The 57,671-nt window shown below is 37.1% G+C and carries 58 protein-coding genes (2 of these 58 cut by a window edge); 28 read left to right on the top strand and 30 right to left on the bottom strand.

Annotation, left to right across the window (positions count from 1 at the left end; translation table 11 throughout):
• On the bottom strand, positions 1-23 hold the 5' end (the start) of the coding sequence (locus tag J2786_RS05115; protein WP_047430715.1) for a dipeptidase. It extends 952 nt beyond the left edge of the window; 23 of the gene's 975 nt are visible here — the first part of the coding sequence; the start codon lies at positions 21-23; its stop codon lies off the left edge, out of view.
• Positions 24-265: 242 nt separating this feature from the next.
• On the opposite strand from J2786_RS05115, the gene thrS reads away from it, so the two are divergent.
• Both thrS and infC read left to right on the top strand, forming a co-directional pair.
• Complete coding sequence (gene thrS, locus J2786_RS05110) at positions 266-2,185, top strand: threonine--tRNA ligase (protein WP_047430716.1); 1,920 nt, start codon at positions 266-268, stop codon at positions 2,183-2,185.
• Between the two features lie 132 nt (positions 2,186-2,317).
• On the top strand, positions 2,318-2,818 hold the full coding sequence (infC, locus tag J2786_RS05105; RefSeq protein WP_027372223.1) for a translation initiation factor IF-3: 501 nt from the start codon (positions 2,318-2,320) through the stop codon (positions 2,816-2,818).
• A 94-nt stretch (positions 2,819-2,912) separates the two neighbouring features.
• Here infC and J2786_RS05100 read toward each other — a convergent pair whose 3' ends face one another.
• Entirely contained in the window at positions 2,913-3,476 is a 564-nt protein-coding gene (locus J2786_RS05100) for a hypothetical protein (protein ID WP_047430718.1), read from the bottom strand.
• Positions 3,477-3,635: 159 nt separating this feature from the next.
• Here J2786_RS05100 and J2786_RS05095 point away from each other — a divergent pair, with 159 nt between their 5' ends.
• Both J2786_RS05095 and J2786_RS05090 read left to right on the top strand, forming a co-directional pair.
• Positions 3,636-4,703, top strand: coding sequence for a hypothetical protein (locus J2786_RS05095; RefSeq protein WP_047430720.1), 1,068 nt, complete (start codon positions 3,636-3,638; stop codon positions 4,701-4,703).
• A gap of 84 nt (positions 4,704-4,787) precedes the next feature.
• A complete protein-coding gene (locus J2786_RS05090; RefSeq protein WP_047430721.1) occupies positions 4,788-5,354 on the top strand; it encodes a hypothetical protein in 567 nt (188 codons plus the stop codon).
• 79 nt (positions 5,355-5,433) lie between these two features.
• Here the strand turns inward: J2786_RS05090 and J2786_RS05085 are convergent, their stop codons facing one another.
• The 4 genes from J2786_RS05085 to J2786_RS05070 all read right to left on the bottom strand — a co-directional run bounded on the left by J2786_RS05085 (position 5,434) and on the right by J2786_RS05070 (position 11,514).
• Positions 5,434-6,063, bottom strand: coding sequence for a response regulator transcription factor (locus J2786_RS05085; RefSeq protein ID WP_047430723.1), 630 nt, complete (start codon positions 6,061-6,063; stop codon positions 5,434-5,436).
• Positions 6,064-6,065: 2 nt separating this feature from the next.
• Positions 6,066-8,273, bottom strand: a complete 2,208-nt coding sequence (locus J2786_RS05080) for a histidine kinase (RefSeq protein ID WP_052187048.1) — start codon at positions 8,271-8,273, stop codon at positions 6,066-6,068.
• A 61-nt stretch (positions 8,274-8,334) separates the two neighbouring features.
• The gene (locus tag J2786_RS05075; protein WP_047430726.1) at positions 8,335-10,803 is read right to left on the bottom strand and encodes a tetratricopeptide repeat protein; all 2,469 of its coding nucleotides are present in this window, start codon (positions 10,801-10,803) and stop codon (positions 8,335-8,337) included.
• Between the two features lie 468 nt (positions 10,804-11,271).
• Positions 11,272-11,514 carry a hypothetical protein gene (locus J2786_RS05070; protein WP_047430727.1) on the bottom strand — a complete coding sequence of 81 codons (243 nt, stop codon included), beginning with the start codon at positions 11,512-11,514 and terminating at the stop codon, positions 11,272-11,274.
• 421 nt (positions 11,515-11,935) lie between these two features.
• Here J2786_RS05070 and rpmI point away from each other — a divergent pair, with 421 nt between their 5' ends.
• The 5 genes from rpmI to J2786_RS05045 all read left to right on the top strand — a co-directional run bounded on the left by rpmI (position 11,936) and on the right by J2786_RS05045 (position 16,725).
• A complete protein-coding gene (rpmI, locus tag J2786_RS05065; protein ID WP_034694453.1) occupies positions 11,936-12,133 on the top strand; it encodes a 50S ribosomal protein L35 in 198 nt (65 codons plus the stop codon).
• Positions 12,134-12,250: 117 nt separating this feature from the next.
• Positions 12,251-12,595, top strand: a complete 345-nt coding sequence (gene rplT / locus J2786_RS05060) for a 50S ribosomal protein L20 (RefSeq protein ID WP_002979659.1) — start codon at positions 12,251-12,253, stop codon at positions 12,593-12,595.
• Between the two features lie 344 nt (positions 12,596-12,939).
• Positions 12,940-14,121, top strand: a complete 1,182-nt coding sequence (locus tag J2786_RS05055) for a M28 family peptidase (protein ID WP_047430729.1) — start codon at positions 12,940-12,942, stop codon at positions 14,119-14,121.
• 61 nt (positions 14,122-14,182) lie between these two features.
• Positions 14,183-15,358, top strand: coding sequence for a M28 family peptidase (locus J2786_RS05050; RefSeq protein ID WP_047430731.1), 1,176 nt, complete (start codon positions 14,183-14,185; stop codon positions 15,356-15,358).
• A gap of 197 nt (positions 15,359-15,555) precedes the next feature.
• On the top strand, positions 15,556-16,725 hold the full coding sequence (locus tag J2786_RS05045) for a M28 family peptidase (protein ID WP_047430732.1): 1,170 nt from the start codon (positions 15,556-15,558) through the stop codon (positions 16,723-16,725).
• 77 nt (positions 16,726-16,802) lie between these two features.
• Here J2786_RS05045 and J2786_RS05040 read toward each other — a convergent pair whose 3' ends face one another.
• From J2786_RS05040 to J2786_RS04965, 16 genes are all read right to left on the bottom strand, one after another.
• Entirely contained in the window at positions 16,803-17,228 is a 426-nt protein-coding gene (locus J2786_RS05040) for a hypothetical protein (RefSeq protein ID WP_047430734.1), read from the bottom strand.
• A gap of 88 nt (positions 17,229-17,316) precedes the next feature.
• Positions 17,317-17,904 carry a bifunctional phosphoribosyl-AMP cyclohydrolase/phosphoribosyl-ATP diphosphatase HisIE gene (gene hisIE / locus J2786_RS05035; protein ID WP_142015843.1) on the bottom strand — a complete coding sequence of 196 codons (588 nt, stop codon included), beginning with the start codon at positions 17,902-17,904 and terminating at the stop codon, positions 17,317-17,319.
• Positions 17,901-18,653: an imidazole glycerol phosphate synthase subunit HisF gene (gene hisF / locus J2786_RS05030; protein ID WP_047430738.1), complete on the bottom strand. Its 753-nt coding sequence runs from the start codon at positions 18,651-18,653 to the stop codon at positions 17,901-17,903. Before hisF ends, hisIE begins: the two co-directional genes overlap by 4 nt.
• Positions 18,646-19,368 (bottom strand): 1-(5-phosphoribosyl)-5-[(5-phosphoribosylamino)methylideneamino]imidazole-4-carboxamide isomerase, encoded by a 723-nt coding sequence (gene hisA / locus J2786_RS05025; RefSeq protein ID WP_047430739.1) that lies wholly within the window; start codon positions 19,366-19,368, stop codon positions 18,646-18,648. Before hisA ends, hisF begins: the two co-directional genes overlap by 8 nt.
• A 2-nt stretch (positions 19,369-19,370) precedes the next feature.
• Positions 19,371-19,949, bottom strand: coding sequence for an imidazole glycerol phosphate synthase subunit HisH (hisH, locus tag J2786_RS05020; protein WP_047430741.1), 579 nt, complete (start codon positions 19,947-19,949; stop codon positions 19,371-19,373).
• 2 nt (positions 19,950-19,951) lie between these two features.
• Positions 19,952-21,046, bottom strand: a complete 1,095-nt coding sequence (gene hisB / locus J2786_RS05015; RefSeq protein WP_047430743.1) for a bifunctional histidinol-phosphatase/imidazoleglycerol-phosphate dehydratase HisB — start codon at positions 21,044-21,046, stop codon at positions 19,952-19,954.
• Positions 21,047-21,197: 151 nt separating this feature from the next.
• A complete protein-coding gene (gene hisC / locus J2786_RS05010) occupies positions 21,198-22,223 on the bottom strand; it encodes a histidinol-phosphate transaminase (protein WP_047433275.1) in 1,026 nt (341 codons plus the stop codon).
• Positions 22,224-22,537: 314 nt separating this feature from the next.
• On the bottom strand, positions 22,538-23,830 hold the full coding sequence (gene hisD / locus J2786_RS05005; protein WP_047430745.1) for a histidinol dehydrogenase: 1,293 nt from the start codon (positions 23,828-23,830) through the stop codon (positions 22,538-22,540).
• Positions 23,831-24,034: 204 nt separating this feature from the next.
• The gene (gene hisG / locus J2786_RS05000; RefSeq protein WP_047430746.1) at positions 24,035-24,892 is read right to left on the bottom strand and encodes an ATP phosphoribosyltransferase; all 858 of its coding nucleotides are present in this window, start codon (positions 24,890-24,892) and stop codon (positions 24,035-24,037) included.
• Between the two features lie 246 nt (positions 24,893-25,138).
• A complete protein-coding gene (locus J2786_RS04995) occupies positions 25,139-26,236 on the bottom strand; it encodes a glycosyltransferase family 4 protein (protein ID WP_047430748.1) in 1,098 nt (365 codons plus the stop codon).
• Positions 26,233-27,009, bottom strand: coding sequence for a polysaccharide deacetylase family protein (locus J2786_RS04990; protein WP_047430749.1), 777 nt, complete (start codon positions 27,007-27,009; stop codon positions 26,233-26,235). The genes J2786_RS04995 and J2786_RS04990 overlap by 4 nt, the downstream gene beginning before the upstream one ends.
• 1 nt (position 27,010) lies before the next feature.
• Entirely contained in the window at positions 27,011-27,940 is a 930-nt protein-coding gene (locus J2786_RS04985) for a glycosyltransferase family 2 protein (RefSeq protein ID WP_047430751.1), read from the bottom strand.
• Between the two features lie 5 nt (positions 27,941-27,945).
• Complete coding sequence (locus J2786_RS04980) at positions 27,946-29,115, bottom strand: glycosyltransferase family 87 protein (protein ID WP_047430753.1); 1,170 nt, start codon at positions 29,113-29,115, stop codon at positions 27,946-27,948.
• A 29-nt stretch (positions 29,116-29,144) separates the two neighbouring features.
• The gene (locus J2786_RS04975; RefSeq protein ID WP_047430755.1) at positions 29,145-29,957 is read right to left on the bottom strand and encodes a 2,3,4,5-tetrahydropyridine-2,6-dicarboxylate N-succinyltransferase; all 813 of its coding nucleotides are present in this window, start codon (positions 29,955-29,957) and stop codon (positions 29,145-29,147) included.
• Positions 29,958-30,040: 83 nt separating this feature from the next.
• Complete coding sequence (locus J2786_RS04970) at positions 30,041-30,652, bottom strand: methyltransferase family protein (RefSeq protein ID WP_047430756.1); 612 nt, start codon at positions 30,650-30,652, stop codon at positions 30,041-30,043.
• A gap of 270 nt (positions 30,653-30,922) precedes the next feature.
• Positions 30,923-31,495 (bottom strand): C40 family peptidase, encoded by a 573-nt coding sequence (locus J2786_RS04965; RefSeq protein ID WP_185097537.1) that lies wholly within the window; start codon positions 31,493-31,495, stop codon positions 30,923-30,925.
• Between the two features lie 154 nt (positions 31,496-31,649).
• On the opposite strand from J2786_RS04965, the gene J2786_RS04960 reads away from it, so the two are divergent.
• Positions 31,650-32,288, top strand: a complete 639-nt coding sequence (locus tag J2786_RS04960) for a hypothetical protein (protein WP_047430758.1) — start codon at positions 31,650-31,652, stop codon at positions 32,286-32,288.
• 39 nt (positions 32,289-32,327) lie between these two features.
• Here the strand turns inward: J2786_RS04960 and J2786_RS04955 are convergent, their stop codons facing one another.
• Complete coding sequence (locus J2786_RS04955) at positions 32,328-32,696, bottom strand: hypothetical protein (RefSeq protein WP_047430760.1); 369 nt, start codon at positions 32,694-32,696, stop codon at positions 32,328-32,330.
• Positions 32,697-33,080: 384 nt separating this feature from the next.
• Between J2786_RS04955 and J2786_RS04950 the strand changes: the two genes are divergently transcribed.
• Positions 33,081-33,764, top strand: coding sequence for a hypothetical protein (locus tag J2786_RS04950; RefSeq protein WP_047430762.1), 684 nt, complete (start codon positions 33,081-33,083; stop codon positions 33,762-33,764).
• A 95-nt stretch (positions 33,765-33,859) separates the two neighbouring features.
• On the opposite strand, the gene J2786_RS04945 is transcribed toward J2786_RS04950, so the two are convergent.
• The 3 genes from J2786_RS04945 to J2786_RS23085 all read right to left on the bottom strand — a co-directional run bounded on the left by J2786_RS04945 (position 33,860) and on the right by J2786_RS23085 (position 35,425).
• Positions 33,860-34,045, bottom strand: a complete 186-nt coding sequence (locus J2786_RS04945; RefSeq protein ID WP_047430765.1) for a bacteriocin-like protein — start codon at positions 34,043-34,045, stop codon at positions 33,860-33,862.
• Positions 34,046-34,268: 223 nt separating this feature from the next.
• Positions 34,269-34,673 (bottom strand): NAD(+)--rifampin ADP-ribosyltransferase, encoded by a 405-nt coding sequence (arr, locus tag J2786_RS23040; RefSeq protein ID WP_374710491.1) that lies wholly within the window; start codon positions 34,671-34,673, stop codon positions 34,269-34,271.
• A gap of 581 nt (positions 34,674-35,254) precedes the next feature.
• Positions 35,255-35,425, bottom strand: a complete 171-nt coding sequence (locus tag J2786_RS23085; protein ID WP_409993834.1) for a bacteriocin-like protein — start codon at positions 35,423-35,425, stop codon at positions 35,255-35,257.
• A 369-nt stretch (positions 35,426-35,794) separates the two neighbouring features.
• Here J2786_RS23085 and J2786_RS04935 point away from each other — a divergent pair, with 369 nt between their 5' ends.
• The 5 genes from J2786_RS04935 to J2786_RS04915 are packed head-to-tail and all read left to right on the top strand — an operon-like array spanning position 35,795 to position 41,304.
• Positions 35,795-36,805, top strand: a complete 1,011-nt coding sequence (locus J2786_RS04935; RefSeq protein ID WP_047430772.1) for a LacI family DNA-binding transcriptional regulator — start codon at positions 35,795-35,797, stop codon at positions 36,803-36,805.
• Positions 36,806-36,854: 49 nt separating this feature from the next.
• Positions 36,855-37,769 carry a carbohydrate kinase family protein gene (locus J2786_RS04930; RefSeq protein WP_082001953.1) on the top strand — a complete coding sequence of 305 codons (915 nt, stop codon included), beginning with the start codon at positions 36,855-36,857 and terminating at the stop codon, positions 37,767-37,769.
• A gap of 12 nt (positions 37,770-37,781) precedes the next feature.
• Entirely contained in the window at positions 37,782-39,026 is a 1,245-nt protein-coding gene (locus J2786_RS04925; protein WP_047430775.1) for a sugar MFS transporter, read from the top strand.
• Positions 39,027-39,031: 5 nt separating this feature from the next.
• The gene (locus tag J2786_RS04920) at positions 39,032-40,441 is read left to right on the top strand and encodes a carbohydrate porin (RefSeq protein WP_047430778.1); all 1,410 of its coding nucleotides are present in this window, start codon (positions 39,032-39,034) and stop codon (positions 40,439-40,441) included.
• A gap of 17 nt (positions 40,442-40,458) precedes the next feature.
• Positions 40,459-41,304 carry a sugar phosphate isomerase/epimerase family protein gene (locus tag J2786_RS04915; protein WP_310024141.1) on the top strand — a complete coding sequence of 282 codons (846 nt, stop codon included), beginning with the start codon at positions 40,459-40,461 and terminating at the stop codon, positions 41,302-41,304.
• Between the two features lie 26 nt (positions 41,305-41,330).
• On the opposite strand, the gene J2786_RS04910 is transcribed toward J2786_RS04915, so the two are convergent.
• Complete coding sequence (locus tag J2786_RS04910; protein WP_047430780.1) at positions 41,331-41,966, bottom strand: Crp/Fnr family transcriptional regulator; 636 nt, start codon at positions 41,964-41,966, stop codon at positions 41,331-41,333.
• 263 nt (positions 41,967-42,229) lie between these two features.
• Here J2786_RS04910 and J2786_RS04905 point away from each other — a divergent pair, with 263 nt between their 5' ends.
• The 12 genes from J2786_RS04905 to J2786_RS04850 all read left to right on the top strand — a co-directional run bounded on the left by J2786_RS04905 (position 42,230) and on the right by J2786_RS04850 (position 53,427).
• Positions 42,230-42,703 (top strand): Dps family protein, encoded by a 474-nt coding sequence (locus J2786_RS04905; protein WP_310024138.1) that lies wholly within the window; start codon positions 42,230-42,232, stop codon positions 42,701-42,703.
• 54 nt (positions 42,704-42,757) lie between these two features.
• Complete coding sequence (locus J2786_RS04900) at positions 42,758-43,453, top strand: LytR/AlgR family response regulator transcription factor (RefSeq protein WP_047430790.1); 696 nt, start codon at positions 42,758-42,760, stop codon at positions 43,451-43,453.
• 108 nt (positions 43,454-43,561) lie between these two features.
• Entirely contained in the window at positions 43,562-45,769 is a 2,208-nt protein-coding gene (locus J2786_RS04895; RefSeq protein WP_047430793.1) for a hybrid sensor histidine kinase/response regulator, read from the top strand.
• Positions 45,770-45,780: 11 nt separating this feature from the next.
• Positions 45,781-46,839: an NADH:flavin oxidoreductase/NADH oxidase gene (locus J2786_RS04890; protein WP_082001954.1), complete on the top strand. Its 1,059-nt coding sequence runs from the start codon at positions 45,781-45,783 to the stop codon at positions 46,837-46,839.
• Between the two features lie 22 nt (positions 46,840-46,861).
• The gene (locus J2786_RS04885) at positions 46,862-47,413 is read left to right on the top strand and encodes a putative antibiotic biosynthesis monooxygenase (protein ID WP_047430798.1); all 552 of its coding nucleotides are present in this window, start codon (positions 46,862-46,864) and stop codon (positions 47,411-47,413) included.
• Between the two features lie 224 nt (positions 47,414-47,637).
• On the top strand, positions 47,638-48,684 hold the full coding sequence (locus tag J2786_RS04880) for a cupin domain-containing protein (protein WP_047430801.1): 1,047 nt from the start codon (positions 47,638-47,640) through the stop codon (positions 48,682-48,684).
• Positions 48,685-48,689: 5 nt separating this feature from the next.
• Complete coding sequence (locus J2786_RS04875; protein WP_047430804.1) at positions 48,690-49,382, top strand: YoaK family protein; 693 nt, start codon at positions 48,690-48,692, stop codon at positions 49,380-49,382.
• A 4-nt stretch (positions 49,383-49,386) separates the two neighbouring features.
• Positions 49,387-49,848 (top strand): redoxin domain-containing protein, encoded by a 462-nt coding sequence (locus tag J2786_RS04870; protein ID WP_047430807.1) that lies wholly within the window; start codon positions 49,387-49,389, stop codon positions 49,846-49,848.
• A gap of 2 nt (positions 49,849-49,850) precedes the next feature.
• Complete coding sequence (locus tag J2786_RS04865) at positions 49,851-50,369, top strand: DsbA family protein (RefSeq protein WP_047430810.1); 519 nt, start codon at positions 49,851-49,853, stop codon at positions 50,367-50,369.
• A gap of 47 nt (positions 50,370-50,416) precedes the next feature.
• Entirely contained in the window at positions 50,417-51,238 is an 822-nt protein-coding gene (locus J2786_RS04860; RefSeq protein WP_047430813.1) for an alpha/beta fold hydrolase, read from the top strand.
• 147 nt (positions 51,239-51,385) lie between these two features.
• Complete coding sequence (locus J2786_RS04855; protein ID WP_047430816.1) at positions 51,386-52,939, top strand: sigma-54 interaction domain-containing protein; 1,554 nt, start codon at positions 51,386-51,388, stop codon at positions 52,937-52,939.
• Between the two features lie 5 nt (positions 52,940-52,944).
• The gene (locus J2786_RS04850) at positions 52,945-53,427 is read left to right on the top strand and encodes a hypothetical protein (RefSeq protein ID WP_047430819.1); all 483 of its coding nucleotides are present in this window, start codon (positions 52,945-52,947) and stop codon (positions 53,425-53,427) included.
• Here J2786_RS04850 and J2786_RS04845 read toward each other — a convergent pair.
• From J2786_RS04845 to J2786_RS04835, 3 genes are all read right to left on the bottom strand, one after another.
• Positions 53,424-54,038: a TMEM175 family protein gene (locus J2786_RS04845; RefSeq protein WP_047430823.1), complete on the bottom strand. Its 615-nt coding sequence runs from the start codon at positions 54,036-54,038 to the stop codon at positions 53,424-53,426. The genes J2786_RS04850 and J2786_RS04845 overlap by 4 nt on opposite strands.
• A gap of 116 nt (positions 54,039-54,154) precedes the next feature.
• Positions 54,155-55,507, bottom strand: a complete 1,353-nt coding sequence (locus J2786_RS04840; RefSeq protein ID WP_047430825.1) for a sigma-54-dependent transcriptional regulator — start codon at positions 55,505-55,507, stop codon at positions 54,155-54,157.
• A gap of 12 nt (positions 55,508-55,519) precedes the next feature.
• Positions 55,520-57,671, bottom strand: partial view of a tetratricopeptide repeat-containing sensor histidine kinase gene (locus J2786_RS04835; RefSeq protein WP_310024126.1) — the 3' portion only. Its footprint extends 2 nt past the window's final position; only the last 2,152 of its 2,154 coding nucleotides appear in the window; the start codon is cut by the window's right edge — 1 of its three bases falls inside, at position 57,671; its stop codon occupies positions 55,520-55,522.

Genomic DNA, 57,671 nt, shown 5'->3' with positions numbered 1-57,671 from the left:
AAATCTACATTTATCGTATTCATATTGAAGTGTAATTTATTTGTTTTTAAATAGTTACGAAAAGATAAAAGGTTTTAATAGCAAGAAAACATATATCCAGAAAATCTGAAGTATTTTTCTGTGATCAACCGAATATGGAATTCAATAAGACAAAAACACGTCTTTTTTTCTTTTTTTACTATTAATTCTCATTCTAATTATAAGCTAATATAGTATTTTATCTAAAAATTCCGTATTTTTGCATCTTAAAATTTCTTAGTAAACAATGATAAAAATTACACTTCCAGACAATAGTGTCAAAGAATTCGAGGGAGCAGTGACTCCTCTAGATGTGGCAAAATCTATAAGCGAGGGATTGGCTAGAAACACCATTTCCGCAATTGTTAATGACAAACAAGTAGAAACGACCACACCTATAACCACGGATTCTACGGTACAGCTTTTGACCTGGAATGATGATCTTGGAAAGAAGGCTTTCTGGCACTCTTCTGCCCACCTTTTGGCGCAGGCAATCCTTGAGTTTTATCCTGATGCTAAGTTGACCATTGGTCCAGCTATTGAAAGCGGATTCTACTATGACGTAGATTTCGGGGATGAAAGCTTATCTGAAAAAGATTTTGAAAAGATTGAGAAAAAGATCCTGGAAAACGCAAAGAAAGGTTCTACCTTCTCTCTTTACCCGGTATCCAAAGAAGATGCTTTAAAAACGTATGCAGACAATCCTTACAAAGTGGAACTGATCTCTAATCTTAATGATGGAGAAATCACTTTTGTAACGCACGATAACTTCACAGACTTATGTCGTGGTGGTCACATTCCGAATACAGGAATTGTAAAAGCGGTTAAAATATTAAATGCTGCAGGAGCTTATTGGAGAGGAAATGAAAAGAACCCTCAATTGACAAGAGTATATGGTATTTCTTTCCCTAAGCAGAAAGATCTTACAGAATATCTTGAGAGATTGGAAGAAGCTAAAAGAAGAGATCACAGAAAACTAGGTAAAGAACTTGGAATTTTCGCATTCTCTGAAAAAGTAGGTGCCGGTTTACCACTTTGGTTGCCAAAAGGAACTGCTTTAAGAAGAAAACTGGAAAATTTCCTTTCTGATGCTCAGAAAAAAGGAGGTTATGAATTTGTAATGTCTCCACATATCGGTGCGAAAGAATTATATGTAACTTCAGGACACTGGGATAAATATGGGGAAGACAGTTTCCAGCCGATTAAAACTCCGAATGAAGGAGAAGAATTCCTGCTGAAGCCAATGAACTGTCCTCACCACTGTGAAATTTACAAAACTTCACAATGGAGCTACAGAGATTTGCCGAAAAGATATGCAGAATTCGGTACTGTTTACAGATATGAGCAAAGTGGAGAGCTTCACGGCTTAACAAGAGTTCGTGGATTTACTCAGGATGATGCTCACCTTTTCTGTACTCCGGATCAGCTTTCTGAAGAATTTGAAAAAGTAATTGATTTAACACTTTATGTATTCAAATCTTTAGGTTTTGAAGATTTTGTAACTCAGGTTTCATTAAGAGACCCTGAAAACAAACAAAAATATATCGGTTCTGATGAAAACTGGGAGAAAGCGGAAAGTGCGATCATCAATGCAGCTCAAAAGAAAGGTTTAAAAACAGTTGTGGAATATGGTGAAGCCGCATTCTACGGTCCTAAGCTTGACTTCATGGTGAAAGATGCTTTGGGAAGAAAATGGCAGCTGGGAACTATCCAGGTGGATTATAACCTTCCGGAAAGATTTGATCTTCATTATATCGGAAATGATAATGAAAAACACAGACCGGTAATGATCCACAGAGCACCATTCGGTTCTATGGAGCGTTTTATTGCTATTTTGCTGGAGAATACCGCAGGTGATTTCCCGTTATGGCTAAGCCCGGATCAGTTTATTATTCTACCGATCAGTGAAAAATATGTAGATTATTCAAAAAAAGTTTCACAATTTTTGGAAAATCACGATATTAGCGGTCAGATTGATGACAGAAACGAGAAGACAGGTAAAAAGATCCGTGATGCGGAATTAAATAAAATTCCTTTCATGCTTGTAGTAGGAGAAAATGAAGAAAAAGAAGGCACGATTTCTGTAAGAAGACGTGGAGAAGGAGATCTTGGAGTAATGAAGATGGAGGATTTTGTTGCTTACTTCAAAAAAGAAGCAGCTATATAAAAGACTTTAAAAGATGAATTGATCTTTTAATAATAGAGAAAATAGAAAGTTAACCAATAAAATTATAATACAATAGCACAAAGATTTAACAACAGGGGCCCACAAAGACGTCCGGTACAAGAGGACTTACACTTGATCAACGATAAAATTCGTGTGAGAGAGCTTCGTTTGGTGGGCGATAACGTAGAGCCAGGAATTTATCCAATTGACAAAGCAAGACAAATTGCTGCGGAACAAGAATTGGACTTAGTAGTAATTTCTGATAAAGCAGAACCTTTTATTGCAAGAGTATTAGAATATAAGAAATTCTTATACGAGCAAAAGAAAAAACAAAAGGAACTTAAAGCTAAGCAGGTAAAAGTGGTAGTAAAAGAGATCCGTTTCGGGCCTCAGACTGACGACCATGATTATGAATTCAAAAAGAAGCATGCTGAAAAATTCCTTGAAGAAGGTTCCAAATTAAAGACCTACGTATTTTTTAAAGGACGTTCGATTATCTTTAAGGACCAGGGAGAAATTTTGCTTTTAAAACTTGCTCAGGAACTGGAGCACGTAGGAAAAGTAGACCAGCTTCCTAAACTTGAAGGAAAAAGGATGATTATGATGATGAGTCCTAAAAAACCAGCAAAATAATTAAGTCATTATTTTAATATAAAAAAACCTCAAAGCAATTTGAGGTTTTTTTATGTCAACATTTTAAAGAGATTATCGCGGACTGCTCTTCTGTTTATCCTTCAAAATCTCCACAATCATGCTCTGTGAAAAGAGCTAAAGCTTTTTTGGTGGTAAAATATCTGGATATTCTTTTATTTTTCAGCTCCAGTTTTTCGCCTTCTATTACGAGTTCATAAACGGGAGCTTTATCTATTTGGGTTAAAATATATGTTCTTTCCGGTGTTTTAAAAATCGTTTTGTTTCCTTCATTAGAGTATGAAAAATCATCAATGTCAAAAGTGTCTTTTTCATCACAGACATTGGTCCATCTGATGTGTTTCTTAGTTATAGACAGGCTTGTCAAATCGCATGAATAACAGTTTCCGGAGAATTCTATACCATATTTATCATGTACATTGGCGCTTTTGTTATTCAACAGGTCAATAGGAACTAATGTTGAAAAATCAACTGGTATTTCCAATGTTGCCTGATCATTCTTCATTGGTTCCGGTGCAGAGTTTTCAACTTCTTTTCTGGTATCCGTAGTAGTACTCTTTTCCACTTTTTTGTCTGTAGCAGGTGAGCAGGATGCTAGTAAAGCAGTCACCATTGAAAGGCTGATTATTAAGTTTTTCATTTTTATAAAGTAAAATTACAATATTGGGTTTATCGTTTTGTAAAATTCTCCAAAATCCATCGTTAAAAACATCCCTGTTTTCGGCCATTTATTCGCTATATCAGGCGGTTTTATTGGCTGTTGGTCTGAATACTGATACATTTGCCCAAAAATATAAAAATGAAAATCATCAATCAACTCTTTATATCATCGATGGTTGTTCTTGCAGGATGCAATCAACAGAACAAAAAATCCGAGACTCACAAAACTGAAGGTAAGCAGAAAACAGTAACTCTTGCTGATTTCAAAAAAATAAATGGCGTGGATAATGTTCTGGAAGTACCATTTCAATTATCTACAAAGCTGGATTCTGTACATTTTTTCGTAACTCCTAGTAAAGATGCCGCCCATTTGAAAATCGCTTATGATAAACTTGATAATTATTATGGATTTGAAGAGTTTGAGGACTTCTATTCTATTAACTACAGCATTAATAATAACATTTCAAATAGTATTGAAGCTTTCGTCCTGAAATCAGAATTTACTCCTGCTTATGAACTTACTTTAAAAGGCGTAGATCTTTATGAGATCAGAAGCAGTACTTTTAAAGAATCGAGTGATTCTAAGAATAAATCTTTTAAAAAATTCGGGAGTATTACCGAGATATCAGAACAGGAATTTCAAGCAAATTCTAAAAAACAAATTAGTGAAAAGCTGGTAAAAAACCCCAATATACAATTGCAGGCAGATAACTGGGTATACAAAGAAAATGGCAGAGAAGAAGTAATTACACAACATGAAAGCGTCTCTACAGAGACCGGGCCGCTGGCCAATGAATATATAGGAAGGTCACCATACTTAAACCTGGAAGTATTCAAAGAACATTCTGATGAAGTTGCAGATTCCTATTATTCTTTTTTCAGTATAAAAAATGCAATTATGTTTGAACTGAGTACAGGAGGTTATCCACAGATCCTTCCAACGAAAGGCTGGGTTACCTTTGTCTCATCCAATAATGATGTGGGGAGTGATTTTGTCATTTCTAAATATTTTCCACAAACAAAGAAACAAGATAATCTACTGTACGTAAATTTTACCAATTTCAAAATAGCAGATGATAAAAAGGCATTCTGGACCGATAATGATACCTTTTATGCAGAAGTCTACCCTCGTAATTCTTTTTTTGCCAATGGTAAAAAACAGAAAACGGCTTATATAAAAATCCGGCTGAAGGCTGATCTGTTTTAATGATAAGATAAAAACCCCTGAAATCAGCGAGTGTACAGGGACATAAAGTCTAATATCTTTGCTGCAATTATTTAAAGAGATACAATGAAAAAATTAAGTTTGACCCTTCTTTTTTGTTTACTAAGTTTTATAACTTTTGCACAATCGTTAAAAGTTGTTATTAAACAAGACGGAAAAGTAATTGAACCGGTAAATGATGTTTATGAACTGAAAAAATCTCCTTTTTTATTTGAAATCACGTCTGCCAATCTGGAAGGATTTTTAGTGGGTGCTACAACAAATAAAGATATCTATGCAGGAGCTTTAGGTGTTTTGGATACTGAAGTTCCGTGGTTTCAGAATACGGGTATGGCGGAGGAACTTTACAACAAGGATAAAGAAATGTTTCTGATGGATTCCGCGCCTTCATACTGGTATTATACAGATGCGAAAGATCATAGATTTGACAAAAACCCTAAAGGCAATGCAAAGCAATGGACTGCTACCCGTACGATTACAAGGTTTTATGATATTATGGTAGATCAGCCTATTAATTTAAAAGATTTTAATGGCAGTGTTTTCATACTGATGTACCAGCCGGTTTATAATGAAGAATATGATTTAGTAGACAAAAAGAACCTGTTTCAGGCTGCGTTGAAATTCAAAGATTAAGAGAACACACCCGATTATTTGATTATATAAAAAAGGTCTGCTTTTACGATGTAAGCAGGCCTTTTTTTAGATAATTGTTTTATTCGATGATCAAACCATATTCTATCGCTAATTTTATGGCTGAACTCAGGTTAGAAGTCTGGAATTTTTCGATCAGATTTTTCCGGTGGCTTTCTACGGTGTGCGGACTTATAAAAAGCTTTTCTGCCATTTGATTGGTGGTAAGTCCTTTTGCTGCTTCACCCAGAATTTCCTTTTCTCTTCGTGTCAGTTTCGGAACCTGACTTAATCCACCCATTGTTTTTTTGTCCAGAACAGCTTTGGTTTGAGAACATAAAAACCTGTTACCGGAATATACTGTGGTAATTCCTTCAAGGATTTCGGAAACCGAAGCATTTTTTTGAATATATCCCTGAGCACCTTCAGCCAGAGTACTGTTGATGACGGGCAGCTCATTATGAACACTCAGGATAATAACCTGAAGGCCGCTGTACTTTTTCTTTAATGGTTTGATGAGTTCAATGCTGTTGGTATCTACCAGATTGATGTCCAGCAACAAAATGTCAACTGCCTGTTTTGCAAGGCCTGCATTCATTTCTGAGACGTTTTTGAAACAATCTACCACATCTATTGTTTCACTGTTTCCTAAAATATTTTTAAGTCCTTCCAATAGAAGCGGATGATCGTCTGTTATGGCTACTTTTATCATGTTTAATGAATAGGGATTTGAAGTTCTATACTCGTACCAATATGTAATTCTGAAGTGATATTCATAGTTCCTTTTAAAAACTGGACTCTAAGTTCAATATTATGAAAACCTGCTGTTTTTCTAACGTCTAAGCCTGTATGGTCAAAGCCTTTTCCGTTATCCTCTACGGTAAGGTTTAACAGATTGTCTTCTTCGCTTATCTGAACAATAATTTCAGAAGGATCAGCATGCTTTATAGCATTGTTAACCAGCTCTTGAATGATTCTGTAAATAACCAGCTGCTTTTCCTTCGATATGGAATTGCTGTAATTGATAAACTCTGTATGGATTTCCAGAGCATGATTGGAAATTCGGGAAGCAAACTCCTGAATGGCTACTTCCAGACCGTATTTTGTTAATAAATCAGGCATTAAATTATGTGCCACCCGTCTTAGTTCTTCTACAGCACCATCAATCTGTTCAATTGATTTTGAGATTCCTTCTTCTATATTTTCGGATTGATCAGGATTTAAATAAGACAGTTGATGCTTCGTACCGGAAAGCAGACCTCCCAATCCGTCATGAAGATCACGGGCAAGACGGCCACGCTCCTGCTCCTGCCCCTCAAGCAATGCGGTAAGCGTAGATATTTTCGAGTTTTGTTTCTCCTGTTCCATGGCTAAAGCATGCAGTTCATCTCTCCGTTTAATGGACTTAGCACGCTGTTTATAGGCATACAGCAATAAGAGGATCAAAACAATGAAAAAGATAATAAAAGAAATGTAGTAGGTATTGATCTTTTCCTTGAATGCCAGAAGCTTTTTAAAGGTATTAATATCGTTATTCTTCTGCCGGGTTTCCAGTTTTGCCAAACGAAGCTGCTGTTCTTTTTTCTCGGATTCAAGTTCTGAAAACTTCAGTCGCTCACGCTGGTTTTCTTCTACCAGTTTTAAGTTGTTGTAGACCTGTTCACGCTGCGCGCGCAAAATATTGATCAGCTTAATTTCCTGGGCTTTCTTGTCACTTTCCAGCTGCAGCTTGATGTATTTCTGTTCCTGCCGTTCTTTATCAAATTGTGATTCCAATCTTTTGGTGATATCCAGTTTTTCCTGATCGTAAACACTTTTGTATTGATCAACATAGCTTTTATAATAGGTCAAAGCTTCTTTGTAATTACCCTGCTCTTCACTGATTCTGGATAAAGATTCAAGAATGGACAATTCGATATTATGATCTCTTACCGGACTTTTTCCAATCTCCATGGAAGCTTTCAGAAAATATGACTTGGCTAAATCATAATTTTTATCCTGTAAGGCCAATTCTGCCAAAATTCCAAAAGAAGAAGCAATGTGAATGGGATCACCAATTTCCAGACTGACTGTATTGGCTAACTGCGCATATTGCATGGCCTTACCACTGTCAAATTCAGTATATAAATTCGCCAGGTTGATGGCTGCATAGGAAAGACTGCTCCTGTTGAGCATCCTGTCTTTATTTTTGTTGAACGTTGTGATTGCCTGCAGATAATATTGCTCTGTTTTATTTCTCAACTCTGTATTGGAAGGATTCTCAGTGTATTTTTGTTCATACACATAACCCATCCGCATATAGGCGTCGAATATAAGATTGGGATCATTCTGTTTGGATGCCAGCACCAGAAACTGCTTACTGTATTTTTCTTCCAGCTGGTATTCATTAAGATTGGAGTAAATCGCAGACAGTTCTTTTGCTACGTTGCCAAACCTTCCGTACAGTGTGGAAGTCGTTGGAGCATTTTCATAATATTCAATCGCTTTTAAATAGGCAGTAACGGCTTCAGTTGTTTTATTGTTTCGGGTGAGAATCCAGCCTTTTGCGTAATTGAAATAGCCTTTAGCCTCATTATTATTTGTTTTAAAGCTGTATGCCTTTGCCATATCGAGACTTTTTGAAGACTCAGCTATTTTATTATCCAGCCGATAATTCATGGCCTGCACCGCATATAAAATTGTAGCATACTTTCCATCCGTCTGCCTTGTAGCAAGGGAAATATTAATATCTAAAATCTGGTAAGATTTTGGCTTAAGATTATGAAAGAATAAAGCTGTAGCGTACTTGGGAGCAAGGTTGAGCTGTTCAATCGTATTGTCTGATGCATGGCTGTATTCTCTTTCTAATTTGCTTAAAACCTCCTGTGCCTGAACAAAAAACGAACAAATAAGTAAAGTAATTATAAGTAATAACCTGTGCATCAAATCCTTATCTTTATTAAATTGCATTCCATTAAGGAAAGTAAATATAGGTAAATCCCTGCTAATCTATTTCGAAGCCATGCTTTTCTGCAAAAGATCTCCATTTCAGATATTTCTTTTCATTTTTAAAGACCGGATCTTCACCATAGTAATGTAGTAAACGTTGAGTAGCATATTCGTAGGCACTGTAAGTGTTGGCTTGTTCAAAATACTTAATGGCTTTCTTCAGATCTGTCTTTACTCCCATACCCAATTCGTAGATAATGCCGTAATAAATACCTGAATATGACTGATCATAGTCTTTCTTTAAGTACACCAAAAGGTTTTTATAATCTCTTAACTGATAATAGATTTCTGAGATTTTATCGTAATTGTAGGTGTATTTTTTCTCAGCTTTCTGATAAAAATCCAAAGCTTTATTGTAATCCTGCAGCACATGTTCTCCAAAATAATACAAATCACCCAGGTTGACAAGTGCCATTTCATCACCAAGTTCAGCACTCTTCTCATAGGCCTGAATTGCTTTTTTGATATTAAAAGAATACCCTATATCGTTGTGGTATAAAGCCCCGATATTGTTCCAGGCTACAGGATGGTTTCGTTGTGCCGCTTTTTCGTAATATCTGATACCTTTTTGCGGATCAAACAATGATTCTATTTCAGGGTCGGTCAACAGTAGTCCTATTTCTACCAGGCTGTCCATATCCCCTTTTTGAGCAGATAACTCAAACAGACGAAGTGCTTCGTGGTAATTTTGATTTTCTCTTGCATCAAAAGCCATTTTTTTAATGGTTTCGGCCTCCATGAACTGTTCAGCATCTTTACCAGCCTGACTTTTCCAACGGTTATAAAAGCCAGTAAAGTATTCCAAATCCTTTCCCCGGAATGAATACCTGTCCAGATAAATAGCCCCATATCCGGAAATTTCTACCCGATGAATACTTTTATCCTCGTGCATTCTGAACATATTTTCACCCTGATACAGAAACAATAAACCTTCTTCCGTTCTGTAATTCAAAGGATTGGAAATATAATCATATAATTTCTCCGACAGACCATTCTCAAAATCAAACAACTGATACCCTTCATATTTTTGAACTGATAAAAATCCATTTTCCAGATAGTGAATCTGTTTAATTTCCGGTTGGGGAGCGATCAGCCAGTTTTCATTACCGGCATCAAAAAGCCCTGACCCTCTGTTGGTTTCCAGAATGAACACATTGTTTTTATATCCGCCATTGGATTCTGCTCTTACTTTACTGATAGATTCATTTTCTAACAGGAAGCGATGTTTTAAAGCATGATAAATCTTCCAATTTTTGTCTTTACGAACAGCAAGGGTTTCAAAATTATCGATTAAAATCAGCTGATCCGCTTCGTCTATGATAGGTTGGCCTTTTTTATCAATCAACCTGCCTTTCTTATTAAACTTGTTCGGTTTAATCCAGAAACAGGTACTTGCTTTTGAGATACTTCCTTCTAAAAAATCTCCCAGATAGTTTCCTTCTTTCGTATAATATTTTCGTTTGCCTGTGCCTTTTTGTCTGGCGAAAAATAATTCGGGGAAATAATCGTACTCAAAAGGGCTTTCACTTTCAACAGGAATAATCAGTCCGTTTTTATCGCTGTAAACTCCAAACTTTCCATCTTTTCCTATGCTAAAGAATCCATAGGCTATTCTTTCAATAGCATCATATTCCGCAGGTACCATCCATGTGTTTGAATGGATTTTTAAAATCCCTGATTTGCCATTCACTTTCACTTCGCCTAAAGGTTCCTGTCCAAAATCGAATACATCAAAAGCCTCTTCATATACCGGAGAAACCCACTCTTTTCCGTCACTTTGCAGGTAACCGAACAATGTTCCTTTCTGAATTACCGATATACCGTAATGATAATCTTCTTCAAAAATATCATCATAAACTGCCGGAGCTAAAATGCCCCCTTTCGCATCTTTAAGACCAAACTTTCCGTTTTCTTCGAAAGTCGTAGATGCAGCTTTTTTATAGGCTAGCTCTTCAAAATATCCCAATCCGTAATTAATCCAGTCAGTTTCTAAAATTTCGAGAAATGAAGAATATCCCGTCTGCGGCAACAAAGAATCCAGCAGCGAAAGTTTCTGAGATTCCACAGCTTTTTTATACAGTTTGTTTTTGTGCTGAATTTCTACCAGCCATTCCTTTGCCTGCGCCTTATGTTTTTCTTCGTTCATATTGAAAACGTCTGTTGCATTCAATACAAAAGTGTCATAAGGTAAAGCTTCCAGGAACTCAAACATTTTATTTACAGGTTCGTAATAAGCTTTCTTGTAATGCAGCTGATAGATATCTGCCAGCAGATTGAAAAAATAACGCAACTGAACAATGCCCTGATTTTTATCTGAGAAAAATTCAACGCCTTCCACTTTGATGTCTTGTGCCAGCAAAGGATACAGCAATAAGGGAATTTCATAATTCCACTCTCCTAGGTAGCTATTGAATCTCTGATTTGATTTTTGATCGTAATTGTATAAATAAATCCGGTGTGCCATACGTTCATTTTATCATGCCGGAAAAGCATTACAGCATTTCCTGTTACAATGATTTTGTGAAATTAAATAATACTATTTTATGAAAAGGTGATCTAAAGAAGGGTTGTTAAGTATATTCAGGTAATTCTTAAAATTTGTTTTTTCAGGATTCTTACAATGGGTGAAAATTACTAAAATGAGACTCATCTAAATTACTTTTACAGCTTCTCCTTCACTCCATTTTATTTGGCTAGTGTTTTTACCCATAGTTTTTTAGTGTTTATTCGAAATAAGAATTTATCTTTTATTGGGTGTGAAAAAGAAAGCTATAAAAGTTATAATTACTATTGATCTGAGAGAAAGGTTTTACACCGTTTTATCCTGGTCAATTTTTGAGTCAAAGATAAAAATAGAGACTGTGCAAAAACATCCCTGATATCAGTGGTTTTTAGTCTATTCCATTTTATTATACTGCATTGCATCTTCTTTTTATGGCATATAGATTTCAGCCTGTTCAAACAGGATCATGTAACAATAAAATGCTGTTAAGACCACTCCGATAAGGCCGGAAATAAGAAATATAAGAAGGTAATACACTCCTTTTTTATCTTTCTTTTGTATAAAATTGATAATGAAACTAATCAACGTGCACAAAAATCCTGCTCCGAAAAAAATAATTAAGACAGCAAGAAATAACGCTCTTTCAAGGTGTAAATCTGCAGATGAAAGCATAACAGTTTAAATTTACAGGTTAATCTTCAATATTAGAGAGAACCGGCTAATACTACAATCCCGATTATCAGGTATATTTTATCCTGTCATAATTTTTTGAGTAATATTTCTTCATAACATAAATATTTTCATTCCATCTGTTATTTAATTAATACTATCTGTACATTATTATTGTCTGGAATTTTTAATTAATTATTGTCATAAATCAAGATTTTGAAGATATCTTCCAGGTGGATTTTCGATTAAAAGAACTCAACTTATTAATGAACCGTTTCCTTAAACGGTTTTTATTGACATGATAAAATCAAGATTATAACCCTTCGAATTGATTTTTTTCTTATCTTTGCAAACTATTATTCCTAATGTCTTTAGGAGTAGCCAAAACAGATATTGATAACAAAAACAATAAAAAAGCAAAACAATGCCAAAATTAAAAACGAAATCAGGTGCTAAGAAACGTTTTGCTCTTACTGGAACAGGTAAGATCAAAAGAAAAAACGCTTACAAAAGCCACATCTTAACTAAGAAAGAAACTAAGCAGAAGAGAAATCTTACGTCTACTTCTTACGTAGCTAAAGTGGATGAGAAAAGCGTTCAACGTCAATTAGCAATTAAGTAGTTTTTATAAATCTATATTCGGTTTATAAGAATTCAAACAAATTCACAATTTTAACCCTGAAACGGTGCAAATAAGAGCAATAACACTGCCGCCCTTTTCAAAAAAACAATTTAAATTATGCCAAGATCAGTAAATGCCGTAGCTTCAAGAGCTCGCAGAAAGAAAATTTTTAAGCACGCTAAAGGTTATTTCGGAAGAAGAAAGAACGTTTGGACTGTAGCTAAAAACGCGGTAGAAAAAGCAATGCAATATGCTTACCGTGGTAGAAAAGAGAAAAAGAGAAATTTCAGAGCACTTTGGATCACTCGTATCAACGCGGGAACTAGAGAGCACGGAATGTCTTACTCTCAATTTATGGGAGCTCTTAAAAAGAACAACATCGAACTTAACAGAAAAGTTTTAGCAGATTTAGCAATGAATCACCCTGAAGCTTTCAAAGCTGTTGTAGATCAAGTAAAATAATGTAGAATAGATTTTGTTATCAATATAAGTCCCGGGTTTTCCCGGGATTTTTTTGTTATATACAATTTGTTATAGGTCAATCCCACTCTAATTGCCATATCAACAGTAAACTTTATGAGATAGCATTCACAAAAGATGAATGTATCATTAAACATATTTAATAATAAAGAAAAATTTACCTAAATTTTATTCATTTAGCGAATTTTAATCTAATACAATAATAAATTTAATAAAAAGATAAATTATTATTGATAAATCAAGCAAATAAACGCTATTCCAGTTAATAATCAACAATAAATGATGATTTATTGTTATATTAGCAATCTCTAAAGAAAGTATCAAAAATGAAAAAAGCTGCAGCTTTTCTGCTCACTTCAATGGCGCTTCAAAATATGAGTGCGCAAAGTTTTATTCAAGCTTATAAGGACAGAGCAGATATGGTAACCCAAACCAATATCAGTACAAATCTTCAGGAATTTGCAGGATTTGGGATAAAAAAGACAGGTACAACAGCCAATAACAATGCTCTGGACTGGCTTAAAAACAAATATCTGTCCTACGGATATACTGTAAACAACATGTCTGAAGATACTTTTACCTACGGAAGCAGTACTTCAAAAAATTTAATTATTACCAAGACGGGAACTGTATACCCTAACAAATATGTTATTATCTGTGGACATTATGATACGATTGTAGGTCCCGGAGTAAGTGACAATGGCAGTGGAACGTCCATCATTCTGGAGGCAGCAAGAATATTAAAAAATGTTCCCACAGAATACTCTATCAAGTTTATTCATTTTTCCGGAGAAGAACAGGGCCTTGTAGGAAGTAATCATTATGTAAATAATGTAGCGTATCAGAACGGCAGCCAGGTTCTGGATATCAAATTGGTCTTAAATATTGACCAGGTAGGTGGACTGATTGGGAATAACAACAATACGATTACCTGTGAAAGAGATACCGGCGGTGTATCTTCCAACAACGCAGCTTCTACTGCTGTAACACAGGAACTGATGAACTGTACTACCCTTTACTCTCCTCTTCAGACTAATCTTTCATATGCTTACAGCTCAGATTATATGCCTTTTGAAGCCAAGGGATATACCATTACCGGGTTTTACGAGTACTTGAGAAGTGAAAACGAGCATACGGTAAGTGATACTTTTGCCAATCTGGACCCTGTCTATGTTTTTAATGTAGGAAAAGCTGCTGTGGGAGCCTTACAGCATTTTGCTATTGCATCTACATCCAGTAACCTGTTAGGTACCAACGAAACATCCGTGCAAAAATCTGGTGAGACAATCAAAGTTTATCCTAATCCGGCTAAAGATCTTGTAACCGTGGAATTTCAGGAGAAAGTAAAGCAATTCAAAGTTGAAGTCAATGACATGTCAGGAAATACTGTTTTATCCCTTGAAAACCAGGAGAAAATAAATACTTCAGGATTAACAAACGGGGTGTATACCTTTACTATTACAACAGATAAAGGAAATACAACAAAAAAAATAATCATTACTAAATAATGTCAGGTAGAATATTCTGAATCTGGTTTACATTCGGGAATATTCAGCATTACTCTATACAATGAAGAAAATCGCTACTTTTTTACTGGCTTCTATCGCTATTCAAACTATTGGAGCCCAGAGTTTTATTCAGGCTTATCAGGACAGAGCAGATATGGTCAACCAGACCAATATTACAACTTCCCTTCAGGAATTTGCTCTTTTAGGAGTAAAAAAAACAGGTACTCCAGCCAATAACAATGCTTTAGAATGGCTAAAAACCAAATACCTTTCCTATGGCTATACTACCAGCCAAATTGTGGAAGACCCTTTTACTTTAGGGGGCTACAGCTCTAAAAATCTGGTGATTACTAAAACAGGAACAGTGTATCCTAATAAATATGTAATTATCTGTGGACATTTTGATAGTATTACAGGGTTAGGGATCAATGATAACGGAAGCGGAACTTCTATTATTCTTGAAGCAGCAAGGATTCTTAAAGATGTTCCGACGGAATATTCTATAAAATTCATTCATTTTTCCGGAGAAGAGCAAGGGCTTCTGGGAAGTAAACATTATGTCAACAATGTAGCTTATCAGAGTGGGGTCCGTGTTTTAGATATTAAACTTGTTTTTAATCTGGATCAGGTAGGCGGTGTGATGGGAAATAATAACAATACCGTTTACTGTGATGAAGATCAGGGTGGACTTTCAACAAATAATGCCGCTTCTGCTGCTGTAACTCAGGAACTCAGAAACTGTACAGCACTCTACTCGCCTCTTCTGACAGAGGTAGATCCCGCTGAAGACACGGATTATATTCCTTTTGAACAGAAAGGCGAAGTGATCACAGGTTTCTTTGAAAGAATAAGAAGTACTTACCCGCATACAGTGAATGATACTTTTGCCAATACAGATCCTGTTTACATTTACAAGATAGGAAAAGCGTCTGTGGGAGCATTGCAGCATTTCGCTGTTGCCACCGGCACATTGGGAACGCATGAAACCACAGGGAAAAACACGTTGGAAAATATAAAAATCTATCCCAATCCGGCAAAAGAGATCATCAATATTGAACTTCCGGACTCTGGAATTAAAAATTTCACTTTTGAAATTACGGATTTCCAGGGACGTTCTATTTTCAAGAGAAACAATGAAACAAAAATTAATGTTTCAGGTCTGGAAAACGGAGCATATATCGGAATTTTAAAAACCGGAGATCAAAAGGTCGTTAGAAAGGTGATGATCGAAAAATAATACAATTTATAATCCTCTATAATACCTAAACCTTTGAATTTTTTCAAAGGTTTTTATTTTTATCCCAATTGCAATATTCACAAAAGCTTCATCAAAACTAATATGATATTCATAATAAATACAATATTAATCTAAACTATTAAACACTTTATTGTGATTTATTTACTACATTCGTGTTACCAAATAATATTATTTATATGAAAAAATTCACAACACTTTTATGCTCTGCATTGATGATTCAGAGTATTGCGGCTCAAACTTTTATTCAGGCTTATAAAGACAGAGCAGATTTGGTTACCCAGACCAATATCACCACAAATCTCCAGGAGTTTAGTAATTTAGGCGTAAAAACCACAGGCTCAGCAGCCAATACCAATACGCTGAACTGGATCAAAAACAAGTATCTTTCTTACGGCTATACTGCCAGCCAGATAGAAGAAAGTCCTTTTACTTTTGGAAGTACCAGCTCTAAAAATTTAATCATTACCAAAACCGGAACACTGTATCCTAACAAATATGTTATCATCTGCGGGCATTTCGATACCATCTATGGTCCGGGAGTAAATGATAACGGCAGTGGAACGTCTATTATCCTTGAGGCTGCAAGGATTCTTAGAAATGTTCCTACAGAATATTCTATAAAATTCATTCATTTTTCTGGTGAAGAACAAGGATTAAAGGGAAGCAGCCATTATGTGAACAATGTGGTATACCAGGGAGGCGTCCGCAAACTGGATATCAAACTGGTCTTCAATCTGGATCAGGTGGGCGGTGTGAAAGGAAATAATAATACAACGGTATATTGTGATGAAGACCAGGGAGGTGTTTCCAGTAATAATGCAGCTTCTGCAGCTGTTACCCAACAGTTGAGAAATTGCACAGCACTCTACTCTACTCTTCTGACTGCCGTAGATCCGGCTGCCGATACGGATTATATTCCTTTTGAACAGAAAGGTGAAGTAATTACCGGATTTTTTGAAAGAATAAGAAGTACTTATCCTCACAGCTCTAAAGATACCTTTACTAATATGGATCCTGTTTATGTATACAAGATCGGAAAGGCAACCGTGGGTGCATTACAGCATTTTGCAAGCGCTTCTACTACTATGAGTAAACCCGCTTCTAAAAATTTACTGGAAACTGTAAAAATCTATCCTAATCCCGCTAATAATATTCTGAATATTGAATTACCGGATTCTAAGGAAACCAACTTCAGTTTTGAAATCAGCAATTCTTTGGGAAGATCACTTTTGAAAGTCAATAATGAAAGAAAGATTAATGTTTCCGGCCTTCAGAACGGAGTGTATATTGGAGTTTTGAAAGTAGGTGATGAAACTCTTGTGAAGAATATTATGATTGAAAGATAAGATATTAATCAGATTATATTAAAAAACAGCAGGGCTATTCCTGCTGTTTTATTTTAAAAGAGCGTGTTTAAATATTTTTACTTCAAACAGTTATTTTTTAATGCGAGTTTTTTTATTGTAGAAATAATAGTCTGTTCATTAATAAAGCCATTTTTGATATCTGATAATAACTCTTCCAGAGTTATTTTATACAGATCCGCTTCATTCAATGACAAAAACCGTATAATTTCTTCTAAGGCTCTATCAAAATCTTTAAGCCCACAATAGGACAAATACTTTATCTGGGAAGCTAACTCATTGTGCCTATCTTTCTGTAATAAATCATTGGCAATATTAACAGACCATTGATATTCTCCTAAATTACACCAACAGTATGACATGAATAACAATCTGTATTTTTCAGATTTTACAGGTAACTCTCTGATATTCTGTAAAATTTCCACAGCGGGCATATATTGCCCGTTATCCATTAAATCTTTAGCTTTCTGTAACTCATCAATCATATTTTAAGGTTTATTTCTCTGATCTTAAAATAACGTTTTTCATTTACCGAAGGAATTTTTGTCTCACAATCAAAAAGCGAGTTAATTTTTATTGAGTTCTACTTTTAAGAACCTCTTCAATTTCCTCCACTGAAAATCCTTTGGCTTTCAATAAGATTAAAAAGTGATACAGAAGATCTGCAGCTTCATTTTTAAAGAGCTCCTCATTATTATCTTTAGCTTCTATTACCAATTCTACGGCCTCCTCACCTACTTTTTGCGCCATTTTATTGATACCTCTCTGATAAAGTGAATAGGTATAAGATCCTTCAGCTTTGGTATCGATTCTCTGAGAGATCTTTTCTTCCAGTTCATACAGAAACCCTTTGGCATTCTTTTCTCCAAAGCAACTGAAACTTCCTGTATGACATACTACATTCTTCGGAACAGCTTTAATTAAAATGGTGTCCTGATCACAGTCGATGTTAATACTTTTTACGGTTAAGAAATTCCCGGATTCCTCACCTTTTGTCCAGAGTCTGTTTTTGGAGCGGCTGAAAAAAGTAACAATTCCCTCTGCTTTTGTTTTCTCAAAAGCTTCTTCATTCATGTAGCCCAGCATCAAAACCTGCAACGTTCTGCTGTCCTGGATAATTACCGGAACAAGTCCTTTATCTTTATTAAAATCTATTTTCATCGTACTTCTATTTTTTGAGTTTTTAACTGTTGTTTCAAATCCTGAATTCCTATTTCATTAAAATGGAATATACTGGCTGCCAATGCCCCGGTAGCTTTTGTTTCATTAAATACTTTAACAAAGTCATCCACAGTACCCGCACCTCCTGAAGCAATCACAGGAATACTGATATTGTCTGAAACGAGCTTTGTAATGCGAAGGTCAAAACCGTTTTTTGTGCCGTCACCATCCATGGAAGTTAATAGAATTTCTCCTGCTCCCAAACGTGCTGCTTCCTGTGCCCATTCCAGAGTAGTAAGTTCCGTAGCTTCTCTTCCGCCTTTGATATGAACAAGATCTTTACCTCCCACCTCTCTTGTATCCACCGCTACCACCACACACTGGCTTCCGAATTCTTTGGCCAGATCAGAAATAAGCCCGGGATTTTTCACCGCTGAGGAATTGATACTGATCTTGTCTGCTCCTGCTTCCAAAAGCTTTCTTACATCTTCTACAGATGAAATGCCACCTCCTACTGTAAAAGGAATACTAAGCTCTTTGGCAATCTCCTTTACCAGCTCTACAAATGTTTTTCTATCTTCAATAGTTGCCGTAATATCCAGGAAAACAAGCTCATCAGCTCCTTCCAGCTCATATTTTTTGGCCAACTCAACGGGATCTCCGGCATTTTTAAGATCTTCAAAATTGACTCCTTTCACCGTTGCTCCATCCTTAATATCCAGACATGGAATAATTCGTTTCTTAAGCATTTTCAATAAAGTTTTGAAGTTGTTGTAAGCTTATTTTTCCCTCATAAATTGCTTTTCCGATAATTGTCCCCGCACATCCGATATCTTTCATTTTATAGACATCAGCGATGCCTGAGATCCCACCGCTTGCTACCAGCTGAACGGATGTTTTATATAAAATCTCAATATAAAGTCCAGTTGAAGGCCCTTCCAGCATCCCATCTTTTGCAATATCAGTACATATTGTGGATTGTATTCCTTTTTTCTGATACTGAAGGATAAAGTCAATGACATCATTATTACTTTCTTCCAGCCAGCCGGAAGTTTTAATCTTTCTGTTTTCGCAGTCTGCCCCTAAAATGATCTTCTCAGCTCCATATTTTTCAATCATTCCATAACAGAATTCAGGATTTTGTACCGCAATACTTCCTAAAGTGATCTGTTTTGCCCCGGAATTGAAGGCTGTTTCAATATCCTCCTGAGTTTTTAGTCCTCCTCCAAAGTCAATATCCAACACAGTAGACCTGGCAATATTTTCCAGAACCTTCTGGTTGACAATATGCTTTGATTTCGCTCCGTCAAGATCCACCAAATGAAGGTATTGAATCCCGAAGCTTTCGAACTCTTTAGCCACTTCTACAGGGTCTTCATTGTATATTTTCTTTGTATTGTAATCTCCTTTTGATAAACGGACACATTTCCCGTCGATAATATCAATAGCCGGAATTATTTTCATCATTATAAATTTATAAAGTTTTTAACGATCTGATTTCCCACCAGTCCTGATTTTTCAGGGTGAAACTGTACCGCATAGAAATTGTCTTTCTGCAAAGATGCACTGAATGGCAGGATATAATCACAAACAGATGTGGTAAAGTCTGAAAGCTCACAATAATAACTATGAACAAAATACACATCATTATTCTTTTCTATTCCTGAAAATAATGGCGATGTCTGTTCTGAAAGCGTATTCCAGCCCATGTGTGGAACAATATCCTTTGCCGGAAATTTTCTGACATTGATATCAAAAATCCCCATTCCTTCGGTATCTCCTTCTTCATTTCCTTTACACATCAGCTGCATGCCCAGGCATATCCCTAAAACCGGTTGTTTGAGGCTTGGAATCAATAGATCAAGTTCTTTTTCCTTCAGCAGTTTCATAGTAGAGGAAGCTTCTCCCACGCCGGGAAAGATCACTTTATCAGCTTTTAAAATCTGTTCGGGATCATCGGTGATCACAGAATCTATTTTAAGCCTGTTGAGGGCATTCTGAACGGAGTTTACATTTCCTCCGTTATATTTTATTATAGCAATCATATTTATAAACTTCCTTTTGTAGAAGGCAGGCTGTAATTAGTATCTGATTGATTCACTGCTATCTTAACGGCTTTTGCAAAGGCTTTAAAAATGGATTCAATTTTGTGGTGTTCGTTATCACCTTCTGCTTTGATATTCAGATTCGATTTTGAAGAATCTGTAAAGGATTTAAAGAAGTGAAAAAACATTTCCGTAGGCACATCACCTATCTTTTCTCTTTTAAATTCAGCATCCCAAACGAGCCATGATCTTCCTCCGAAATCAATAGCCACCTGAGAAAGGCAGTCATCCATCGGAAGCAGGAAACCATACCGCTCAATTCCTTTTTTCTTTCCTAATGCTTTTAAAATAGCTTCTCCCAACACAATTCCTGTGTCTTCAATCGTGTGGTGCTCATCTACGGCAAGATCACCTTTGACTTTAATCTTAAGATCCATATTGCCGTGTCTGGCGATCTGGTCCAGCATGTGATCGAAAAAGTGAAGCCCGGTTGAGATATCTGACTTTCCGTTTCCATCGAGATTGACTTCAATTTCAATATCGGTCTCATTGGTTTTTCTGGAAACTTTGGCTTTCCTCATTCCTGATTTTAGGAACTGATAAATCTCTGACCATTTTGAAGCAGACAGCTCAGATTCAGTATTGAAGTTTTGATTAAGATAAATTGCTTTAGATCCAAGATTTTTAGCAAGTTGAACATCCGTAATTCGATCACCAATTACATAGGAATTTTCAAGATCATAATTACCATAGATATATTTTCCAAGCATTCCAATTCCTGGTTTTCTGGTGGGAAGATTTTCGGACTCAAAGCTTTTATCAATTAAAATATCACTAAAAATGATGCCTTCGTTTTCAAATGCCTGCAACATTTTTTCCTGTGGCTTTATGAAATCTTCTTCGGGAAAACTTTCCGTTCCCAATCCATCCTGATTGGTCACCATCACCAATTCGTAATCCAGTTCACTGGCAATTTTTGCTAAGTTTTGAAAAACTCCCGGATAAAACTCAAGTTTTTCCAGAGAATCTACCTGAAAATCTGTGGGCGGTTCGATAATTAACGTTCCGTCGCGGTCTATAAAAAGTACTTTTTTCATATGTTTTTTATAAATTATTTTTTAACCATTAAGCTTTTTTAAATGGTTAAGAAGTAGTAAGAACATACCTGGAGCTATTAATTTAGCTTGTATTTTATTCATCCTGAATCTTAACTGTCCTTATAACACACTCTTTATTAATGGTTACACCTTATATTCCTTTTAAAAGATTAATTAATTTTTCATTTTCTGCTCGGTTTCCTACATTGATCCTGATACATCCGGGAATTGCCGGATCTCTTCTGCTGGTTAAAACTTCTTCTTCCAACATTTTTGCATACACTGAATCAACGTTTTCCATTCTGATCAGAAAGAAATTCGCATCTGTTGAAAATACTTTCGAAATACATGGAATTCCTTCAAACTGCTGCTTCAGCCACGTTATCTCTTCCAAAATACGGTTTACATTTTTCTGAAGTCTGCTTTCATCCTCCAATGTCTTTAAAATAAGCTCCTGGCTCAGTACATTCACGTTATAAGGTGCTTTTACAATATTAATAAGATTAATAATTTCTTCTGATGCATAAGCCATTCCTACCCTTGCGCCCGCGATTCCCCATGCTTTGGAAAATGTCTGCAGTACGATCAGGTTAGAATATTGATTCAAAAGTTGAATACTTGATTTTTGTCCTGAAAATTCGATATAAGCTTCATCTACTACCACAATTCCGTTGAAGTTCTGAAGATAAAATTCAATATCGGCTACACTGTTTCCGGTAGGATTGTTAGGTGAACATAAAAAGAAAATCTTCAGTGAAGGATCTTCTGCTGTCTTTAAAAAATCATTTTTAACGATTTCAAAGTTTTCATCCAGATCTATTTTCAAAACCTTATTCTCGTTGATTGCTGCATAGAAACCATACATCGCAAAGGACGGATTCATCATCAGAATGGCATCTTTTTTAGGCTCACAGAAAATTTTAATGATAAGGTCTATCAGCTCATCACTTCCGTTTCCTATGGCAATCTGTGACGGCACAACATTTTTAAGCCCTGCAAGCTTGCTTTTAAGCCTTTTTTGGGTAGAATCCGGGTAACGGTTGTAATCCCCAAAAGGACTTTCATTCGCATCCAGCATGACAGGTGCATTAAATTCGTTATTGTCCCTGAAACTGACGTAGGGTTGTAGTTGTAATATATTTTCTCTTACCAGAGTTTTGATACTGTTATTTTTCATTGTATTGTTTTTCATTTTAATTATTCTAAACCATTAAGATGAATTGAGTTATTAAGCAGTGCGCTAAATTCAAATGTACTTGAGGCTTAATTTTACTTAAAAGTTTTATTTTCTTAATGGTTCAAATTCTTTTTTCTGGATAAACGCAAGGGCGCAAAGTTTTTTAATTCTTGCTTTTTTTAAGGCGCGTGAAAATCTAAGATTTTCAGCAAGGGCTTGAATTTTATTTTGTGTTTTATATGCATTATTTAAGTTTATCGGAGATAAAATCCTTGCGTCTTAAAAAACACTCTAATTATATCCTTCTCGCGTCTTTACGTTTTCCAACATTTATTATTTAATCTTATGGAAACTGCATTTTTGTGGGCAAACAGGCCTTCTGCTTCTGCCATAAGCTCTATGGTTTTTCCTAGATTCTTAAGGCCCTCTTTTGAAAGTTGCTGGAATGTTATTTTTTTCACAAAGCTATCCAGTGACACCCCGCTGTAATTCTTTGCATACGCATTGGTAGGAAGCGTGTGATTGGTTCCGCTGGCATAATCCCCAGCACTCTCACAGGAATAGTTTCCAAGGAAAACAGATCCTGCATTCTGAACTTCCGGAATATATTTTTCAAAATCATCAATCGCCAGAATAAGGTGTTCCGGTGCATAAAGATTACTAAATTCAAGAGCTTCTTCCACAGAATTCACTAAAATAAAAGAACTGTTTTCCAATGCCTGAGCTGCAAATTCATTTCTGGGTAATTCTTTGATTTGCTGTTCAACACATTCTATTGTTTCATCAAACACTTTAAGATCTGTCGTAATAAAAACCACCTGACTGTCGCTTCCATGTTCTGCCTGAGAGAGAAGATCTGCCGCACAAAATTCAGGAACAGCCTGCTCATCTGCAATTACAAGAACTTCACTAGGTCCGGCAGGCATATCGATCGCAACTCCAAAACGCTGAGCGTATTCTTTAGCTGCTACTACAAACTGATTACCAGGTCCGAAAATTTTATTAACAGCAGGAATGCTTTCTGTTCCAAAAGTCATTGCTGCAACGGCCTGCGCTCCTCCCGTTTTAAATATTTCTGAAACGCCGCAAAGCTTTGCTGCATAAAGAATTGCGGGATTAACATTTCCTTTCTTATCCGGTGGCGTGCAAAGAACTATTTCTTTACATCCGGCAAGATTTGCAGGAACTGCAAGCATCAATACGGTAGAGAATAATGGAGCCGTTCCTCCCGGAATATAAATCCCAACTTTCTCTACAGCACGATTTTCACGCCAGCACACTACACCTTTTGTGGTTTCAATTTTCTGAATTCCCTGTTTTTGCGAAGCGTGAAATATTGAAATATTCTCCTTTGCCTGTTGAATCGCCTCTTTCAGTTCATCTTTTATCTGCTTTTGTGCATCTTCAATTTCTTCTTTGGAAACCGAAATGCTTTGAGTATCTGCTTTATCGAATTTTTTATTGAACTCTATTAAAGCTTTATCACCATTTTTTTCAACTTCTGCAAAAATTTCTGTAATGAGCCCTGAAATTTCTTTCTTCTCCAAAACAGGACGTTTTACCAGGTCTTTCCAGGTGTCTTTTGTGGGAAATTTATATACTTTCATTGTACTATTTTAAAAGTTTTTTGAACCATTAAGATCCTTTTAAGTTGTTAAGTTTCATTAAGATCATAGCTGAAGCTATATTATTCAGCTATTTTAATTGCTATTTTTTTTGATAAACGTATTCAATTTTATCGCAGATAAAATCTTCGCGCCTTAAAACAGTCTTAATTTTTATTCTTTAGCGTCTTTGCGTTCACCAACATTTTAAATAACCATTTTATCAATTGGAATGATTAAAATATCCTGAGCGCCATTTTCTTTGAGTTCATCAATGACTTCCCAGAAACGTTCTTCATCAATCACAGAATGAATACTGCTCCAGCCTTCTTCTGCCAGAGGAATAACTGTAGGGCTTTTTAATACAGGAAGTACTTCTGATACTTTCTGAATCTTTTCATTGGGAACATTCATCAGAATGTACTTTGAATTTTTTGCTTTTAAAACCGCTTTGATCCTGAAGACCAGTTTTTCAAGAATAACCTCTTTTTCAGATGATAACCGGGGTGTTTGAGCCAGCACAGCTTCCGATTTCAGCAAAGTAACCGTTTCCCTTAATCCGTTTTTGAATAAAGTACTTCCGGAACTGACAATATCACATATTCCATCAGCCAGACCGATATTGGGAGCGATTTCTACAGAACCGGAAATAACGTGGATATCAGATACAATTCCTTGATTTTCTAAAAAGTTTTTAAGGGTATTGGGATAAGAAGTGGCAATTTTTTTGCCCTGAAAATAAGAAAGCTCATCGGTTTCTACTTCTTTGGGAACAGCCAGTGAAACACGGCATTTTGAAAACCCAAGCTTCTGGATCGTTTTGATATTTTCACCTTTTTCAATCAGAAGATTTTCACCAACAATGGCAACATCCACCACTCCGTCTTCCAGATATTGAGGGATGTCTGAATTCCGTAGGTACATGATTTCCATCGGAAAGTTATCTACTGAAACTTTGAGCTGGTCTTTCCCGTTGTTGACGAAGATTCCGCAGTCTTTGAGAAGCTGAAGAGATTCTTCGTAAAGCCGGCCGCTTTTCTGGATTGCAATTTTTAATTTACTCATTTTGCCTTTTTTGGGTCTGAGCAAATAAAAACTGATCTGTTGAAATTTCTGAGGAGAATTCAGGAAACAAAAAAACCGTCTATTTACTCAGACGGTTTTAATTATTTTTGATTTTAGCATATACTTATATCAATCAATTCCGTCTAGCAGAGATGATGATGATAATGATGTAATGCTAAAAAAGTTGGTTTCATTGTTTGAATTATGATGCAAATGTAGGATTTATTTTTAAAATGCAAAGTTTTTTCAGATTAATTTTTGATAAAAATTCATCAACTGTTTTGCAATGGGTTCGTCATTAAACTTCTGAACAAACTCGAAACCCTTTTCCTCACGGCGTTTTCTCTCTGATTCATTTTCCCAGAGAAATTTGAGTTTGGCCCTAATATCAAGATCATTATCCGGATTGATATAGACAGAGTCTTTTCCTCCTGCTTCCGGCAGACAACTTGTATTGCTTGTCACCACAACAGTTTTGGAGAAAAGCGCCTCAATCACAGGGATTCCGAAGCCTTCAAAGAAACTCGGATAGACAAAAATATCTGCCAGTTTATAGAGACAAGCCAGTTCATCCATAGAAACTCCTTCGAGGAAGAGCACCTGCTTTTCCATTTTATTTTTTTTCAGGAAACGTTCTATTTTCTGGTAATACTTGGTTTTTCTTCCCACCACAACCAATGGAATTTCTGTTCCGCTGATTGCTTTTACAACATTCAAAAGGTTTTTGCGGTCTTCAATGGTTCCAACATTGAGCACAAATCTTTCGGGAAGCTTAAATTTCTCCTTTACGGCTTCCATTAATTCCGGAGACTGCTGTTCTTTAAAAGCATGATGACATCCCTGATAAATGACTTCAATTTTAGTCTCAGGAACTTTTAAATATTGGATAATATCTCTTTTGGTCTGTTCCGAAATAGCAATAATTTTATCAGCTGAATCAGCCGCTTTTTTAAATTTCCAGAAATGAATCTTTCTGTCAAAAAAAGAATAATACTGCGGATATCTTACAAAAATCAGATCATGAATGGTTACCACCTTTTTAATAGGTTTTGGATCCCATTTTAAAGGAAGTTCACCGGATAATCCATGGAAAATATCGGCTCCCTGTTTTTGGGCATCTTTACCCATTTTCAGTTGACGTGATAAATTCCCTTTTGAGGTTTCAATAAATTGAACATTAGGGCGTTCCAGAATCTCTTTTCCCCTCTCCGATTTGTTCTTGTTGAGCAACAGATATTCATTGTCCGGTTCATATTCAGAAAGGATTCTTACAAGATCTCTCGAGTAATTTCCCAGACCGGATGTATTGTGGAAAAACCGTTTTGCATCAAAGGCAATCTTCATCGTTGTATCTGTTTTTGAAATTCCTGAAATGTACCGAATGTATGTCCTTTTTCTTTCAGCCAGCCTACAAATGAATCAAACCTTTCTACCATCTCTTTTCCTGAGTTTTTTACAGTAAATCCAGGAAGTTTAAAGGCTTCATCTTTAATTTCTGCAAATTCCCACGGATGGAAATAAATGTTCAGATATTGGTCTTTTTTCAAACTGTCCGAAGCCAGTTTTTTATAGAAAAATAAAGGAAAATTATGGAAACTTAACCAAAACAGAGGAATTCTGAAATTAGGAGAAACCGAAGCCGGAATCTGCGTTACATTTCCTTCTTTGAAATACGTTCTGGATACTTTTAAATTGTTATATCTTCCCGGCAAAAAGGTCGGATTGATGGATGAATTGTAAGAATATCCTGCTTTTTCCACTTCTTTTTCGTCTACAGGCATCATTCTCGGCATTCTTAATCCGGTAACCTTTGTAGAAAATAATTCTTCCAGTTTCTCTCTTGATTCTTTGAGGTGTTTCTCTTCAAATTCTGAATGAAACCAGGTGTGAGAAGCCAGCTCATGGCCTTCATTTAACAATCTTTCAATAAGAGGTCTGCTGTTTTCTGCAAAAACTACTGTTGAAAAAAAAGTAGCTTTGGCATTATGTTTTTTAAGAATATCGAGAATTCTCTCTAATCCTGTCTGTGAAATTGAAATCTGCTTTTCAAAGGGAATTTCACCCTTATATTCTAATGGCATATCAAATTCTTCAATGTCAAAACTCAATAAAACCATCTTAAAAATTTTTGTTTTTAATAATATAATTAGGTCTGTCTTTCACCTGTTTGAATATTTTACCTAAATAAATCCCCATAATTCCTAAGATAATGAGCTGAAGTCCTCCAAAGAAAACAATGGTCATAATCAAAGATGCCCAGCCGGAAATCTCTGTTTTGGCAATAAATGAATGAATAACATACGCTCCATATCCAATCACTGAAAGTGCCGAGAATAAAAATCCCAGATAAGCAGCCAGATAAAGAGGTTTCACACTGAAAGCGGTAATTCCCGTAAAGGCAAAAGTAAACATCTTTTTAAGGTTGTAACTGCTTTTTCCTGAGAGTCTTTCTGCTGCAGTAAAGTCGATTCCCGTTTGTTTGAAACCCATCCAACTCGTTAATCCTCTGAGGAACAGGTCGTCTTCATTAAAATTCCTCATAACTTCAACAGCGCTTGCATCCAACAGTCTGAAATCTGAGCCGCCGCCCTTCGTTAAGTTAACATCTGACAAGCTCGATAAAAGTTTGTAAAATAAGTCTGATGTTTTTCTTTTAAAAAAAGAAATCTCTTTAGGATACGTTCTGAAAGTAAAAACTACATCATACCCTTCTTCCCATTTCTGAATCATCTCAGGAATAAGCTCAGGCGGATGCTGAAGATCGCCATCCATAGAAATGACTGCATTTCCGTGGGCACTGTCCATTCCTGCTTTTACAGCCGGCTGGTGGCCGAAATTACGGGAAAATTCGATAAATTTCACTTCATCATACTGACTGGCAAGTTCTTCTAATTTTTGTTGAGTATTGTCTCGGCTTCCGTCATTTACAAATATGATTTCAAAATCATAGTTGTGCAAACCATCAAAAACTTCTTTGATTTTCTGATGGATCATAGCGACATTTCCCTCTTCGTTATAGGCAGGAATTACAATTGAAATTTTCTTCATATGTATTAATTCAGGCTGTAATTTTTCTCAAAATCTTTAGTCAGAAGTTCATAAGTTACTCTCAACCAGATTACAATACAAGGTACGGCTTTTAATGAATATTTAATAATATAATTCTCTTTTACAAATTTCGGGAACAGATCCGAGGTCGAGAAACATGTGAAAATAATGACAAAAACCAGCAATCCTATGATGAGCGGCGTTCTTTCTTTCTGAAGGAAAAACCATATCAATACTCCTACCACCGCAATAATATACGTGGGAGATTCTGAACTGGAACTGAACAATACCAAAAACAGTAGTGTTGAAGCCAGAATCATCAATTGGAAAGCATAATGCTTATATTGCTTTATTCTGATGTATGGTAAAGCAAAAAGTGGCAATCCTCCGGCTAAAAATACAAGATTAGAAATGGATGCGTCTCCCAGAACTCTTCTTACAAAGCCCATTAAAGAGATATCCTGCATGTTTCCAAGAACCTGGTTTTCATTATTCTTTTCTACAATAGACTGAAACCAATCCGTGTAGCACTGAATCACAAACTGCGGACTTGAATAGGCCATTGGAAGCACGAAAAACAATATAGCAATGCCAATTCCTGAAAGAATAAATTTAGTTTTGTTTTTAATAAAGAAAAACTGCGTCAAACCTACTATTCCGTAGATTTTCACAAATATTCCAATTAAAATTGCTGTTACAGATTTTACTTCTTTTCTTTCGTAAATATATACTGCAGACAATAGCAAAAGTCCTGTCAGTGCTACGTTGAACTGCAGGCTTAAAGCCGCTGTAATGTATTCCTGAAGACAAAGCAGTCCGAAAATGGCTTTCTTGCTGTCTGAAAATGGCAGTTTATAAATACCGTAGATAAAGATGAAAGTATTGGCAATATTCCAAAGGGAAATTCCCAACCAGTCCGGCATCATGGCAAACGGTGCAATCAATGCACTGAAAAATACACCATAATGGTTCAGATCAAAATAAAGATCGGGATAATGGATAAATAAGTTTTTCTGATGAATGGTATTAAAGAATACATTTTTAAAAATCAGATAATTATTAATCGCATAATCTCCTCTCAGGTATTTGGAAATTGCCGTAACAACGGATATAATAAGATAAACCCCAAATATATATTTAGGGTTTAATAGTATTTTAAGGAATTTTTCTTTCAAGATTGTGGTATTAGATTAAAATATTAATCTTAAACAGCTACATTATTCTCTCTTAAAGCATCATTCAGAGATGTTTTCTTGTCTGTAGATTCTTTTCTCTGACCGATGATCAAAGCACATGGAACCTGATATTCTCCTGCTGGATACTGTTTTGTATAGCTTCCAGGGATTACTACTGAACGTGCAGGAACTCTTCCTTTGATTTCAATCGGCGTATCTCCTGTAACATCGATAATTTTTGTAGAAGCGGTCAATACTACGTTGGCACCCAATACGGCTTCTTTTTCTACGTGAACTCCTTCTACAACAATACATCTTGAACCGATAAAGCAGTCATCTTCAATGATTACCGGAGCAGCTTGTAAAGGTTCCAATACACCACCAATACCAACACCGCCACTCAGGTGAACGTTTTTACCGATCTGTGCACAGCTTCCTACAGTCGCCCAAGTATCTACCATTGTTCCTGAATCTACATAAGCACCAATATTTACGTAAGACGGCATCATAATTACTCCCGGAGCAATGTAAGCACCTTCTCTCGCTACTGCATGTGGTACAACTCTCACCCCTTTTTCAGCATAACCTCTCTTCAAAGGCATTTTATCATGAAATTCAAACGGGCCTACTTCAATAGTTTCCATTTTCTGGATCGGAAAATACATTACTACAGCTTTTTTCACCCATTCATTTACCTGCCATCCGTTTTCTGTAGGTTCCGCAGTACGAAGTTCACCTTTATCAACTAAAGAAATAACTTCTCTGATCGCCTTCTGGCTGTCTTCATTCTGCAATAATTCTCTGTTGTCCCAGATATTTTCAATAGTTTGTTGTAATGACATGTTTCTTATTTAAATTAGTTTGAAAAATTATACTGCCCAAAGATACAAAAAAGTTCAGCAAAACGGCTTTTAACGTTGTGCTTTTAATAACGGCTCAGCATACGCTTAACCCTATTTTTATAGGCAAGGTAAATTTGTCCATGTTCTTTTATTAAATATTCCTCTTCAAGCCGAATCTGGATCTGCATCAAAATACTTCCAATCAAAAGTAAAGTCAGAGCAATTACCGTTGGGACAACAAGAAAAAAACCAACAAGACTTACCGTCATTCCCAGAAATATAGGATTTCTGGAAAATCTGAATAATCCGTGGGTTATCAGATCTGTTTTCATTGTGTTGTCAATACCAATCCGCCATGAGTTTTTCATTTGGAATTGCGCTATAATCACCCAGATCAAAGCAATAATCATTAAACCTAATCCGATGTATTGAAAAAGATCATGCTCCAGAAATATAATTTTACAAGCAGAAAAAATGTCTTTCGGAAAAATTAAAATAAGTATGGTATATATAAACAGAGCAAACAACATCAACTTAAAATAAAACCCTACAAGTCCATAAGCAGAATCATCCTTAGGAAGGACATTAGGATTTTTCCCAATCTGTTTTGCTACTTTGTAACTGATCCCAACAAATGAAATGAGAAAAAAAAGAATAAAATATAAAGGAACAAAGAATCTGATAAAGTCTGTCATTGATAATAGTTTTGAGCAAATTACCGGAGTTTAGCGATGCAATACTATTGCAATGACACAGTTTTTATTGGGATTTCAGAAATTTTAAATTGGAAATCTAGAATTCCCCTCCACCGGAGGGTTGGCGAAAATTCAAAGAATTTTTGACGGGGTGGTTTAAAAGTATAATTATTTAAGTTTTGGCTAAAGCCAATTGAATGTTTCATTTTTTTATTGAACGGGCTAAAGCCCGTTCCTGTTGAAAATATTAATTTAATGCGTTTTAAAGGCTTACAGTACTCGTTGGGCATGAAGATAAGCCTTATTCCAGTACTTTTCGTTCAGGGATGAGATGATCACGCCTTTTGAGGTAGAAGCATGAATAAATTTCACTTCTCCGTCAGGACCAATATCATGAACGATTCCCACGTGAGAAACTCTGCTTCCTCCAGCTGTAGCAAAAAATAACAGATCACCCGGTTTTACGTCTCTTATATCAATATTCTTTCCGGCATCAGCCTGATCAGAAGATCTTCTTGGAAGGCTAAAATCATTTTCCTCAAAGACTTTTACGGTAAATCCTGAACAATCAAATCCTGAAGAAGTATTTCCCCCGAATTTATAGGGTGTCCCGATATATTTTTCTGCATCTTTCAGAATATCACTGATAGATCTGGAAACACTCCCATTAAATTTTGAATCCAGTTTCCGAAGATTTTCAGCTTTCGCTACATTCTTTGTATTTGATTTTTTACTGGCGGAAACACTTTTTGAGGAACCGCAGGAAACTATGAAAACAGAGGCCGCTATAACCACAACCATCTGCTTGATATTCATTTTTTGCTGAAATAATTCCGTTCCCATACTCTTCTGATTTATAATTAATTAACAAAACACACGGCAAATATACAGTTTATATTTTAATTATGATATAACTATACTACAACTATATGATAAATATATGTTAAAATTTTGATTATCAATATTTATTGGTATATTTGGTTTCTATTTTGAAGATATGGCAACCTATGAAAGTATAATCAAGATCACAGGAACAGTGGGCGATCTGGTATTTTATACGCTGAACGGCAAGAATGTGGTTCGGAAGAAGAGCGGGTTCAATAAAGCTGCGTTTAAAAAAAATCCTTCCTACGAGAAAGTCAGACAGAACAGTTCTGAATTCGGGCATTGTTCCAAAATAGGAAAGACGATCCGGAAAAGCCTGGAAATATATAGTAAAGAAGCAGGTGATCCCCTCCTCTACCAGAAGTTTGCAAAGGTGATGACGATGATCAAAGATTTAGATACAATTTCAGAAAGAGGAAAACGAACGGTTGAAAATGGTTTAAAGACTGAAGAAGGAAGACGATTTCTGAGAGAATTTCAATTAGGTACAGTTAATAAGGTTTCTGATTCGATAAGAATGAAAAATCATGTTCTGTATAAAAATGATCTTTGTACCTCAGATCATGCCATGATTTTAACTTTAAAATTAGATTCTGAGAATTTTAGTATAGAAAATAATGAAGAAACAGTCCGTTGGAATCAACAACAAGAGAAGTCTTTTAAAAAGCACTTTTCTGATGATGATCTTCTGCTCTATTTTGTAGTGTTAAAAAATGAAAATGATAAGATTACCCATATGGGATTTGTTTAAATAAAAAAGTCTGCAGTAGATTCTGCAGACTTTCTTGTTTTATTTCTTTTCTCCTTTCCAGCTTCCTGATACTGCAGGTGTTGGAAGTGAGTTGGACCAGTTTCCGTTTCCTTTTTTCTCTGTCGTTAACGTTCCTCTGAAATCTCCTTGCGAAGGAAGTCCTACTCGGGCGGTAAGATCTCCGGTCTCACTCAGATTTCCGGTAATGCTATAGTTTTCATTATTAACATCGGAATGCATTGTTCCTACCACTTTACCACTCTCATCTACCACAAAGTTCCAGACTCCTTTATCTGCTCCTTCATAAGAACCAGACCATGTTCCTACATAATCATAAATAGTATCATCATCAGAGCTGCAACCGATAAATAAAAATGCCGTTAATAAAAGTAAAAAAAGTTTCTTCATAGTTTCAGTAGTTTAATAACCTAAAATCCTGTTATTCCCTTATACTTTCCTCCTAAAAATCCAGTTACAGAGAATATTGCTTAATATTTATTATTTTTTGTTCCGTGCAAATCTACTAATTTTTTCATTCAAATTATCTGAATTTTAATTAGCACCCAATATGTTTATTAAAAAACAATATATTTCGGCTAAAATACAAATATTTTTCAAACAAATACTGTCTGTATAAAATTTGACTTATTTAAAAAAATGAACATTAAGCTTGATATTAATATGTTTAATATTCATTTACAATTAGTTTATATTACATTTCAGGCCATTTGCATTCTATTTTAAAGATATTTCTTACCTTAGTGAAAAATTTAATCTTTTTCAAAAAATCACATGAAAACAAAAACATTATTTTTGGCAGCACTTGCTATTTGTGGCACTTCAACAGCACAGGTTGGGATTAACACCGCCACTCCGAGTCATACTTTGGATGTTAATGGTCTTGTAAGGGTAAGAGGGCTTTCAAATGCTGAAAAAAAAATTGTTGCGGCGGATGCACAAGGGGTTTTAACTCTTATTTCCCCAGAAGAAATTTTTGCTCCAAAAGCTATACTGAACACTTCAACCTCTTCCAGTGAACAAAGGTCCACTATATACGAAGGAAAATGCTTTCAACCAGGTGATAATGCTTCTTCCTGTACCATTTCTGTAAACCATTACTCCTCTTGTACAGGTTTCAGCAATCCTGTAGATACTCAGATTATTGTGGGACAAGGAATTAATACCGGGAATGGACAGTTTTTAGGAACCTGGACAGCACGATATGTTGATAACAAAGGATTTGCAGGCGCAACTCCCGTTGCCAATCAGACAGCTCCTGACTATCCCAGAATTTCTTATCCCAGTACCAATACCGTGAACTATCTGGGAAGTGGAAATTTTGCCGGCCAATGTAATACGGATCTGGTAACGACCATTAACCAGGCAACCGGAGATATAAAAGTAGAGTCTGTAAAGCGAAGCATGTACGCACACCTTGTGTACCTTATTAATATTGCCCGCTCCAGATCTTTATAATAGTCGATATTTGATTTCAAAAAGGCAGCCACAATATTTCATTGTGGCTGTTTTTTATTAAAAATGAAAAACCCTCTGAAAAAGAGGGCTTTGTTTTATCTTGGAAAAGGAAGCGTTACTGGATAGCAACCACAAAGGCAGTCCCACTGATCAAATTCTTCTGAACAAACTCCGATGGCTTCACATCTCCATAAAGCACCTGGAGGACATTGTGGAACATTAGGTCCTGCTCCTTTAACTGCTTTTAATTCTTCTCTCGAGATTTTCTTTAAATTTTTCATGGTTTTAAAAAATGTTTTAATTCATTTCAAATATAAGAATATTCATTAAAGAGCGATTTAATTTGTGAAAAATTTAACTTTTTACACGAAAAGCCTCTAAAAAAGAGGCTCAAAACTATTATTGGATGAATGAAAAACTTATCCCAAATGTATGAAATATTCATTCCGGCTTTTATGAGTGTAATCATAACCCGCTTTTTTCCAAAATTTATATGATTTATGATTAATTGATGATATCTCCGTTACTATTTTCCAGTTTTTCACGAAATTTCTGAAGGTCTTCAGGAGTTGGCTTGTTCCATTCTGTGATTTCTCCGATAATTTTCAGAGGCATTTCGGATCGGTAAGAGCGGGTTGGATTTCCCGGAAACTTCTTATCTGTTACGTTGGGATCATTTTCAAAATTACCTGTGGGCTCTACAATATATACACGCTCTGCCCCATCGCCTTTAGCCAGTGCAGCAGCAAGGCCTGCCCCATTGGTTAAAGCGGTAAAGTAAATGTGATTCATTCTAAACTCTGATTTGTAATTAGAATTTCCGCCTGCTGTTAACAGATCGCCAATCTGTAAGTCGGCTTTTGTACCGTGGTAAAAAGGACCCTTATCAGACGGATGGCTTTGAAGCAAAACCGATAATTCAGCATTGTTTTTTGATTTCTCTGTATCTCCCAGATCATCATAGCATCTTGAAATATTCCTATAAAGAGAAGGTAAGGCACTTTTAACGGTATCATCATTCATTTTTAAAGCAAACTCTAACGAAGTTTCAAGCCATTTTAACCGATCGGCAACTGTTTTCTGATGACGTGACAGATAAAAAGCTGCCAGAAACTTTTCATGATCATCCGAAGCTTCCTGCCAGGCTTGCAAAAATAACTGAGCTGCTTCATCAGGCATTCCTTTGTCTTCAAAGCCCATTCCTTGCAGACAAAACTTAATCACAGGATTAAAAGGGGAAAATTCCATGTTTTATTTTTTTCCAAATCTAGTTTATTCTGTTGGAATTCTTGGATTGAAAAAGAGGTAGATAAATGTAAATAATTGATTTTTACTGCAAATTCAAATATCATTACTATGAATGAGTTCTAGGGGATAACTGGAAAAACGCAGAAACTCTTATTCTTTAATCAAAAAACTATTTGTCTGAAGGATTATAGCAAAAAAGCCCTCTCAAAGAGAAGGCTTGATTTTTTATGTAAACATTTTTATTAAGATCCGATGGGTACGCAAGAGCAAACACAATCATAAATACCCTGGTCAGGATCACAAACGTAGATAGATTCGCATTTAAGATAGTACTTTGCAGGACATGTAATTGGTGTCCCTGCTCCCTGAACATTTTTCATTTGATCTCTTGTAATTTTCTTTAAATTTTTCATAGTTGTTTATTAATATGTTAGTTTTTTAGTACATAAAGTACTTATTTCAAATATAACCAAATAAAACTAATTACAAAATACCTGTACGTTTTTCTTTACAATTGGTGTTCAGTACTCCGGAAAATAAAAATTAGATGAAATTTTAAAAATTCAAAGAATAAACGTTTAACCAAAATTAATAATTACTGCATGATAATGTAACAAACGGTTAATATTTACACCAATCAACAAAATGTAAATAACTAAAATTCAATAACTTAAATAAAATAAAAAAAATCGCCAAATTACACCATTTTATTTAACTACCAAATAAATTAGACTATTGTTTTTTTACTATTTTATGAAATATTTTTGTCTTTTAAAAAATAAATGAAAAGGTCATCTATAAAAGATATTGCTAAGCTGGCAGGAGTTTCCGTGGCCACAGTATCGTATGTTCTCAACAGAAAGGAAGGACAGCGCATTAGCGAAGAGACCCGGAAAAAAATTTTTGAAATTGCTGAAACGATTAACTACACTCCTAATAAGATCGCTAAAAGCCTTAAAACTAACAAAACAAAGCTTCTGGGACTTATTGTTGCAGATATTTCCAATGAGTTCTATTCTCTTATGGCAAGAAATCTTGAAGATAAAGCCTTAAAATTAGGCTATACTCTTATCATTGGCAGCTCAGACGAGAATGCAGAAAAGTTCAAAAAACTTACTGAGCTTTTCTCACAGCAGCAGGTGGACGGAATGATCGTTGCTCCTGTAGCAGGGTCAGAAAAGACTCTTGAAAACCTTATGCATATTAAATATCCTGTTGTAACAATTGACAGATATCTTAAAGGGGTAACCGTCCCTGGTATTACGATTAACAATCAGGAAATAGCAGAGAATACGACCAGCTTACTTCTTAATAAGAACTTTGACAAAATAATTTATATAGGCTATGAAACTGAGCTTCCACACCTTCTGGATCGCCAGCATGGCTTTGAGAAAGCGGTACACTCTTCCAAAAAAACAGTTGAAATACGCCATATTCTGGTAGGATTGGAAAATATTGCTGAGGAAGTACATTCTCAGCTTGAAAATACATTAGGGAAAAGTCCTGAAAATACAGCACTTTATTTTTCAAGTAATAAACTTGCAGTCGCGGGACTTTCCTATCTGGTTAAAAATAATATAAAAGTTCCGGAGCAGGTATCTGTAATAGCATTTGATGAAACGGAAACCTATCACCTTTTCCCTACAGAAATCACCTATATCCAACAGCCTATTGAAGCAATGGCTGAAGAGGCTATTAAGCTATTGGACGGACAAATCAATAATTATACGGCAACGGAGAAAAGGGTAACATTATCTGCAAAACTTATTGCCAAAGCATCTTTTAATAAGTAATTAAACAAAATACATTTTTTTATACATTAACTTAAACGTTTAACCTATTATGATAAAAAATAATTTAAGCCATGTTGTATGTTTTGGAGAGGTTCTGTGGGACATTTTCCCTACAGGATCCAGAGCTGGTGGTGCACCATTTAATGTTGCCTACAATCTTTTTAAAATGGGAATCGATACCAGAATGCTCAGCCGTATAGGAAATGATGAATTAGGACACCGCCTTCTTAATCAGATTCAGGACTGGGGAATAACGACAGCCTCCATACAGGTAGATGCTGAAAAGGCTACAGGGACAGTAATAGCAGATTTTGATGAGCATGGAGAGGCTTCATATGACATTGTTGAGGAAGTTGCCTGGGACTATATTCAGCCACTGCCGGAACATAAAGAACTGATTCAGAATTCTGAAGCATTTGTTTTCGGAAGTCTGATCACAAGAAATGAAGTGTCCCGGAATACACTGCTCGAACTTTTGGAACATTCAAAATTCAGGGTTTTTGATGTTAATTTCCGGCCTCCTTTTATTGATTTTGAGTTTATTAAAAAGTTATTGCATAAAGCTGATCTTGTTAAAATGAATAAAGCGGAGCTCAGAACAATTCTGGAATATCTGGGTGAAGAATATATTGATGAAGATACAAGTATCAGACATCTTCAGGCTTATTTTAACCTCAATGAAATTGTGCTGACCAAGGGAAGTAAAGGTGCCCGGTATTTTGTGGGAGGTACCGTTTATAATTTCTCCGCTGTTCAAATTGAAATTGCAGATACTGTGGGAAGTGGCGATTCTTTTCTGGCCGGTTTCCTGTCTAAAAGAATTCAGGGAAGATCTCCGGAAGAGATCATGAAACAGGCAACTTCACTGGGTGCCTTTATCACTTCGAAATCGGGAGCATGCCCGGATTACACCTATGAAGAATTCAAGGCATTCAGAGAAAAGAATAGCTGTAAAACCTCTTAAAAAACCTACGATATGAATACTCCAAAATTTACAGATAAGAAATACTATATCATCCTTTCTTTTGTTACCTCTCTATTCTTTTTCTGGGCCATTGCCCTTACCATGGGAGATGTCCTGAACAAGCATTTCCAGAATGTCCTTCACATTTCTAAATCCAAATCAGGGCTGGTACAGCTTTCCATTTTTGGGGCTTATGCATTGATGGGCATTCCGGCAGGTCTGTTTATGAAAAAATTCGGTTATAAATTGGGTGTTATTCTGGGACTTTCATTGTTTGCACTGGGATCTTTTTTGTTTATTCCTGCAGCTAATACTTCTTCATTTGAATTTTTCAGGTCGGCGCTATTTGTTCTGGCAATGGGAATGGCAACCCTTGAAACGGTAGCCCACCCTTTTGTAGCTGCTTTGGGGGATGAAAGAACCAGTGATCAGAGGGTTAATTTTGCCCAGTCTTTTAATGGTCTGGGAGCTATTATTGGTCCTTTGCTGGGAGGATATTTCATTTTCGGAGCGCCTGATTCCGGAACAGGATCTCTGGATTCCGTAAAAAATCTTTATACATGGATTGGTATTGTGATTCTCGCGATTACCATTATTTTCAGCTTTATACGAGTTCCTGATCTGAAAGACCCTCATGCGGAAGATATACTCATTTCGGAAAATGAGAAAGGAGATGATCTGGCTGTATCAGATCCACATGCTCCCCTCTATAAGCAGAGACACTTTATATTTGCAGTCATTGCCCAGTTTTTTAATATTGCTGCACAAGGTGGAACGTGGGCTTATTTTATCAATTATGGTGTTGAAAAAATGCACCTTCCGGAGATACAGGCTTCCTATTATTTTTCTTTAAGTATGGCAATGATGATGATCGGAAGATTTATCGGAACGTTCCTGATGAGGTTTATCGCTCCCAACAAAATGCTGGCTATCTTTACCATGTGCAATATTGTTCTGTGCCTGATTATTTCCCAAAGTTTAGGATGGGTATCATTTGTCAGTCTGATTTTGCTCAACCTGTTTCTGAGTGTAATGTACCCTACCATTTTCAGTCTCGGACTTAAAAGATTAGGTTCAAAAGTTCAGCAGGCTTCATCATTCCTGGTTATGGCAATGTTTGGAGGAGCTGTTTTCCCTCCGATCATGGGCAGAATTGCAGAAAAAGATATTGCCCACGCCTATCTCCTTCCTATTCTCTGCTATGTGGTGATTTTATTATTTGCATTAAAATTCTACAAGCCTAAAACCTTTAAATAATTCCTATGAAAACAAAGCTTTTATTAGCCTGGTGCATTTTACTGATATGCGCCAGCAGGGGAATTAATGCCCAGATCACAATAACCAACAAGAAATTTTCCTTTGGCACAACCGGGAGAATCGGAGCAGGTTATTCCCCGAATGCCGATGGAAAAACAGGAAGGCAACTGAATCTGAATAATCAGGGATCTTTAGGCGGCAGAATGGATCAGGGAGATTATGTAGATTTCCTGCCAGCCTTCCATTTTAGCCCGGTAGTAAACGGTGACAGTGTAAAAAGTACCAAGATCGATATGCAGGCGAGGCTAAGCTTTTATTCAGGAGGAACTTTTCTGGGAAATGTAGATTCAAAATCCAATCAGGGGATGATTATTGCTTTGCCGGAAGCATTTGTAGAAGCCCGGAACATTATGGGAAGTGACTGGGATGTCTGGGCAGGATCACGATGGCTGAGATACGATGATATTCACATTGCGGATTACTTTTATTTTGATGACCATTCGGCAACCGGCTGGGGACTGCGGCATAAAAACACCAGGTTTTCAATGTTTTTCCCGGCAGCTATTGACACTGCGGCCAGCAACTCCACTCCCTACTCTTATACCAATGTGATCAGCGGATCAAAAAACCTTATCTACAGGCAAAGAGAGGTATTTGTTCTGGAACAGACGCTGCCATTTAAAAATACGAAACACAAGCTGAAATTACTGGCAGAATTTCATCATGTAGAAAGATCAGGGGAAAACTCCGTAGAACAGTATCCGTCGGATCAGGGCTGGGTTTTTGGAGCTAAATTAAATACAGATATGGCAACAACCATTCCGGGCTCATTCAATCAGTTCTCTGTAAGGTACGGAACAGGAATTGCCAATGGCGGCGATAATGGAAATACACAGACCTGGCGCACCTATGGAGCTCCTGATGAGACCACAAAAACATACAAAGGGGCTTACTCTTTTACGGTTGTTGAACATTTCCTCTGGAATATCTCCCACCGCTGGTCGCTTAATCCTTATGCCGTTTTTACCAAAAGTAAAGGAGGATCCACCAGTATTGATAAAGCTCCGGACTATTACAACCGTGAAATTTTCAACAGGAAAACAGAATTTAATACCGGAATCAGAGCCACTTATTATTGTAACAACTGGTTCCATATTCTCTCCGAGTTTCACTATGCAACCCGAAAAAACGGAACCCAGGATGCCGCCTCGATGATGAAACTTGTTCTGGCTCCCACCATTGTTCCTACTGCGGAAAGAAGTGTCTGGGCAAGACCTCACATCCGTTTTATTGCAGAAGTATCAAGATATAATGATGAGGCTATGAACAGTTTATATTCACCGTTTTTACAGCAGTCAGGAGCGAAAAGATTCGGGACCTATTTCGGAATACGAACAGAATGGTGGATTTTTTAAATTAAAATAAAGAAAATATGATGAATATAAAATTGGGAACTTCCCTACTCTCCTGGATAACTCCGTTATGGAATGCAGAATCGGGAAAATATGCGATAGAAAAAACAGCACAGGCCGGATTTGATCTGATTGAAATACTGCTGCCCGGATCAATGGATTTTGATGCAAATACCGTAAAAAAACAGCTGAAAGACAATCACCTTGAAGCAGTCTGTTCACTAAATCTTCCCGAAGATGCTCATATTGCATTTTATCCGGAAGCCGCGGAAAAGCTTATCAAAAATGCAATTGATAAAGTTGATGAACTGGAAACCAACCTGCTGGCAGGAGTTTTACACAGTGGAATCGGCGTGTTTACCGGAAAACCACTCACAGAAAGCGAAAAAGGAATCATCGCTGAAGTATGGTGCAATGTGGCAGATTACGCCCAAACTAAAAGTATAGATATTGCTATAGAGCCTATTAACCGTTATGAATCTTACGTCTGTAATACTGCAGAAAATGTCCTGCAGCTTATTAAAAAAACGGGCAGAAATAATCTCTTCCTTCACCTTGACACCTTCCATATGAATATTGAGGAAAATAATTTTTATGACCCGATCATCAATTCCGGAAAGATGCTGAAGCACATTCATGTTACAGAATCCCACCGGGGTATGCTGGGAGAAGGAACTATCAATTGGGAAGAATTCTTCTCGGCATTGAAAAAAATCAATTTTGAAGGGAATGTGGTTCTTGAAAATTTCAGCTCCTCAATTCCCGGAATGCAGGAAAAGGTTTCATTATGGCAGAAATCACCTTATGATGCTCAAACACTAGCTGAAGGAAGCCTTGCTTTTTTAAGGAAGCATTTAAAAAGCTAATCCCTATTCAATGATGATCCATTACCCTATTCCTCGGCTATTATTTCAATAGCCGTTTTGTGTTGGATAATCTTCCCTTCGTTAACTAGCTTTTTAAGAACACGGCTTATCACTTCTCTGGATGTTCCCAAAGCTGATGCAATATCTTTATGGGTAATTTTTACAGGATTATATCCGGTGACCACAGCACGTTGACTGATATAATTAAGCACCCTGGTATCCAGCTTATGAAAAACAGCATCATTTACCATGTTCATCAACGCAGTAAAACGGCCGTCGTATTCATTGTAGAAAAAATTATTCATCCCCGGAAAACTGTTCATCAGCTTAAGCAGGCTGGAAACAGGAATCAACAGTGCTTTGGATGATTCTTCGGCATAAGCATATACAGAACTTATACAGTTTTTAAATATGGAAGCAAAAGTCATGATACAGCTTTCACCCGGTTTCATATAATAGTATAAAAGTTCTCTTCCTTCATTAAGCGTAAATACTTTTACAGAACCTTTGATCAGAATAGGCACATAATGAATTCTCTGTCCCGGGCTTACGATCTCCGTTTTAGATTTTATATCGGTGATCACGCTGCATTTTTCAAGTTCACGGATAAATTCTGAGCCGAGAAATCCAAACTTTTCAGTAATAAACTGGTTATTTATCATAAAGTATTTTATTGCTTTTACTAGTTATTTGATGTTCAAAGGTGAAAAAAAATGCAAATTTATTTTTAAAGAGCTTTTCAGATACAATATACTGATAAGTTTTTTCTATTTCAGATATCAGCGTAGTAATATCCACGAATTTTGCAGACCAATTCAACGAGTCTTTCTGCCCGTTCATCGAAATTCCACATAGTTCTGTTGTGTTATTACAGACCTTTACATCAGGAAAAAAACAATAATGTTCAACTAAAATCTTAATTATTATGAAAACAAAAATCGGAATTACAGAAAAAAACACGGAAGCCGTTGCAGAGCAGTTAGCAAAATTATTAGCCAACGAAACGCTCCTTTACATCAAAACAAGAAATGCCCACTGGAATGTAACCGGAGATAACTTCCATGCCCATCACATTTTCTTTGAAGAACAGTACAAACAACTGGATGAACTTATTGACAGCGTTGCAGAAAGAATGCGTAAAATCGGGCATTATGCACCGGCAACAATGAAAGTCTATCTGGAACTGACTCATTTAACAGAATACAGTGAAAGAACGAACGATGGTCTGGGATACATGAAAGATTTATTAAGTGATCATGAAAGCATCATCGAATTTCTCCGTGGAAATATCACTCCATTTGCTGAAAAATATAAAGACTACGGTACCAGTGATTTCATTACAGGGCTGATGGAAACCCATGAAGAAATGGCATGGATGATCCGTTCCTATTTCAGATAACACAAAATAAAAAAGTTATAATTATCTTTGTGTAAATCATAAACAACTATACCTATGAAAGCCTTAATCGTGGATGATAATGATATTGCAAGAACAACATTAGCACACCTCGCAAAACAGATTCCGGATCTTTCCATTGTCAGCGAGTTTTCTAATGCTATAGAAGCTTATCATTATCTTCAGTCCAATTCCGTCGATCTGATATTTCTCGATATAGAAATGCCGGAAATGACAGGAATTGAACTCACGAAGACCCTTTCCGGTAAAGAGACTATCATCATTTTTACTACTTCAAAAAAGGAATATGCACTGGAAGCATTTGATCTTAATATTTCAGATTACCTTCTGAAACCCATAATGCCGGTCAGATTTCTGCAGGCAGTAAGCAAGGCACAGACAATTCTTGAAAGCAGAAAAGAAAATGTGGAAGTAACAAGAGATGAATTCCTTTTCGTAAGGGACTCCAATATTACAAGGCGTTTAAAGCTGGATGACATTTTCTATGCGGAAGCTATGGGTGATTATGTAAAGTTTTACACCAAAGAAAAAATGTTTGCCATTCACGGTAAGATGAAAACCGCTGAAGAACGTCTTCCAAAGGATCATTTTATAAGAGTACACCGTTCCTATATTGTTTCTGTAGGCAAAATTGATACTCTTCAGGACGGCGGTATTATGATCAACGGTAAATTCATTCCCGTGGCAGATGCCTACAGGAAAGCACTGAATACTAGAATGAATGTCTTTTAGCCGTTACTCCCCATCAGAAATTTGATTTCGTTTTTTGATCTCAATCCCTGAGCGTTTTAGGGTTTGTCAGCCTTTACCTGTATTTTATTTTAAATCAGACCGTTAATTATGAAAAATATATCTTCAGTAATGGATAACAAGCGATTCAGCTACTTTATCATCCTGACATTTATTGCAGGCTCACTCCTGTTGATAGCTGTTCAGCTTAATTCTGCAGGAAATACGAAGGCGCTGATTCAGAATAACAATACCTTGCTGAGCGAATTGCGGTCAAGCAATCATTTACGTGAGATTGACCGTGATATTCTAGGGGTGGAAAGCAGAATCAGAGCTTCTATTGCAACGAATGACACTACGCATCTCGAAGGCATTGATCAAAAAATCAATCAGATAGAAAATTTTCTGGATTCTCTATCCAAAGATAATGTAAATGCTGAAGAAGAAAAGCTGATTCACCGGTTAAGTGTTCTTGCCATGGAAAAGAAGACAACAAAAGATAAGCTTCTGAACCGTTACCTGTCTGTTGGAAATATGGATGATAATACCTCCATTGCCAACCCCCGCGCAAGGAATATCTCCAATGAAATTACCAGAATCACGGCTAAAATATATGAAAGCAGAAAACTGAATATGGTTGAACTCAGCCAGAAAAGTGAGGAAATGGGACAAAAAGCAAGATTTTATGATATTTCAATATTGATCTTACTGATTCTGGGAGGTTCTGTCGTAGGATATCACATTCTTCGGCAGTTTAAACGTCAGAGATTACTCATAAACGAACTTGATATTGCCGAGAAAAAAGCAATGGTGGCAGCACAGACCAAGGAAAACTTCCTGGCCAATATGAGCCATGAGATCAGAACTCCATTAAGCGGAATCCTTGGTTTCACCAATTTACTTCAGAAGTGTCCTCTGGATGAAACTTCAGCAGAATTTGTCTCTTCCATACAACGTTCCGGAGAAAACCTGATGGCCATCATCAATGACATTCTTGATCTATCCAAAATTGAAGCAGGAATGATGCGCATTACTCCCGGAATTTTCAGCATCAACGGGCTGGTCAATTCCGTAGAAACATTTTTTACAGAACGGGCCAGAGAGAAAGGACTTACCCTCTCAAGCACCATTGACCCTTCCATTCCTGACACATTGGTGGGAGATGCCACAAGACTGACCCAGATTTTAGTGAACCTCATCGGAAATGCCATAAAATTTACCCATCAGGGAAATATTGCTGTTGAAATCTACAGTAAACAGCAAACTGAAAAGGAAGCCATTCTTGGATTTAAAATTTCAGATACAGGAATTGGAATCGACAGAGAAAAGCTCACCGAAATCTTCGAAAGATTCAACCAGGGAGAAGATTCAACGACAAGAAATTACGGAGGAACAGGATTAGGCTTATCTATAGTGAAAAGCTTAATTGTATTACAGAACGGAAACATCGAAGTAAGCAGTGAACAGGGTAAAGGAACTACATTTCATTTCTATATCCCTTACGGAATTGCTGAAGAACAGCTTACTGTATTGCCGTCTGCTGATCCGCATTACTTTAAAGATAAATCCAATACACCCCTGAAAGTTCTGGTAGTTGATGACAATGTGATTAATCAAAGCCTGATGAAACATCTGCTTTCACAGTGGAATATTGATTTTCATATTGCTTCGAATGGTCTTGAAGCAGTAAGCTATCTCAAAAGCAATGCATGCGATCTGGTTTTAATGGATATACAGATGCCGCAGATGGACGGATATGCTGCAACCCAGAAAATACGGGAAGAACTCAGACTGGATATTCCGGTTATCGCAATGACCGCCCATGCACTGGCAGGAGAAAGAGAAAGATGCCTGAGCCGCGGGATGAACGAATATATTTCCAAACCAGTTAATGAAGAAGAGTTATTTACACTGATCTCAAAATTCGGATTGAAAGAAAAGAACAGCCAGGAAGAGAAAAGTGAAAACCCTTCATCTGATTATCGCTACATTGATCTCACCTATATGCAGACAGTAAGCGGCGGCGACAGAAGTTTCGAACAAATGGTCACGCAACAGTTTATTGAAAATATTCCCAACCATGTACAAAAACTGACAACAGCTTATGAAAACGGGGATTTTCAGGGGGTAAAACTGTGGGCTCACGATCTGAAATCCAGCATTGCCATCATGGGATTACATCCGGTTTTAAAAGAAAAACTCGATATTCTTGAAACAGCTTCGGGAGAAAACCCGGATCTGCAAAAAATACTTGAAGAAGTACAGGAAGTTCTGTCAGAAGCGGTTTCCGAAGCTGAAGCATTGTCAAAAACAATTTAAAAAAAGAAAAAATGAATTTATTTTCACCGATACACATTCGCAGCCTGACTCTAAAGAACAGGATTGCATTATCTCCTATGCAGCAATACAGCGCTAAAAACGGAGTTCCTGGCAACTGGCACCTCGTCCATCTTGGAAGCCGTGCAGTTGGCGGCGCAGGATTGATTCTCACCGAATGTACAGCCGTTTCAGAAGAAGGCCTGGCTACATTATCCGATGTAGGAATCTGGAACAAGGAACAGAAAGATGCATGGGCCAATATCGTGAATTTTGTTCACGAACAGGATGTAAAAATAGGGGTTCAACTCTGGCATGCAGGAGGAAAAGGAAGTCTGAAGCATCCCAACGAAAGAATGAAACCTCTCACTCCGGAAGAAGGAGGCTGGACGGTGAAATCTTCTTCTGCGCACGAATTCAACGGAGTTTTTGCCGAAGCGCTCACAATTGATGAGATACAGGAACTGAAGACGAAATTTGTTAAGGCAGCCTTTAGGGCCATTGAAGCAGGTTTTGATACCATTGAGCTTCATGCAGCACATGGCTACTTATTCCATCAGTTTTATTCCGCAGTAATCAATAAAAGACAGGATGAATATGGCGGAAGCTTTGAGAATAGAATTCGTTTTCTTGTAGAAACCGTTCAGGAAATCAGGAAAGTTATTCCTGATAAAATGCCTCTTTTCGTAAGAATTTCTGCAGTTGATTATATAGAATCCGATGAAGCCTGGACTTTGGAAGACAGCATTAAACTTTCGGAAATCCTTAAAGAAAATGGTGTAGATTTCATTACAGCGTCTGGCGGAGGATTTACCAATGTAAGCAAGGATAAAGTGTTTCCGGGATACCAGGTTCCTTTTGCAAAAGCCATTAAAGAGCATACCGGGGTTCTGACAGGAGCTGTCGGAATGATTACGGAAGCAGAACAGGCCAATGATATTATTATCAACAGGGATGCTGACCTGGTGATCATTGCTCGGGAACATCTGAGAGATCCTTATTTTGCTATCCATTCTGCTAAAGCATTAAGCGCTGAAACAGAAATTCCGTGGCAGTATAAAAGAGCGTACTAAATAAAACCTTAAAAAATCAGTTATGGAAAATCAAGGTGCCTCCGTAGTGATTACCCATCATATTCTGGATGGAAAACAATCACAGTATGAAAAATGGCTGGACGAAATTGTGCCTGTTACCAAACATTCTGAAGGTTTTATTGATCTGCAGATTATTCGTCCGATTCCTGATCTGACTTTTGTGTATACCGTCATTATCCGTTTTGATACGATTAACCATCTTAAAAGCTGGATGGAATCGGAGAACCGGAAACAACTCATTGAGAAAGCGAATCCATTGTTCAGAAAAAATGATCATTACCAGATCAGATCCGGACTTGATTTTCTTTTTACTGCAGAAAATGAAGGAAATAAAGTTCCCGTACGCTGGAAACAGTTTCTGGCAACCTGGTCTGCCATTTATCCGCTGTCTGTCCTTATTCCTCTTTTGACGATTCCTTTTTTACGGTATTTACATATTCCAGCCAATCATTATTCTGACGGACTTATCAATTCCGGAATCATTGTTTTTCTGATGGTGTTTGCCGTCATGCCCAATTATACCAGACTGATCAAAAAATGGCTGTATCAATAAAGCTGTATCGTGCAATTCAACTCTATTAAAAATCATTGGAAAATTCCGGTGATTTTTTTTAAACAAAAGTTAGAGCCGCCCCGAGCGTCCTGTTAATCTATTATCTTCCTGTTTTTTATTCTCACCGACACTTTTTGCCTTTTCATCGAATGACATCTAAAAAAAACACAGTTTCGGGATAGCTTTACAATAGCAAAAAGAATTAATCACAAAAAAATAATAGTATGAATCCTTCATCATTAAGTTTCAGATACGAATTAGAAAAAAAAGAACCCCGTACCAATGACGGCGGTACAACGAGAGGAGCCTCTGTAAAAGAATTTCCCGCTTCTGTAGGCATTGCCGGAGTATCCATGAGATTGCAGCCCGGAAGCATGAGGGAACTTCACTGGCATGCCAACGCTGCAGAATGGGCATATGTGATTTCAGGAACGGTGCGTACTACCATTATCCATCCGGACGGACGAAGTTATACCGATAATTTTGAACCCGGCGACGTATGGTATTTCCCGAAAGGTTATGGACATTCCATCCAGGCTACAGGAACAGAGGAATGTCATTTTATCCTGATTTTTGACAACGGTAATTTTTCAGAAGACCATACCTTCAGCGTTACGGATTTTGTTTCAAGTATGCCTCCTGAAATCGTTGCACAGAATTTAGGGCTGAGCCTTGAAGAAGTAGCAGAACTTCCGCAGAAAGAGGTATATTTTGCAGCAGGAGTTGTTCCGGATGAACTCTCTGTGAATGCCGCAGCACGTCCTGAGGAATCAGACATTGAACTGACAAGCCTGCACCGTTATCCTCTGCATTCCCAGCAACCAAGGATCATTCCCGGTGGTGGTCTACAAAGATTGGTTACGAGTAAGGAATTTCCGATCAGCACCACAATGGCCGGTTCTATATTGGAGCTGCAGCCCGGTGCTTTAAGAGAAATGCACTGGCATCCTAATGCGGATGAATGGCAGTATTTTATTTCAGGACAGGCAGAAATGTCGGTATTTCTGGCCGAAGGAGTTTCTGTGACGGAGCAGTTCAACGCAGGTGATGTAGGCTATGTGCCTATGGGAGCCGGGCATTATATCAAAAATACCGGAGATACGGTCTGTAAAGTCTTAATCGGATTTAATAGCGGCACCTACGAATCTATTGATATCAGCGAATGGCTGGCAGGAAACCCGAAAGATGTGGTCATCACCAATTTTGGACTGAAAGAAGGAGAAATAGAAAAATTTCCGCAAAAGAAAGTATTCATCAAACCTGGAAAATAACGACTGTGATTCCTGAAACAAAAATCCTGTTCCCTGACAGAACCGTCAGAATACAGGAGAAACTGGCAGTACTTCTTGCTTTTATTGCAGGATATACCGATGCTACAGGGCTGATACAATGGAAAACCTATGTTTCTTTCATGAGTGGCAATACCACCCAACTGGGAGCGGCTGTTTTCAGTGAAAAATATGGTATTATCTTTAGTTCTGTTATTGCAATCAGCTTTTTTCTGGCAGGGATTTATACAGGAACATGCTTATCATTATCAAAGAAGTTCAGAAGTACAAAGATAATCTTCTACATGGTTTCCGGAATGATGATCCTTTACAGTATCACTGATTATTATGAGCATATGGCCAATGGAGTGTCTGTAGCCGTTATCGGTTTTTCGATGGGCCTTATGAATACCATTGTCACTTCAGTGGGGAAACAAAAGATCAACACCGATTTTGTGACAGGAACTTTAAACAGCCTGGCAAAAACTGCTGCCCTATTTGTGATGAGTGATCATGCAGACGAGCGGAAGGAATACAAAGTGAATGTCTTTCATTTGTTATTCTTATGGATAGGCTTTCTCTCCGGTGCTTTAGCAGCTCCTTTCCTGCTCTTTTATTTAGAAAACTGGACGTTGATATTTCCGGCAGCCTTACTCCTCATCTGTGCATTAACAATACCAATTCCAACATTTAAAAACTAATCCTATGCTACAAAAAAATACGGTTGCCCCTGATTTTACATTATTTGCAACCCCGGATCAGAAAATTACCTTATCCGAATTCAGAGGACGAAACGTTATCCTTGCATTTTACCCGGCAGACTGGAGCCCGGTGTGTAGTGACCAGATGGCATTATACAACGAAATGCTGAAGTATTTCAAAAAATATGATGCGGAGATTTTCGGAATTTCCGTAGACAGCAAATGGTGCCACTTGGCATTTTCACAATCCAGAAACCTGCACTTCCCGCTGCTTGCAGATTTTGAAGCCAAGGGAGAAACAGCCAGGAAGTATGGTGTTTACAATGACGAAGAAGGAGAATGCAACAGAGCTCTTTTTGTCATCAATAAAGACGGCATCATCGAATGGAGCTACCTCTCTCCCACTGCCATCAATCCTGGTGCAGACGGAATTTTAGAAGCATTAGAAAAACTTAAAACGAAATAATTATGTCACTAAAACCATCAGTCAGCAATGCTGACCACACTCAAGGCAACTCAGATGCCAGCTTAGTTATTGTAGAATATGGGGATTATCAGTGTCCTTACTGCGGATCAGCTTATCCGGTTCTTAAAGAGTTAATGAAAGAATTCGGAGATCAGATCAGATTTATATTCAGAAATTTTCCGCTGTCAGAAATGCATCAGTATGCAAGAACGGCAGCACTGGCGGCAGAAGCGGCAGCTTTACAGGGGAAATTCTGGGAAATGCATGATGCCATTTATGAAAACCAGGAATTCCTGAACGAAAGTCTCCCATTAAACCTTGCGGAAAAACTGGGTTTAAATATTCCTCAGTTCAAAGCTGATATGCATAAGCAGGAACTGGCAGAAAAAGTAGATACAGACTTTGAAAGCGGCATCATCAGCGGAGTAAACGGGACGCCTTCTTTTTTCATAAACGGGAATAAATTCAACGGCGGTGCCGACGATCTTTTTCAGTTGGTACGGGAAAATACAGCCTATTAATCAGAAAAATATTTAAAAATCAATTCATAACATTAAAAATAAACAACATGAGCACATTAACATTAAAAGACGGAACAGAAATTTTTTACAAAGATCAGGGACAAGGCCCGGTATTAATGTTTCACCACGGATGGCCTTTATCATCTGACGATTGGGATGCACAGGTAATCTTCTTCCTGCAGAAAGGCTACAGAGTGGTTACCCACGACAGAAGAGGCCACGGCCGCTCCAGCCAGAACATTTATAATCATACTATCGAACAATATGCATCTGATGCTGCAGAACTGGTTGAATTTTTAGACCTGAAAGATGTTGTCCACATCGGACACTCAACAGGCGGTGGTGAAGTGATCCGCTATGTTAACAAATATTCCAATGGAAGAGCTAAGAAAGCAGTACTGATCAGTGCCGTTCCGCCGGTAATGGTGAAGAGCGAAACGAATCCTGACGGCGTTCCTATGGAAGTTTTCGATAATATCAGGGAACAGACCCTTAACAACAGAAACCAGTTTTATTTTGACCTGACTTTCCCTTTCTATGGCTACAACAGAGAAGGAGCGAACGTAAAAGACGGAATACAAAGAAACTGGTGGAGACAGGGATTAATGGGGGGAATCGCAGCGCACTATGATGGGATCAAGGCCTTTTCAGAAACAGATTTAACTGAAGATCTTAAAGCTGTGGATATTCCTGTTTTGGTGATGCATGGTGAAGATGACCAGATTGTTCCCATTGCCAATGCTGCATTAAAATCTATTAAATTATTAAAGAACGGAAAGCTGATCACGTATCCTGGCTTCCCTCACGGAATGCCGACTACAGAACATGAGACAATCAATAAAGACCTTTTGGAATTTATCCGATCTTAAAAAAACAAATCTTTTCTCAATACACTGAAGATGAACCTTTAAAGTTCATCTTTTTTTATTTCAACAGTTAAAGACACAAAAGTTCAGAACTCATGGATAGATTTTTTCTCAATTTTCCTATCTTTAAACTTTCAAGCAAGAATTTCTATGAGTAAGCCTTCTGATTCCAATGCAGAAATGATAAAACGCCTGCAGGACATGCAGAAAGAACAGCTTATGATTTCCCGTTTAACCAAAGAGTTTTCTACCATTTTAGATAAGAAACAGCTTCAGCTTGCTTTCAACAAATCTTTCAAAACTGAACTGGGATTCAATGATTGTATGATTATCAGAGATGATAAAGGAGCTATTGAAATACTCGGCAGCCGGATTGAAAATCAGAACTATACTACAGATCAACAGCTTGACAGACATTTAAAAAATTGTCTGGATTCTGCGGAACCGCTGCTTTTTGATCTTAAAGAATGGTCACCGCTTCCTTCCTGTTTTACCGAAGCTAAAAATTCGGGAATGCGGATGGCTGTCGGATTGGGACTGCCTAATGTCAGTGAAAGTAAAAATGTACTTTTCCTTTTCTACAGAAGCTTTATTTCAGGAGACAGTATTCCGGAAAGGATTTTAAACGGCATTTCTACCCAGCTTTCCATTACTCTTCATAATATTGATATTCAGGAACAGTTGAAAACATTTCAGGGAAATATCCCAAATTTTCCGAAAGAAATTGAAGAAGACAAGAAAAGCAGACACGGCTTTCAGGGAATTGTGGGGCAAAGTGAAGCGATGCAGCTCATTTTTGAACAGATCACACAGGTAGCTCCTTCACAATCCAATGTGATTATCTTTGGAGAGACGGGTACGGGAAAAGAACTTATAGCACAGGCGGTTCATGAACTTTCAGAATTTTCGGGAAAGAAAATGATCAGGATAAACTGTGCGGCTATTCCTGCCAACTTAATAGAATCCGAACTTTTCGGGCATGAAAAAGGAAGCTTCACGGGAGCAACAGAGCAGCGGAAAGGGAAGTTTGAACAGGCCCATAACAGCACTATTTTTCTGGATGAAATTGGTGAACTTCCCCTGGAATTACAAGCGAGGCTTCTGAGGGTTCTTCAGGAAAAAGAAATTGAAAGAATCGGTGGAAATAAAAGGATTAAGGTAAATGTACGGATCATTACGGCCACCAACAGGAATCTTGAAAAAGAAGTAGCGGAAGGCCGGTTCAGAAGTGATCTTTTTTACAGGCTGAATGTATTTCCTATCCACCTTCCTGCCCTGCGGGAAAGAGAGGAAGATATTCCTTTGCTGGCAGATTATTTCCTTGAGAAATTATATCCTAAAACAGGCAAAAAGATTAATGGTTTTTCTCAGAAAGCAGTAAAAATGATGATTACCAATCCATGGCTGGGTAATATCCGTGAACTGGAAAATATGGTTGAAAGAAGCATGCTGACGGCAAAAGGAAATATCATCAGGGAAATGGATTTTCCAAAAGTTATTAACCCTCAAAACACGGATCAGGATTTTCAGGTTAAAACGTTGCAGGAATTTGAAAAGGAATATATTTTAAAAATAATCAAAAAATGTAACGGCCGTATTTTCGGGGAAACAGGTGCGGCGAAACTGCTGGGATTACCACCAACAACACTTATTTCCAAAATGCAGAAACTTGGAATAGAGAAGGAACATTATTATAATAAATAATCAATATGGAAATAGAGCTTTTAAAATATTTACAGAGTAATCCGGCAGCATATCCCAATAATCAGGAATATGAAGGAAGGATAAAACCAATTTCGCCTATAGAAATACAACAGCTTGAAGTAAAATATAACAATGGACAAGCTTTTCCAAAAGTTTTAAAAGAGCTTTTATTTCTTGCAGGAAACTATTGTTATGTTCTGGATTATAATATTTTTGATACTCAGGAAGAACTTCAAGATGCTGCCAGGTCGTGGTTATTGTTCTATAATAGAAATATCAACAGAAACTTTTTTGTGGTCGATGCCTATAATGCAGGGAATCAATTTTTATTTATATATCTGGATGAAGGAGATGATCCAATAATAAGACAAGCCTATTTACCGTCAAGGAGTGATATCCAATTTATTACGTCCCTTTTAAACAAGACTCTCTCTCAATATATAGAAGATCAGATTGATGATGTAAAACAGGGACATAATCCTTTTTAATCAACCATTTCTATTTTCCCAGAAGACAATGCCCAGAAAATCCAAAGTCCTAAAATGATCAGCAGCGACAAGGCCGGGATCCAGAACGACAGGATTAATGCCATAACATAAATAGGAAGTCCATACAAGTAGTTGTTGTGGATCTTTTTTATAGCCGCATCGGTAATACCCGGGCGCAAAAGCTTTTTGTTACGGGTGGCCAGAAACCATAGTAAATTGTAAGCAAGATTGATCAGAACAAAAATACCGGTATAAAGTGCCACGACAACAGAAGAGGCTTCACCGTCAAAATACCTTGCCAGCAAAGCAGTAGGATATGAAACTGCAGAAACCAGAAAAAGGATCAGTCCATTGGCAAACATAATTGCTGAATTCCGGCTGTAGATCTGTTTGAAAATCTTATGATGATTCACCCACATGATAAAAATGCTGAAAAATGAAAGGATAAATGCCAGAAATGCCGGCCACTGATTCTTCAGAAAGATCAGCAGATCATTGCCGTTTTGTATTGAGTTCTCTTCAGGAAAGTGAAGATCCAGCACCAAAAGCGTAACGGCTATTGCAAAAACACCATCGCTGAACCCTTCTATTCTGAGCGTTTCTTTTTCCATAATTACCTGATTGATTTAATATTGTAAAGACATAATGATTTTAATCCTCCAATTATTTGAAGAATTATGATTAAAAATTGAAAGGAAATATTATCTCCGGCTAGCTTTGTCCGGGATTATTTATAGCCTTTGTCAATTCCTAGTTTTTTCATTTTGGAATATAAAGTCTGAGCTTGTATTTTCAACAGCTCCGCGGCACCACCTGGCCCGGAAACTTTCCCGTTGGAAGTCTGAAGTGCATTCATAATATGATCTCTTTCCATATCTTCCAGTGATTTCAATGGACCCTGTGTTTCTATAGGTTTTTCTATGTTTTCAGGCAGGTCAAAACGTTCTATTTCTGCAGTTTTGGCCAGAAGAACACTTCTTTCAATAAGATGCTCCAGCTCGCGGATATTTCCCGGCCAGTGATAATTCAATAGCTGCTCCAGCGCTTTTTCACTGATGGATGTGATATTTCTTCTTGATGCCGCTGCATATTTATTCAGGAAAAAATGGGCCAGCAATACAATATCTTCCTTTCGTTCTCTCAGCGGGGGCAGCTCAATAGGGAAAACATTCAAACGGTAATACAAATCCAGCCTGAATCTTCCTTCTGCCACTTCTTTTTCCAGAGAACGGTTGGTAGCTGCTACGATTCTTACGTTTACTTTAATCGTGTTATTTCCTCCCAGCCTCTCAATCTCTTTTTCCTGTAAGACTCTCAGCAGTTTAACCTGTGAGTCCAGTGGCAGCTCTCCTATTTCATCCAGAAAGACTGTTCCTCCATTGGCCTGTTCAAATTTTCCGATCCTCAATGTATTGGCTCCGGTAAAGCTTCCTTTTTCATGCCCGAAAAGCTCAGATTCGATAAGCGCATGCGGCAGTGCAGCACAGTTGACCACAACTATAGGGTTAGCTTTACGCTCTGAAAGCTCATGAACAGAGTGGGCTACTTTTTCCTTTCCGGTTCCGCTTTCCCCGACCACCAGAACAGAGGTATCTGTGGGAGCGACTATTCTTATTTTTTCAACGACATCCTGAAGCACCTTACTTTTCCCGATAATTCCTTCTATGACTTCATTATTTCCGGTATCGGTGCACAATTCACAGCCTCTTTCCATATCATAACGGTATCTGGCAATATCAAGCATAACAATCATATCACGCTCCCGGAAAGGCTTTACCATAAACCCATAGGGCTGTGTTTCTTTCACTGCTTCCAGAGTAGACTGGTTGGTATTGGCTGAAATATAAAGAAAAGGCAGGTGCATTTCACGCAGTTCCCAGGCCAGATCAATTCCTGTAAGATCACCTTTTAAGATGATATCAAGAAGCACCCAATCCGGTTTGCTATCTGCAATCAGTTTCCTGGCCTGAACCACTGAAGACGCGATTCCTGTAACCTGGTAACCGGCCTTCATCAGCATCAGTTTCAGATCATTGGCTACAATAAATTCATCTTCTACAATTAATATTTTTTCTTTCATGGTAATCAGCCTTTAATTTGAAGGAGTTATTTCTGTATTTTTTCTGAAGGTAATCGTCACTTTTAAGCCACCTTTATTTTCAAGATGGAAGGTTCCATCCAGCTGATCAGTAAGTCCACGCATCAGATTCATTCCCAAAGATTCTGTTTCTTCGATATTAAAATCTTCCGGAAGCCCCACTCCATTATCTGAGATCTTCAGTTCACAAAGGTTTTCACCTGTATTTTTAAACGAAACAGAAACTTCACCTTTCCGGTCATCCGGAAATGCATATTTTACGGTATTGTTGACTGCTTCATTAACGATCAACCCCATCGGAACCGCTTGTGCTACATCAAGAAATACTTTATCCGTATCCACTGTAAAATTAATTTTTCTGTCGGATGAATAACATTCTTTGATGTAGGTAATCAGCTCATAAATATACCACGACATGTCAATCATTGAAAGATTATCAGACTGATAAAGCTTCTGATGAATGAGGGACATGGCGTGCATTCTGTGCTGGCTGTTCTGGATGGCCATCAGGGCATCTTCATTGTCCAGATAAGCCGATTGTGTATTCAACAGGCTGATCACAATCTGCAGATTATTTTTAACCCGGTGATGGATTTCCTTTAAAAGCCATTCTTTCTCTGAAAGTAATTTCTTCAGCTGTTCGTTCTGCTCATCAATCTGTTTACGTTTCAGTTCAAGGTTTTTATTCGCATTGCTTTTTAATCTTGAACGGTTATACAGCAAAGCCGCAAAAAGGATCAGCGCCAGAATACTCCCGATGAAGACATATCTGATAAAGGTATCATTGGCAATCTTAATATCCTGCAGTTTTGCTTTCTGGGTCAGCAGCTGAATATTTTTATCTTTCTGCTCCGTTTCAAACTGAATTTTAAGGCTGTTGATCTGCTTGCTTTTTTCACCGTTAAAAACAGAATCGGAAAGTTTCTTGTATAGCTGATAATGCTGTATGGCATCAAGGTATTTTCCCTGTATGGAATCTGCTTTGAACCACATTAAATGATTTTCTGAGCGAAGCATATCATTTCCGTTATTTTTAGCAATTGAATCAAAAAGTCTGGCTTCACGGTACATTTTATCAAAGTTCCGGGTCTGGTAATGATAGAAAACAAAGCTTCGCAGCAATGACGCCTGCTGGTTGTTTTTTTCTGCATTTTCACCGTAATAGGCCACCAGTTTTTTGTAGTAGGCTTCCGCTTCTTTAAACTGCTTTAAAATAGTGTAGGTACTGAACAGAATATAGTTTTCTGACATTTCAAAATTCTGATCTACAATCGGATACCTTTCTCTGTACTCCTGAATCATGGTAATAGCCTGATTAAACTTTCTCTGTCTGATCAGCATGGTAGAAATATTATTGGCTACCGTTCTTATATAGCCGTTATCTTTGTTTTTCTTTGCTGTGGCCAGTGATTTTTCCCAATACTTCATGGCATCATCATTCTTACGAAGATAATAATACACCATTCCGATATTGCTGTAAATAGAACACATCTGCAAAGAGTAATCATTCACACTTTCGGCTGTTTTTTCTGCAAGAAGACCATAACGGAGCGCTTCTTCGTAATCCGCCTTCTGAATTTCAACCTGGGAAATAAGATTGTACACACTCTGTAATTCTCTGAATTTCGCCGACTGGTACACTGACAGGGATTCTTTAAGCAATTCCAGAGCCTTATCGGGATTCTCCTTCATGTAATAAAGCTCGCCCAGATCTTTTAAAACACCTGCCTGATTCAGTTTTGATCCTGAGTTCTTAAAACGTTCCAATGCTTTTTCTTTCAGTTTGATTTTAGTATCAAAGTATTCAGGTTTATTGTCATACATATATGATAATTCATTGTATGCTTCTCCGGCCTGCTCCTTAAAATGATGATTTTCAAAATAAGAAAGCGCCTCTTTCATTTTGGAAAAAGCAATATTTTTACTGCCTCTTTCTTTATCTATTTTAGCATCCAGAAAGATGAGTTTTCCGGCAGACATAGGATCTCCGGATTTCATATTCAGTGCTTTTGCCTGTCTGTTCAGAATAGCGGCACTGTCGAGATCAGTTTTCAACTCTCCTTTTTTAGTAATGTAATAGTTACTCAGGCGCAGCAATAAAGTGATTTTCTGAGTTGTATTGATGGAAGAGGAGATCTGTTTTCTC

Source organism: Chryseobacterium vietnamense (assembly GCF_031454475.1).
GTDB lineage: Bacteria > Bacteroidota > Bacteroidia > Flavobacteriales > Weeksellaceae > Chryseobacterium > Chryseobacterium vietnamense.
This window is presented reverse-complemented; position numbering and strand designations above follow the sequence as displayed.

Excerpts from the sequence above, each read along its gene's own strand:
- thrS (WP_047430716.1), top strand. The coding sequence starts at position 266 with ATGATAAAAATTACACTTCCAGACAATAGTGTCAAAGAATTCGAGGGA.
- J2786_RS04965 (WP_185097537.1), bottom strand. The coding sequence starts at position 31,495 with ATGGGAACGGAATTATTTCAGCAAAAAATGAATATCAAGCAGATGGTT.
- J2786_RS04975 (WP_047430755.1), bottom strand. The coding sequence starts at position 29,957 with ATGTCATTACAACAAACTATTGAAAATATCTGGGACAACAGAGAATTA.
- J2786_RS04960 (WP_047430758.1), top strand. The coding sequence starts at position 31,650 with ATGGCAACCTATGAAAGTATAATCAAGATCACAGGAACAGTGGGCGAT.
- hisD (WP_047430745.1), bottom strand. The coding sequence starts at position 23,830 with ATGAAAGTATATAAATTTCCCACAAAAGACACCTGGAAAGACCTGGTA.
- J2786_RS04935 (WP_047430772.1), top strand. The coding sequence starts at position 35,795 with ATGAAAAGGTCATCTATAAAAGATATTGCTAAGCTGGCAGGAGTTTCC.
- J2786_RS05100 (WP_047430718.1), bottom strand. The coding sequence starts at position 3,476 with ATGAAAAACTTAATAATCAGCCTTTCAATGGTGACTGCTTTACTAGCA.
- J2786_RS05085 (WP_047430723.1), bottom strand. The coding sequence starts at position 6,063 with ATGATAAAAGTAGCCATAACAGACGATCATCCGCTTCTATTGGAAGGA.
- J2786_RS04985 (WP_047430751.1), bottom strand. The coding sequence starts at position 27,940 with ATGAAGAAAATTTCAATTGTAATTCCTGCCTATAACGAAGAGGGAAAT.
- hisA (WP_047430739.1), bottom strand. The coding sequence starts at position 19,368 with ATGAAAATAATTCCGGCTATTGATATTATCGACGGGAAATGTGTCCGT.
- J2786_RS04855 (WP_047430816.1), top strand. The coding sequence starts at position 51,386 with ATGAGTAAGCCTTCTGATTCCAATGCAGAAATGATAAAACGCCTGCAG.
- J2786_RS05080 (WP_052187048.1), bottom strand. The coding sequence starts at position 8,273 with ATGCACAGGTTATTACTTATAATTACTTTACTTATTTGTTCGTTTTTT.
- J2786_RS04930 (WP_082001953.1), top strand. The coding sequence starts at position 36,855 with ATGATAAAAAATAATTTAAGCCATGTTGTATGTTTTGGAGAGGTTCTG.
- hisB (WP_047430743.1), bottom strand. The coding sequence starts at position 21,046 with ATGAAAAAAGTACTTTTTATAGACCGCGACGGAACGTTAATTATCGAA.
- hisH (WP_047430741.1), bottom strand. The coding sequence starts at position 19,949 with ATGATTGCTATAATAAAATATAACGGAGGAAATGTAAACTCCGTTCAG.
- J2786_RS05090 (WP_047430721.1), top strand. The coding sequence starts at position 4,788 with ATGAAAAAATTAAGTTTGACCCTTCTTTTTTGTTTACTAAGTTTTATA.
- rpmI (WP_034694453.1), top strand. The coding sequence starts at position 11,936 with ATGCCAAAATTAAAAACGAAATCAGGTGCTAAGAAACGTTTTGCTCTT.
- J2786_RS04885 (WP_047430798.1), top strand. The coding sequence starts at position 46,862 with ATGGAAAATCAAGGTGCCTCCGTAGTGATTACCCATCATATTCTGGAT.
- J2786_RS04865 (WP_047430810.1), top strand. The coding sequence starts at position 49,851 with ATGTCACTAAAACCATCAGTCAGCAATGCTGACCACACTCAAGGCAAC.
- J2786_RS04915 (WP_310024141.1), top strand. The coding sequence starts at position 40,459 with ATGATGAATATAAAATTGGGAACTTCCCTACTCTCCTGGATAACTCCG.
- J2786_RS04990 (WP_047430749.1), bottom strand. The coding sequence starts at position 27,009 with ATGGTTTTATTGAGTTTTGACATTGAAGAATTTGATATGCCATTAGAA.
- J2786_RS05075 (WP_047430726.1), bottom strand. The coding sequence starts at position 10,803 with ATGGCACACCGGATTTATTTATACAATTACGATCAAAAATCAAATCAG.
- J2786_RS05050 (WP_047430731.1), top strand. The coding sequence starts at position 14,183 with ATGAAGAAAATCGCTACTTTTTTACTGGCTTCTATCGCTATTCAAACT.
- J2786_RS04945 (WP_047430765.1), bottom strand. The coding sequence starts at position 34,045 with ATGAAAAATTTAAAGAAAATCTCGAGAGAAGAATTAAAAGCAGTTAAA.
- hisIE (WP_142015843.1), bottom strand. The coding sequence starts at position 17,904 with ATGAAAATAGATTTTAATAAAGATAAAGGACTTGTTCCGGTAATTATC.
- J2786_RS04995 (WP_047430748.1), bottom strand. The coding sequence starts at position 26,236 with ATGAAGATTGCCTTTGATGCAAAACGGTTTTTCCACAATACATCCGGT.
- J2786_RS04950 (WP_047430762.1), top strand. The coding sequence starts at position 33,081 with ATGAAAACAAAAACATTATTTTTGGCAGCACTTGCTATTTGTGGCACT.
- J2786_RS04970 (WP_047430756.1), bottom strand. The coding sequence starts at position 30,652 with ATGACAGACTTTATCAGATTCTTTGTTCCTTTATATTTTATTCTTTTT.
- J2786_RS04925 (WP_047430775.1), top strand. The coding sequence starts at position 37,782 with ATGAATACTCCAAAATTTACAGATAAGAAATACTATATCATCCTTTCT.
- J2786_RS04905 (WP_310024138.1), top strand. The coding sequence starts at position 42,230 with ATGAAAACAAAAATCGGAATTACAGAAAAAAACACGGAAGCCGTTGCA.
- J2786_RS04900 (WP_047430790.1), top strand. The coding sequence starts at position 42,758 with ATGAAAGCCTTAATCGTGGATGATAATGATATTGCAAGAACAACATTA.
- hisG (WP_047430746.1), bottom strand. The coding sequence starts at position 24,892 with ATGAGTAAATTAAAAATTGCAATCCAGAAAAGCGGCCGGCTTTACGAA.
- J2786_RS04870 (WP_047430807.1), top strand. The coding sequence starts at position 49,387 with ATGCTACAAAAAAATACGGTTGCCCCTGATTTTACATTATTTGCAACC.
- J2786_RS04860 (WP_047430813.1), top strand. The coding sequence starts at position 50,417 with ATGAGCACATTAACATTAAAAGACGGAACAGAAATTTTTTACAAAGAT.
- J2786_RS04850 (WP_047430819.1), top strand. The coding sequence starts at position 52,945 with ATGGAAATAGAGCTTTTAAAATATTTACAGAGTAATCCGGCAGCATAT.
- J2786_RS04840 (WP_047430825.1), bottom strand. The coding sequence starts at position 55,507 with ATGAAAGAAAAAATATTAATTGTAGAAGATGAATTTATTGTAGCCAAT.
- hisF (WP_047430738.1), bottom strand. The coding sequence starts at position 18,653 with ATGCTTAAGAAACGAATTATTCCATGTCTGGATATTAAGGATGGAGCA.
- J2786_RS05055 (WP_047430729.1), top strand. The coding sequence starts at position 12,940 with ATGAAAAAAGCTGCAGCTTTTCTGCTCACTTCAATGGCGCTTCAAAAT.
- J2786_RS04890 (WP_082001954.1), top strand. The coding sequence starts at position 45,781 with ATGAATTTATTTTCACCGATACACATTCGCAGCCTGACTCTAAAGAAC.
- J2786_RS05045 (WP_047430732.1), top strand. The coding sequence starts at position 15,556 with ATGAAAAAATTCACAACACTTTTATGCTCTGCATTGATGATTCAGAGT.
- J2786_RS05040 (WP_047430734.1), bottom strand. The coding sequence starts at position 17,228 with ATGATTGATGAGTTACAGAAAGCTAAAGATTTAATGGATAACGGGCAA.
- hisC (WP_047433275.1), bottom strand. The coding sequence starts at position 22,223 with ATGAAAAATAACAGTATCAAAACTCTGGTAAGAGAAAATATATTACAA.
- J2786_RS04920 (WP_047430778.1), top strand. The coding sequence starts at position 39,032 with ATGAAAACAAAGCTTTTATTAGCCTGGTGCATTTTACTGATATGCGCC.
- J2786_RS05095 (WP_047430720.1), top strand. The coding sequence starts at position 3,636 with ATGAAAATCATCAATCAACTCTTTATATCATCGATGGTTGTTCTTGCA.
- J2786_RS04845 (WP_047430823.1), bottom strand. The coding sequence starts at position 54,038 with ATGGAAAAAGAAACGCTCAGAATAGAAGGGTTCAGCGATGGTGTTTTT.
- J2786_RS04895 (WP_047430793.1), top strand. The coding sequence starts at position 43,562 with ATGAAAAATATATCTTCAGTAATGGATAACAAGCGATTCAGCTACTTT.
- J2786_RS04880 (WP_047430801.1), top strand. The coding sequence starts at position 47,638 with ATGAATCCTTCATCATTAAGTTTCAGATACGAATTAGAAAAAAAAGAA.
- J2786_RS05070 (WP_047430727.1), bottom strand. The coding sequence starts at position 11,514 with ATGCTTTCATCTGCAGATTTACACCTTGAAAGAGCGTTATTTCTTGCT.
- J2786_RS04955 (WP_047430760.1), bottom strand. The coding sequence starts at position 32,696 with ATGAAGAAACTTTTTTTACTTTTATTAACGGCATTTTTATTTATCGGT.
- J2786_RS23085 (WP_409993834.1), bottom strand. The coding sequence starts at position 35,425 with ATGAAAAATTTAAAGAAAATTACAAGAGATCAAATGAAAAATGTTCAG.
- J2786_RS04910 (WP_047430780.1), bottom strand. The coding sequence starts at position 41,966 with ATGATAAATAACCAGTTTATTACTGAAAAGTTTGGATTTCTCGGCTCA.
- rplT (WP_002979659.1), top strand. The coding sequence starts at position 12,251 with ATGCCAAGATCAGTAAATGCCGTAGCTTCAAGAGCTCGCAGAAAGAAA.